Consider the following 55625-nt stretch of genomic DNA (forward strand, 5'->3'; position numbering starts at 1 on the left):
ATGTGAGAGTAGGTCATCGTCAAGATTAAATTCCGAAACCCCTATCTGCGTATGCAGGTAGGGGTTTTGTTTTTGTCTGGAACAAAAGCAACTATTTGCAGCACAAATAGGCACAGTTATTTTCAGTTCAGGACACTAGAATAGGTCCAACTATTTCGGAGCCAGCGCCTTCATGCCAGATTCGGTTGACGCCCCCGGGCTGTCAGAATTACCGCTGGAAGACTTGGTAGCCTGTCATGAGTGCGACCTGCTGATGCGCAAGCCGCAGCTCGCCCATGGCGAGAAAGCGCTGTGTCCTCGTTGTGGCTATGAACTCTACGCGCACCGGCATAACGTCGTGCAACGCAGTCTCGCCCTGGTGATCGCCGCTCTTCTGTTGTTTATCCCGGCGAACTTTTTACCCATCATGGAGCTCAATCTACTCGGACAATCGTCGCAAGACACTGTCTGGAGCGGTGTTGTGGGGTTGTTCGACACCGGCATGCAAGGTGTGTCGGTCGTCGTGTTCCTGTGCAGCATGGCCATCCCGCTGCTCAAGTTGCTGTGCCAGCTGGCGGTATTGCTGAGCATCCGCTTTGACGTCGGCCGCAGTTACGGTTTGTTGCTATATCGCATTTATCACCATTTGCGCGACTGGGGCATGCTTGAGGTCTATCTCATGGGCGTCCTGGTTGCGATCGTGAAGCTGGCAGATATGGCAGCGATTACCGTCGGACTCGGTTTGGCATGTTTCATCAGTTTGTTGTTGGTTCAGGTCTGGCTGGAAGTGGTGATGTCGCCCCACCAGATCTGGCAGGCTCTATCAGGAGAGGATGCCCATGCGGGCGATTGATGCAGGCATTCTGATTTGCACCGAATGCCATGAGTTGAACAGGCAGGACGCTGACACCGACGAGCAGGTCTGTACTCGATGTGGTGCGTTGGTCCATGAGCGCCGTCCGAACAGCCTGGTGCGAACCTGGGCGCTACTGATTACTGCTGCGATTTTGTACATCCCGGCCAATGTATTGCCCATCATGACGGTTACCTCCCTGGGGCAGGGCGATCCCAGCACCATCATGTCCGGGGTGATCCAGCTGGTTCAGCACGGCATGATCCCCATTGCAGCCGTGGTGTTCATTGCCAGCATCGTCGTGCCGACCTTCAAACTGGTAGGCATTGCATTGCTGTTGTTCTCGGTACAACGCCACCAGCCGCTGTCGGCCCGCCAGCGCATTCTGATGTACCGCTTTATTGAATTCATTGGCCGCTGGTCGATGCTCGATATCTTTGTGATCGCCATTCTCGTGGCGGTCGTGAATTTCGGACGGCTTGCCAGCGTCGAAGCCAATCTTGGTGCCATTGCGTTCGCCAGTGTGGTGATTCTGACGATGCTTGCTGCAGTTACTTTCGATCCCCGACTGATTTGGGATAACACGGAGTCGGACGACGACCATGACTGATTTGCCAACAGCTAAAACCCGACCGGCCTCGAACTGGTCGGCTATCTGGGTGTTACCCCTGATCGCCCTGATCATCGGCGGCTGGCTCGGCTGGCGAGCCTATAACGAGACCGGCATCGAGGTTCAGGTGCGGTTCGAAAGTGGTGAAGGCATTCAGGCCAACAAGACCGAAGTCGTCTACAAAGGCATGTCGGTGGGCAAGGTCAAGACCCTTAAACTCGACGACGAAGGCGCCTCCAAAGGCGTGATCGCCACCGTCGAGATGAACAAGGATGTCGAGCAATACCTGCGCACCAGCACCCGCTTCTGGCTGGTCAAGCCAAGCGTCACCCTGGCTGGTATTACCGGCCTGGAGACCCTGGTTTCGGGTAACTATGTCGCGATCAGCCCGGGCGAAGGCGAGCCCACTCGCAAGTTCAAGGCGCTTGCCGAAGAGCCACCGTTATCCGACGCCAAGCCCGGCCTGCACCTGACCATCAAGGCCGACCGACTGGGTTCGCTCAACCGCGGCAGCCCGGTGTTCTACAAGCAGATCAAGGTCGGCCAGGTGAAAAGCTACCTGTTGTCTGAAGATCAAAGCACTGTTGAGCTCAAGGTCTTCATTGAGCCTACTTACGCCAATCTGGTGCGTAAACATACCCGTTTCTGGAACGCCAGCGGCATCAGCATCGACGCCAATCTTTCCGGCGTGAAGGTGCGCAGCGAATCCCTGGCCAGCATCGTTGCAGGCGGTATTGCCTTTGCGACCCCGGAAAACCGCAAGGACAGCCCGGCAACCGATCCGAGCCTGCCGTTCCGGCTCTATGAAGATTTCGACGCTGCCGCAGCCGGTATCCGTATCAAGGTCAAGCTCAGTGATTTCGAAGGTTTGCAGGCCGGTCGTACGCCGGTCATGTACAAAGGGATACAGGTCGGCAACCTGAAGGCGCTCAAGGTCGATCCTGACCTGACGGCGGCCACTGCCGAGCTGACCCTTGACCCGCTGGCCGAGGATTATCTGGTCGATGGCACTCAGTTCTGGGTGGTCAAACCCTCGATTTCCCTCGCTGGCATCACGGGTCTGGAAGCGCTGGTGAAGGGTAACTACATCGCCATACGCCCCGGCGACAAGGGGGCGGCGCCGCAGCGTGAATTTGTCGCAAGACCCAAGGCTCCGCCTCTGGACCTGCGCTCACCCGGGCTGCACCTGGTCCTGTTTACCGAGAACCTCGGCTCGCTGGAAGTGGGCAGCCCGATTCTCTACAAGCAGGTGAAGGTCGGTTCGGTCCAGAGCTATCAATTCTCCAAGACCCGTAAACAGCTGGTGATTGGCGTTCACATCGAGAAGGAATATGAAGGCCTGGTCAATGCCTCCAGCCGATTCTGGAATGCGAGTGGCGTCACCCTCACGGGTGGGCTGACGGGTGGCATCCAGGTCAAGAGCGAGTCACTGCAAAGCCTGATGGCCGGTGGTATTGCTTTTGAGACCCCGCAAGCCAAGGCGCCGTTGCAGAAGCGTATCCCTCGGTTCCGCCTGTTCCCTAGCCACGACGAGGCCAACCAGAAAGGCACCCTGGTCACCATCAAGGTCGACCGCGCCGACGGTTTGCGCACCGGCACTCCTGTGCGGTTCAAGGGGCTGGATGTCGGCAAGATCGAGGACGTTGATCTCACCGATGACCTGCAGTCCGTGGTGCTCACCGCGCGAATTACCGAAGTGCCGGAGCGTATTGCCCGGGTCGGCAGTCAATTCTGGGTGGTCAAGCCGGAGTTGGGTCTGATCAAGACCGCGAACCTGGAAACCCTGGTAACCGGTCAATACATCGAAGTGCAACCCGCGCTGAAGAGCCAGGGGCCGCAGAAGAGTTTCGTGGCCTTGTCCAGCCCGCCAGAAATAGCCAAGGTGGAGCCTGGCTTGAGCCTGGTGTTGAGCGCGGCTCGTCGGGGCTCGTTGAAGATCGGCGTGCCGGTCACCTACCGGGAAGTGGCGGTAGGCAAGGTGACGGGGTATGAGCTGGGGCAGACAGGGGATCGCGTACTGATCCACATCCTGATTGAACCCAAGTACGCGCCGTTGGTGCGCAGCGGTACGCGGTTCTGGAACTCCAGCGGTTTCGGATTCGACTATGGACTGTTCAAGGGAGCGACGATGCGCACCGAGTCTCTGGAAACCCTGATTCAGGGTGGCATCGCGTTCGCCACCCCGGATGGCGAGCGCATGGGTAACCCTGCGCGAGCGGAACAGACATTCCCTTTATTTGATAAGTTCGAAGATGAATGGCTGACCTGGGCGCCGAAGATCGCGATCGGTAAATAATTATCGGCGGCGGTGCTGCCGTCATCGCGAGCAGGCCCTCGCATTCACCGAGCAGCTTGGACAAAAAAGGCCGCGGTCCATTGGATCGCGGCCTTTTGTTTGGATCAGGCAGGATCAGACCGCATCCAGCTCCGGTTCATCGGCTGCCACATTGACCACAGGCTTCACTTCATCGTGACGGCGAATGTACTTCCAGTCCGCCTCGTCGATGTAAATCCCGTTCGGTCCGCTGCCGCCTTCCAGGTCAATGGCGACGCTGGCGCAAACCTGCGGTTTGACACTCGCCAGAATCGGCACGAAGCCCAGTTGCAGGCTGGTTTCCAGCAAGGCTGCCTGGTTTTTCTCGTCGATGTCCGCCGCTTCGTCGAGGTAGTAGGGCAAGCGCACCCGGCCAGCCTGGTCGCGGTCCATCAAGTGCAACAACAGGTACATGTTGGTCAGCGCCTTGATGGTCATGGTGGTGCCGTTGGACGCAGCACCATCGATGTCGGTGTGGATGACGGGCTGGCCGTTGACCTTGGTGATCTCGAATGCCAGTTCAAACAGGTCCTTGAGGCCCAACTGGTTGTGGTTGGCAGCAACCAGGCGTGCCAGATACTCCTTGGCTTCCTCGTTCCTGTTGTCCTGATCGGCGCTCTGGCTGAGGTCGAATACCGAGAGGGTTTCACCTTCTTCGTACTGGCCGGCACTGTGGATGATCTGGTCAATGTGTTTCAAAGCTTCCTTGTTCGGCGCTAGCACGATGCGGAAGCTCTGCAGGTTGGACACCTGGCGTTTGTTGATCTCGCGGTTGAACAGGGCCAGTTGATGCTCAAGGCTGTCGTAGTCGCTGCGGATATTGCGCAGTGTCCGCGCGATGTCAGTGACCGCGGCGCGGCGGGCCTTGCCCAGGGTCAGCGCTTCGTCGGTGCGATGCGCGTAGGCATTGATCAGCAGTTGCAGGCGCCGCTCCATGTCGTCTTCGCTGTCGAACTTGGCAACACCCTTGAGACGCACCTGGGCGTAGAGTGCATCGATCTGTCCATCGCTGCGCAACAGTCCCTGCCAGCTGTCCTGGTAGTCATTGAGCAGCGGCAGCAGGTTGTCCATGGAATCGTCGATCGGGTCCATGAACGGCGTACCGAACGGCAGGTCTGCCGGCAGCAGTTGGCGGCGGCGCAAGGCGTCGTCGAGCGTGCGCTGCTTGGCTTCCATGTCGCCGATCTGCCGCCCTACCAGTTGCAGCTTGGCCGACAGTTGCTGGACTCGCTCGGTGAATGCATCGCTGGAGCGTTTTAGTTCGTCCTGCGCGGCTTCCATCTGGGCCAGCTGTTCCAGCTTGTCGCCTTCTTCGGCGCTCAGGGTTTGCGAGCGACGGAAATCCTCCAGCGCCTTTTGCGCGTCCAGCACTTGCTGGTACAACGCTTCGGTCTGGGTCTTGCTCGCCGCGCGGTCGGCGGCCACGGCAGCTTGAGTTTTGAGTTGCTTGAGTTCTTTTTCCAGGCGCTCTTTCTGGTCGCGCAATGCGGCGCGGTCAGCCAGGGCTTGCAGGGCCGGCGGCTCGATGTGCGACATATCGATGGACAAGCCAGGCACTTCGAATCGCTCGCCCTTGAAGCTGTCCAGAATCAGCTCCATGGACTTGACCCACTGTCCGTCCTCATCCAGCGCAATACCGTGTTCACCCAGTGGCAGGCTGAACAGGGCACTGTTGAACAGGCGCATCAAGCGCTCGACGTCCTGTTGCGAGAACTCTTCGCGCAGTCGGGCGTAGCTGTTGTTGTCGGCATGATCGAGCTGCTGCTTGACCGACTTCAGGCGTTTTTCCAGGTCGCGCAGACGCTCTTCGAGGTCTTCGGCGCTGAATTGGCGGGACTGGGCCAGCGCACCGGCCAGTTCGTCGTGCGCATCCTTGGCCGCCAGCAGTTGCTGTTCCAGGACCTTGACGTCATCGACCAGGGCAAAGCGATTCTTCAGTACCGACAATTCCCCCAGCCAGCGCTGGATGCCGGAAATTTCCCGTTCCAGGCGCATCAACTCCTGAGTGCCGCCGCGCTGATCGTTTTGCAATGCGTCCTGTTCGTTGCGGTAGTGCTCGGCCTGGATGGTCAGCTCTTCCTTGCGCGCACTGGCATAGTCCGACCAGGTGCCCAGTAACGAGTCGAGCAGCGGCGAGATGCGGTGCAGTTTGCCGCGCAGGATATTGCGCTGGGTCACGCCGGCCGCAAGGGCTTCGACCAGCGGGCCGGCCGTGACCAGCGAATTGTAATCCTGCTCCATGCGGCGCACATCGCGGAACGCTTCTTCGCACGCCGCGATGTAGTCCACGCTGCCGGAGCGCAGACTGTGTTCGAACGCATCGAGGAACAGCTGCTTGAGCTTGGCCGCGGTGATTTCGCGCATGTGCAACAGGTTGATGAACAGCGCGCGGAACGTCTTCAGGCTTTGTTCGCTGGTGGAGCGCAGTGGAATCAGGGTCAGGTCCAGCGGAATCGATGTGTGACCGCCCACCAGCAAACGACGCAATTCATCCGGCTTGAGTTCGTAGGCTTTCAGGCCCTCGCGCTCAAGGTTGGTGAACAGCTCTTTCTGACGCAGGCAGGTGTCGTTCTTCTGGTAGTGCGCCAGGTCCAGTTTGCCGGCGTAGGCAAAGAACTGGTGACCAAAACCACCGCCCGGGCCGCGACCCACCACGCCGATCACGTGCGGGCCATGTGGCAGGGACACTTCAACGAGGATGTAACTGGTGTCCGAGGCGAAGTAGAAGCGCCGGGATTGTTCCAGGCTGTACTTGCCGAAACTCATGTCCGACATGCGCGCCAGGATCGGGAACTGCAGGGCGTTAATCGAGGCGGATTTGCCGAGGTTGTTCGCGCCGTAAACCGACAGCGGCTCTTCCAGCGGGAACAGGCCGAGGCTGTAGCCGGCGGTGTTCAAAAGGGCGAAGCGGCGAATGCCGTAGCGTTCCTTGCTCATGCGTCGGTCTCCTGTTCTTCGGCAATGGCGCGCGCCATGGCGTCTTCTTCGCTTTCTTCTTCGAAGTCAGTCAGATCCAGTGGATCATCGGTTTGCAGCAGCTTTTCATCGCTGTCGTCATCGATCAGCAATGGAACCGGCAGCGGCAACACGCTGTGCAGACTGGCCGCCAGGTCGCGGTCCTGCTGCACCGACAGGCAGACATCGAGGAAGCGGTGCATCGGCGGCAGGAAGCGATAGACGCCGTTTTCTTCGCCGGCGAAACCGAGTTGGGTCATGCGACGCATGATTTTTTCTTCGAGCTCTTCGACAGTTTGCACTTCGGCCTGGATAAACAGGTCGCGGTACTTTTCCAGTAGCGACGGCAATTCATCGCGACCCAGGCTGCCTCCGTCAAGCACGGCGATCGGGTCCCGCCCCTGATCCGCCAGATGCTCGACCAGAATGAAAGTAAACAGCGCCAGGCGCTGGGCGGTCTTGTTCACCGCAGCGGCGGCGAGGTCCGGCACGAAGTAATAGAAGCCGCGGGTATCGCAGACCAGCTCGAACCCCAATGCCTTGAACAGCGTGCGGTACTGGTCCTGGAAGTTCGACAGTTGCGCGTACAGCTCTGGATCACGGCGGCTGACGTGGTAGCCCTTGAACAGCTCGCGGAATATCGGTGCCAGCTGGGACAGTTCGGATAGATCAAGATGCATGTGGGATGCTCGCGGAATCCTCGGCGGCGCTGTCGCGGGCCGAGAGCAGGGCGAAGGAGCGCAGGCTGACCTGGTGCTCATGAGTGTGGTAGTCGCGGCGTTCGAGACGCTCGCGCTGGAAACGTTTTTCCCGCGACAGGCGCGAGAACCAGTACAGCAACTCGTCGGTGGCGCCGTCTGGCTCCTGTTCCAGCAGCCAGGCCATCAGGTCCGGCATCGGCAGGGCGTCTTCGCAGCGTTCAAGCATTTCGCGAACGGTACGTGGCGCACGCGGGGCTTCGCCTTTCTGGGTTTTGTGAGCCTTGGGGAAACGCGCCGGTTTCGGCTCGAAACGGGCCAGTGTATACACGTACGCTTCGACCTGGCTGGCGCTGCCAAGGAAGGTGCTTTGCGGGCGGGTGAACATTGGCATGGCCGCTTGGGGGACCGCGTCCAGGCCTTTGCGCCGGATAGCCGACAAGGCCAGCGCCGCGCCACGGGTCACGGCATTGTGCCGACGGGCCTCTTCACGCAACGGCAGGAGCAGTTCGCGGGCGTGGCGCAGGGTCAACTGGGCGCTGGTCTGCATTTCGAGGATGCGCGCATGGGTGCGCAGCAGCATGTCGTCGTCGACCAGGTGGCCCAGCCGTTGCTGTTCGGTGAGCATCTTCAGCAGGACATTCTCGACCTTGCGTACGCCTTGCTCGAAAGCACCGTCGGCATTGACCAGCTGGATCATCGGCTCGACGTATTCGTCCCAGGTCGCCAGCACTTCGGCGTAACGCTGGCGCAGGGGAATCTGCCGGTCGCTGGTCTTGGCGCGCTCGGCGACGGCCACAAGAGCCTGTTCGTCGTTGGCAAGTTTCTTCAAAACGTCCCGTACGCGCATGTCCAACAGGCGCAATTGACGTGCGAGGTCGTGGCCGTCGCGGATGTCGAACGCATCCTGGATGTAACCGGCCAGGCGCTCGAGGTGGCGCAAGTAGGCTTCGATTTCCAGACACAGGCCCAGGCGGTGCTCACGGCGCAAGTAGGCGAGGAAGTCGTGAATCTGCGCATTGAGCTCGAAACGGTTCGGGCTTTTTGCCACAGGCACCAGGATGTCGAGGCGAATCCACACATCCAGCAGGCTGGTGATGTCCTGCGGCGTGCTGTCCAGTTGCTGGGCGCCCAATTGCGTGCGCAGTTCGTTGAGGCTCAACGTGCCCTGGTCGAAGTGCTCGCACAGTGGCTCCAGAAGTGCCCAGTGTTCAGCGAGGGCGCGCAAGACGCGCTTGGGTTCGATCATCGGAATGGCCGGCTGGTTGGCGATAAAAGCAGCGATTGTACTGCATCGCGCCCATTGCGATTAACTCTCGGGACGGACAGTCGGCTTTCTGTCGATCAAGCGCGGGCGATCTTGCGAGAAGGGCGGTAGAATCCACGCACTTTAGTTATCCACAAGTGGCCGACCTTTGCTTATCGAGTCCCGTCGCCGCGCTTATTTGACCGCCATGCAGGTGGTCAACTGGCTGCCGCGCACCGAATTGCCCTTCGCCGCGCCGTCGCGGCCCGAGCTGCTGGAGACACCGCAACCCGTGGTCGTCGCTCCGATAGCAACGGCCGCTGTGGCTGAGGCGCCCGTGCAGCCGCAGGCCAAGCCCGCCGAGCGGGTGAAGATCGAGGTGCCTCGGCCTTCGCTGGCCAGCACCCGCACGGATGCAAAAATCGAAGAAGTGGCCGCGCCAGTCGTGGTCAAGCCACCAGTAGTGCCGCCGCCGCGTTTCGCCCTGCAGTTGCTGCGCGCCGGTCGCTGCCTGCTGCTGGTCGAGTTACCCACAGGTGAAACCTTTCAAACCCGCGACCCTGCCTATCTGCTGCTCAAGGACATGCTGCGCGCCGCCGGCCTGCCGGACAGCCCACAGATAGTCGGTGACCCCGTGCGCTGGCCGCTGCTGGCCCGGGGCACCATGGATCAAGGCCCGGAAGCCGCTCGTGACTTCGTGCAGGGTTTCCTCTCGGCCCGACTGGAAGATGCACCGTGCGTCTGCGTATGGCTGATCGGTCTGCCGGCGGTACGTTTCGCTGGCGAGGAAAACGCCGAATCGTTCAACCGTGAACTCCAGGTCGAAGGCCTGGGCTCGGTCTGGGCCCTGCCGGGCCTGGAATTATTAATGGAAGAGCCACAGCGTAAGGCTGATGTCTGGCAAGCCATGCGTCGGCTGATGGCGCGCTGGAAAGAATCAAATGAGTGACGCTGTATCGTTTCGCCCCATGATCGAGGCGGACCTGGACGCTGTACTGAAGATCGAATACGCGGCTTACAGCCATCCGTGGACCCGCGGGATTTTTCTTGATGGGCTCGGCAAGTACCAGATCTGGCTGATGTTCGAAGGGCAGCAACAGGTCGGCCACGGCGTGGTACAGATCATTCTTGATGAAGCGCACCTGTTGAACATTACGGTCAAACCGGAGAACCAGGGCCGTGGCTTGGGCCTGACGTTACTGGAGCACCTGATGTCGATTGCCTACAAGGCCGAAGCACGGGAGTGCTTCCTGGAAGTACGGGACAGCAATCGTTCGGCGTTTCGCTTGTATGAGCGGTACGGGTTCAACGAGATCGGGCGGCGCCGGGACTATTATCCGGCGGTGGGGGGCAGGGAAGATGCGGTGGTCATGGCCTGCACACTGGTGGATTGAACACAGATACCCCGTAGGAGCTGCCGAAGGCTGCGATCTTTTGATTTTATCCACACCAGGATCAAAAGATCGCAGCCTGCGGCAGCTCCTACACGGGAGAATTCCGTCAATCGGGTAGGTCAGCGATTCCCGTCCAGCGGATCACGCTGCGCCAGTTCCGCTTCATCCAGGCCATTGCCTCCGCCGATGTCATCTTCATCGACAATGCTCAAGTCCCAGTCTGCCTGACCTTCTTCGCCTGCTTCCCGGGCATCCCTTGCGCCGTCTTCGAGGATGAGCGTTTCCGGGCTCATGTCATCATCCGTGGGTTCGTGGTCTTTGGTGGAGGCGCCCGTCATGCCGGCCTCCCGCACCCGCTCAGGCGGCATCCGTTGTTCGCGCTCGTTGTCCGGCAGTTCGTCGCCAATCCGGGCGCCGGGTTCGTCTTCGTCAAAGTCCAGTTCATGCAATGAACCCATGCGGTCTTCGTTGTCATCGATGGGCTCGGGTTGCGCCGAGTCGAAAGGACGTCGTGAATCAGTCATGGTATTTCCTCATACTGTGGGCCTTACTAGGGTGGACCCACAGGGCTGGCGAGAATTCCACCTGCCTTAGTTGCATCGATCGCGTGACCCCGACGGGTGGTTGTCTGTCATAGAAGCGCACCATTCTTGAGGCTCTACAGCATGAACGAATTACAAGATCTGATTGATAACAACGAACGCTGGGCTGAAGCGATCAAACAGGAAGATCCGGACTTCTTCTCCAAGCTGGCTCGCCAACAGACCCCCGAATACCTGTGGATCGGTTGCTCCGATGCGCGGGTGCCGGCGAACGAAATCGTTGGCATGCTGCCCGGCGACCTGTTCGTCCACCGCAACGTGGCGAACGTGGTGCTGCATACCGACTTGAACTGCCTTTCGGTGATTCAGTACGCGGTGGACGTGCTCAAGGTCAAGCACATCCTGGTGACCGGCCACTATGGTTGCGGCGGCGTCCGGGCATCGATGCAGGACCGCCAGCTGGGCCTGATTGATGGCTGGCTGCGCTCGATTCGCGACCTGTATTACGAAAAACGCGAAGAGCTGGCGCTGTTGCCAACTGAAGAGGAGCAGGTGGACCGCCTCTGCGAGCTGAACGTGATCCAGCAAGTGGCCAACGTCGGCCACACCAGCATTGTGCAAAATGCCTGGCATCGTGGACAGAAACTGTCGATTCACGGTTGCATCTACGGCATCAAGGACGGTCGCTGGAAAAGCCTGAACGCAACCATCAGCGGCTTCGAGCAGTTGCCGCCACAGTACCGTCTGCGTCCGCTGTAGCGCTTTTCGCGTCTACAGCCCCTGGCCCGGTGCAACCGTGGTCGCCGAAGTTTTCAGCTGGCTGAGCTGGGACCTGATCGGTGCCGATGCACAGTTGGCGACGGCCTGGGCCGGGGGCAGGTTGCGAATCGAGGTATAGAACAGTTCGCAGGTTTTTTCCGTGCGAGTGACTTGCCAGGTCTGGGTACAGCTCTTCAATTGCGTCGCCGGATCCCTGCCGGGGGCGCTGCCCATGCCGGCCTGCCAACACGCAGCGCTCAAATCCTGGCCCATCACCTTCAGGCCTGCCGCGTCAGCCTGGGCCTGGGCATCCTTGCCGGAATAGGCGGCTGGATTGGCCGCGTACCAGATGTAGCTCGGGTGATTGGCGCCCAACACGGGTACTTTGACCCCGGCATTTGGGCTGATCGTCGCCAGCCCCAACATGCTGACGGTGGGGCCGTATTGCGCCTTGACCCAGCTGCGCACCGGCGCGCCAAACGCGATCATGGGTAATGCCGCGCCGCTGGCAGTGCGGCTGAGCTCCCTGACCATGGTGGTCTGATAGTCGGTGAAATAATTGTAAACGCCCTCCAGGTCCTTGCCCGCAGTCGCGGGTGCGGCAATCGGGGCGATGTCGATGATGGTCTGGTAAGCGGGTGTTTGCGCGGCTGGGATGCCGTTGGCGGTTAGCAGCGTGGCCCAACGATCAGTGGTGGCCGAGCGCAGGTAATCCTGGGCCTGGGTCAGCGAATAGTCCGGCGGAAAGTGCAACAGCTCGATACTTTTACGATTGTTCAGCGCCATGCCCAAAGGCAGGAACAGTGACCAGTTGTACGCCCACTTGCCGTCAGCGTTCAGTCTGTTTGCGCCGGACCAGGCCAGGTCTCCGGCGTCGAGCAGGGCTTGCAGTGGTTTGTGATAACCGGCAGGCACCCCGGTGATTTGCGCGTAAAGCTGATCGTTATCGGTTTTGACCCGCACCTTTGCCGTGGCGTAGCCATCGCGCTGCACGCTTTGGCCCAGGTAGTGCTCGACGGTTTGCTCCAGCGTCCAGTTGCGAAAGCACACGACTCCGCAGTTGTTGGGGTAGGCGAACAGACGCGTGACGCGTTCAGTGCTGCCCAGTTTCAGATCGACATCGGCGTGGGCGGCGGCACCCAGGGTGAGGGCCGCGAGGGTAAGTGCTGTGCGTTTGAACATGCTCAGATCCTTTTAAGCCTGTGATTGCGCAATTGTCGAAGGTTACTGCAGCCATCGCGCGTGCGATGTCAGCTGCAGCCTGTAATGGTGTCAGGAGATGGCGAACCGTGGGGTAGGAACAATCCACCGAACAACTCTGGATGCACCTGCTTGAACAGGTGCATCCAGCGACATTTATGGCATCACGGGCGGCGTGTAGGTCAGCGTCGTGCCCAGCGCCCACAGCAGAAACAGCACCAGTGGCGTGTGCACCAGCAACTGCACGAACGAGAATCCGATCAGGTCCCGGGCCTTCAATCCCAGTACGCCCAGCAGCGGCAGCATGTAGAAGGGGTTGATGAGGTTAGGTAACGCTTCGGCGGCGTTGTAGATCTGCACCGCCCAGCCCAGGTGGTAGTTGAGGTCGGTGGCCACCTGCATCACATAGGGTGCTTCGATGATCCACTTGCCGCCGCCGGACGGAATGAAGAAGCCGAGGATCGCCGAATACACACCCATCAACAGCGCGTAGGTATCGTGGGAGGCGATGCTGACGAAGAAGGTCGAGATGTGGTGCGCCAGGGTTTGCGCATCGGTACCCTTGACGGTGGTCATCAGTGCGGCGATCGAACCATACAACGGAAACTGGATCAGCACTCCCGTGGTAGTCGGCACGGCTCGGGCGACTGCATCGAGGAAGCTGCGCGGACGCCAGTGCAGCAGGGCGCCGAGCATGATGAACAGGAAGTTGTAGGTGTTCAGCCCGGAGATCGCGCTGATCGCCGGCTTGGTCGAGAATTCATGGAACAACCAGCCGGCCGCCAGCAGGACCAGCAGGATGGTCAGCAGCGGGCTGTGTTCCAGCCACTCGCCAGGGCGGGTGCGCGGTTGCAGTGGCGGCAGATTGAAACTCGGGTCGATGCCGCAGGCTTTTGCGTCACGGGCCGTATTGGGGCCAGGGGCGGTGGCGTAGGCAATGATCAGAGAAATGATGATCAGCGCCAGCAGCAGTACGCCCGACTGCCAGAGAAAAATGGTTTCGGTGAAGGGAATGACCCCGGTAATCGACAGGATCGACGGCGGCAGGCTGGCCGGGTTGGCCTGCAATTGCGCCGCCGATGACGACAGACCCAAGGCCCAGACCGCACCCAACCCCAGGTAAGCAGCGGCGCCGGCAGCACGATAATCCATCTTCAGATCGGTACGGCGGGCGAGGGCACGCACCAGCAAGCCACCAAATACCAAGGACAGTCCCCAGTTCAGCAACGACGCGACCATGGAAATCAGCGCGACCCAGGCGACGGCGGAGCGGCCGTTTTTCGGGATGCGTGCCAATCGGTCGATCAGTTTCACAGCCGGTGGCGAGCTGGCGACGACATAACCGCCGATCACCACAAACGCCATCTGCATGGTGAACGGAATCAGGCTCCAGAAGCCATCGCCGAAGGCCATGGCGGCATCGGTGGGCTTGGCGCCCATTGCCATGGTGGCAAGGGCCACGATGATCACGGCCAGTGCCGCAAACACCCAGGAGTCGGGGAACCAGCGTTCGGCAAAGCTTGAGCAGCGCAGGGCAAAGCGGGCATAGCGGCTATCGTCGATATCAGCGGCCACGGGAGAACCTCGAATTTTATGTTTATTGTGGTCTTCAGGGCCTCGTGGGCCCGTCTGGACAGGTGCCAACAGTAAATCAAACGCTGTATTTTTTGTGACCAACTTTTACCGCTTTGGGACTTTGGTCTAACGGGTTGTCCGCAGACGGATTTGCGTAGACCATGGGCGCCTAGAATTTTTTGCCCGTGCCAGAGTGTTTTTTCATGACTGCCCAAACCGATGTGCGCCCGGCGCCGTTCACTCGTTCGGACTACAAGACCCTCGGCCTTGCCGCGTTGGGCGGGGCGCTGGAAATCTACGATTTCATTATTTTCGTATTTTTCGCCCTGACCCTCAGCCAACTGTTCTTCCCCCCGGAAATGCCGGAGTGGATGCGCCTGCTGCAAAGCTTCGGGATCTTCGTCACCGGTTACCTGGCGCGCCCATTGGGCGGCATCCTGATGGCGCATTTTGCTGACAGACTGGGACGCAAGAAGGTCTTCAGCCTGAGCATCTTGATGATGGCGTTGCCTTGCCTGCTCATCGGGATCATGCCGACCTACGCCCAGATCGGTTATTTTGCGCCGTTGCTGTTGCTGGCCCTGCGTATCCTGCAGGGCGCAGCGGTAGGCGGTGAGGTGCCCAGCGCCTGGGTCTTCGTCGCCGAACACGCGCCGGTCGGCCATCGCGGTTACGCGTTGGGATTCCTGCAGGCCGGGCTGACCTTCGGCTACCTGATCGGCGCGCTGGCGGCGACGTTCCTGGCGCAGGTCTTCACCCCGGAGGAAATCCTCGATTACGCCTGGCGTTATCCCTTCCTGCTAGGCGGGGTGTTTGGTGTGATTGGAGTCTGGTTGCGCCGCTGGCTCAGCGAAACCCCGGTATTCATGGCGATGCAGGCCAAGCGCGAAGCGGCGGTCGAGCTGCCATTGCGCACGGTCCTGCGCGAACATCGCCTGGCCATGCTGCCGGCGATGATCCTGACCTGTGTTCTGACCTCGGCGGTGGTGGTGTTCGTGGTGATCACCCCGACCATGATGCAGAAAACCTTCGGTATGAGCGCCAGCTACACCTTCGGGCTCAGCGCCCTGGGCATCGTGTTCCTGAATGTGGGTTGCGTGCTCGCCGGATTACTGGTGGATCGCATCGGCGCCTGGCGTACCGTTATGCTCTATAGCCTGCTGCTGCCAGTGGGCATTGCAGTGCTCTATAGCTGCCTGATCAATGGCGGGAGCTGGATTGGCCTGGCTTATGCCATTGCCGGTCTGTGTTGCGGCGTGGTGGGTGCGGTGCCGTCGGTGATGGTCGGGCTGTTCCCAGCGCATATTCGTGTATCGGGAATCTCCTTCACCTACAACATCGCCTACGCCGCATGGGCCAGTATCACGCCGTTGTTGCTGATCGGGCTAATGCCTTGGAGCCCCTGGATATGCGTAATATTCAGTGCAGTGATGGGCGTGGTCGGGGTCGCCAGCGCGGCGTATTTCGGTGCGCGCAGGACGGCGCGCAGAGGGTGGTCGACGCGGTCGGACAGTTCGCCAGTCAACTGGCGACCTGAGCAGGATTAACCCGTATCCCGCTACAATCAGCGTTTTCTCCTGGAGCAGACAGCATGCACGCTTCCCATCGCCGGCCCGTACCCTTGAACAAGGCTTATCGCCTGCTCAATCACGGGCCGACCGTACTGGTCAGCGCCGCCCACGATGGCCAGCGCAATATCATGGCGGCGGCCTGGGCTATGCCACTGGATTTCGAGCCGCCGAAAATTGCCGTGGTGCTGGATAAGTCCACCTGGACCCGACACCTGCTGGAAGCTTCGGGGACCTTCGTGCTGAACGTGCCCTGCGCCGCCCAGGCCGACATCGTCCAGACCGTCGGTTCTACATCCGGGCTGGAAATCTCCCGGGCGCCGGGCCAAGACAAGTTCCAGGCCTATGCACTGCAGACATTCAGCGGCGAGCAGGTGGCAGCGCCGATGCTCGAAGGCTGCGTCGCCTGGCTGGAATGTCGACTGTTGCCGGAGCCTGGTAATCACCAGCAATACGATCTGTTTCTCGCCGAAGTCATAGCTGCCCAGGCTGACGCGCGGGTGTTCAGCGATGGCCGCTGGCACTTCGAAGGGCACGACGAGCTGCGCACCTTGCATCACGTCGCGGGCGGGCATTTCCTGAAGATTGGTGATCCGGTGGACGGCAAGATTCTGCTGGTTTGAATCGGGTCCGCTGCCAGCCAACATTAGCCTGACCCGGATGCACTGCCTAAAAAAGGGCCTGCCACCCGGTAAGCCCTTTCCCACTCGCACAAAACGCTCAATCCCCCAACGCTTCCCCCTCGCGGCGCGGATCAGCACCGCCCGCCAATGTGACCTTGCCCTGCGCATCCTTGACCCGAACTATCGCCTGGGTGCCGCTGGTCATGTCGATCTCGTTCACGTTGTGCCCTTTGTCCTTCAACGTTTGAATCAGCTGTGTACTGAACTGCCCCCGTTCCAGTTCCGTCGGGCCGTTACGGCTGCCGAAGTTGGGCAGATTGATGGCGGCCTGCGGGTCGAGGTTCCAGTCGAGCAGGCCGATGGTCGACTTGGCGACGTACTCGATGATCTGCGAGCCGCCTGGGGAGCCGAGGGTGGCGAGGAACTCGCCGGTCTGTCGATCGAAGATCAGGGTGGGCGCCATGGAGGAGCGGGGGCGTTTGCCCGGCTCGACGCGGTTGGCGACTTTCCGGCCGTTTTCTTCCGGGATGAACGAGAAGTCGGTCATCTGGTTGTTGAGCAGGAAGCCTTGCACCATCAGGTGAGAGCCGAAGGCGGATTCCACGGTGGTGGTCATGGAGACCGCACCACCCTGGTCATCGACGGCCACCACTTGCGAGGTCGAGATGCGCAGAGGTGAACGGTCCGGTGCATAGGCCACCTGGATGCCCGGAGGTGTCCCAGGTGTGGCCGTGCCCATGCTGCGTTCGCCGATCAGGGCGGCGCGGCTGGCCAGATACGTCGGGTCCACCAGGCCTTTTACCGGGACGGGCACGAAGTCGCTGTCGGCGACGTACTGGGCGCGGTCGGCATACGCAAGTCGCTCGGCTTCGGAGATCAGGTGCACAGCTGCAGGCGCAGGTTCGATGCCGGCGGCTCGGGTGCTTTTGACCGGTTTCAGTGGCGCCAGGGCATAACGCGGGTCACGAGTTTCGAGGGCCTGCAAGGTGCCGAGGATCTGCGCCACGGCGATTCCGCCCGATGACGGCGGCGGCATGCCGCAGACCTGCCAGCGCTTGTAATCGGTGCACAGTGGTGCGCGTTCCTTGGCGGTATAGCCGATCAGATCGTTCAGCGACAGGCTGCCGGGATTGGCATGCCCCTGAACCTTGTCCACGATTTCCTGGGCGATGGGACCTCTGTACAGCGCATCGGCACCTTCCCTGGCGATCCGTTTGAACGTGGCGGCCAGCGCCGGGTTTTTCAGGGGAGTGCCTGCGGCTTTCGGGCTGCCATCGGCGTTGCGGAAATACGCCATCATGTCCGGCGAGCGCGGCATGGACGAATCCGACGCGATCAACTGATGCAGACGTGGTGAGATAGGAAAACCTTGCTCCGCGAGTCTGATCGCCGGCTCGAACAGCTGTGCCCAGGGCAGGCGCCCGTGTTTCCGGTGAGCCAGTTCCAGTGCCCGCAGCACGCCGGGTGTGCCCACCGAACGACCGCCAATCTGTGCCTGCGTGAACGGCATCGGTTGGCCGTCGGCTTGCAGGAATAGCTTCTCGGTGGCACCGGCGGGCGCGGTTTCACGACCGTCGTAGGTGCGCACTGTTTTGCCGTCCCAAAGTACGATCAAGGCGCCGCCGCCGATACCCGAGGATTGCGGCTCGACCAGCGTCAGCACCGCTTGCATCGCGATAGCGGCGTCAATTGCCGAACCGCCCTGGCGCAACATTGCTCGTCCGGCTTCGGCGGCGAGCGGATTGGCCGCTGCGGCCATATGCTTTGAGGCGTGCCGGGCCTGCAGGTCGGTGCGATAGCCCGAGGCCGCTTCCGGTGCGAGGGGTAATGTCGAAACGGGCGGAGCGTTGCACGCGGCAAGCGTTAGCGCACCGGCAATCAGCGAAAGGGCTGACAACCGATAGCGATTGCAGTTAAAGGCTGTGAACACGCGGGGCACTCCGTCCGTGGGAAAGGTCCGGGGACTTTATCGGCCTACAGCCAGTGACGCAAACCATAGGCGGTTTTAGTCCTTCATCCATTGACGGATTTTCTGTAGGGTCAAGGGCAGCAGACACGTCAGAAGATCAACAAGAGGCAGACATGCACACCGACTTCCCCACACAGCCAAGCTATGGCGCGCAGCGTCAACAGTTTCTGGCCGCAGCGAATGCCGCCGGCGCGACTGTGACCGAATATCCGCATCCCCTCAACGGCCCGTTCGGTGAACGGCTGAGTACCGATGTGGCGGTGCTCGGTGATCCGGGCGCCAAGCGCTTGCTGATCGCGCTAAGTGGCACTCACGGGGTTGAAGGCTTCTATGGCTCGGGCTGCCAGATCAAGTGGGTGCAGGAGTTGGGCAAGCGCGTGTTGCCCACCGATGTCGCGGTGGTGTTTGTCCATCTGATCAATCCCTGGGGCACAGCGTGGCTGCGCCGGGTCAACGAAGACAACATCGACCTTAACCGCAATCACCTGGATTTTGACGATTCGCTCCCGGACAACCAGGCCTATGCAGCGCTGCATGAAATCTATGCCTGTACCCAGCTGGCGGGCCCCGAGCGTGATCGCGCCGATGCGCTGCTTGACGAGCAGATCCACAAGCACGGCTGGCCGGCGGTGATGTCGATTGTCGAGGGCGGCCAACACAGTCATCCTGACGGCCTGTTTTTTGGCGGACGGGCACCGAGCTGGTCGAATCGTACGCTGCAGCAGATCCTCCAGGAGCACGTCGCCCACGCTGATGTCGCCATGTGCTTCGACTTGCACACCGGCGCGGGGGAGTACGGCCATCCAATGTTGCTGACCATCACCGAGTCCGCTTATCCAGCGTTGGCGGATGCGCAGGCAATCTACGGGCCGTGGCTCTACACGCTGCTGACCGGCGCCGACACCTTGAGCGAAACCGGCGTCGCCGCGACGGCCACCGGCTACACCTCACAGGCGCTGATCGACGCGCTGCCGCAAGTGCGATTGATGCCTTTTGTGATCGAGTGTGGGACTTATCCGGGGCCCGAAGTACATCGTCATTTGCGCGACGACCATTGGCTTCATCTGCACGGCAATCCAAGTGATGCGGTAGGGCGTGGAATCAAGCAGAACCTGCTGGAACAATTCTATCCCGCGGACGGCGACTGGCAGGCGATGGTCTGGCTGCGGACGTGGCAGATCTGGGAGCGGGGGGTGTCTGCGTTGGCGTCGATGCGGTGGTGATCCTGCTGGCGATAGCGGCCGCAAAATCGATCCAGGACTAGAGTATCTCCTTGCCGACAAGCCGCGCTCCTGCAGGATTTGTGTCAGCAGAGAAGCCTGCGTACTTTTCTCGAGGCATAAAAAAACGGCCTACCTTTCGGTAAGCCGTTTTTAGTACTTGGTGGCTACACAGGGACTTGAACCCCGGACCCCAGCATTATGAATGCTATGCTCTAACCAACTGAGCTATGTAGCCAAGTGGCGCGCATTATTCACCGGTAACGGGGATGCGTCAAGCGTAAATTTAAAATATTTCTCTACGCTTTCAACCGCTTATCCACATGGTGCTATAAAACGCGGCGGTGGAGGCTGTCAGCCGAGCTGAAACCTCCCGGTATTGGCGCTCAATGCCTTGCTGCCTTGGCTCAAGGTGTCCGCCGCAAGGTTTACGGCGCGGGCCCCTTCCAGCAGCCGCACTGCCGCCTGATCAACCTGCTGGATGTTGCCGCTGACCTCATCGGCGGTGCTGGCCTGTTCCTCTACCGCTGTCGCAATGTGCGCCAGGGTGTCGGTGACGCCTTGCACTGCGCTGGCAATTTCCCCGAGTCGTTCGCCTAGCCCGGTGACCGACTGCGCATCGTTCTGTGCCTGGCTGCAGGCCGCTTCCATCAGGCTCACCGCTTCATCCACCGTTTGCCGCAGGCTATCAACGGTCTGGGCTATCTGCGCGGTAGAGGACTGCGTGCGTTTCGACAAGCTGCGCACTTCGTCAGCCACCACGGCGAAGCCGCGGCCCTGATCGCCCGCGCGGGCGGCCTCGATGGCGGCGTTAAGGGCCAGGAGGTTGGTCTGCTCGGCCACTCCGCGAATGGTGTCCACTACCAGCTGAATCTGCTGCCCCTGTTCGCTCACCCGGCCGAGTGCCGCCGCGGTCTCGTTCAAACGCTGGTTAAGCTGCTGGATACTTGCCGTGGTGCGCTGGCTGTCGCGACTGCTGTCGGCAGCAATGCGCCGCGTGTGCTGGGCGCTGCCCGAGGCCTGTTCGCAGCTCTGGGCCACGCCTTGGGACGTGGCGGCCAGTTGGGTGGCCGCCGCGGCGATCTGGCTGATCTGCAGTTGTTGTGCCTCGACTTCGCCCAATGCGCCGCTGGAATGCTGGTTGAGCGCGCGCACGGCGTTGCTCAATTGCAGGGTCTCGTGATCCACCCCCAGCATGCTGTTGCGCAACTGCACCACCGCGACGTTTAGCGCGGTGCTGATAGCCGCCAGCTCGTCGCGACCCTGTACCGGCACCTGCAGGCTGAGGTTGCCATCGCGCAGCGCTTCGGCCAGCACTGTAATACCGCTGGCGCTGCGCCGGATGGACGTTTGCAGGCAGGTGAACAGATACAGCGCCGCCAGCAGCAGGCAGCCGAAAATCGTCGCCACACCGATGACCTGGCGCATCGCCGAGCCATGGTAGTTATCCAGGCGCTGATCCAGCGAGCCCAGGGACTGTTGGCGCAGGGAGGCGAGGTCGACCAGCAAGGCGTCCAGACCACGCTCAAAGTCTTCGTGCTTGAGCTTGATGCTACCGCCGAATACGCCGTCATCGAGAACTTTCAGCTCGGCATCCAGGTGCTTGAGGCTGTCCTGGTAGCGCCCTGACCAGGTTTGCAAGTCGCTGGGCAGGCGCGATTCCAGCAAGCCTGCGGTTTTCACAAGCTGCTCCCGGGCGTCGCCGATACGACTGCGCAGGTCTCGTAGCTGCAAGCGGCTTTGCAAGGTGAATTGCCCAGACACCACTGAGGCCTGACCGATGCTCGCCAGGCGTCCGACCCGTTCGATCAGGTCCGGCACGTGCTGAGTGGAGATCTGCGTCAGCAAATAGGTTTCCAGCCATGGCGCGAGGGTCAGCCGGTTGTCCATGGCAATTTGCTCGCGCAGGGCTTGCAGGGCGCTCAAGGCACCGGTGAAGCGATCGTAACCGTCGGGCCACCAACCGATGCTGCCGAGGCTTTTTGAATCCAGGCCTTCAAGGGCGGCCTGCAGGGCCTGGTAGCGCGCCAGTGTTTCATCCCGGGCACCTTCGGCAGCGAGGGTATTACCCAGCTCCACAGCCGCTTGGGCGATGGCTGGCTGGGCCTCGTCAAACGCAGCCATGGCGGCGAGCGTGGCGGGCGTGGGTTGACGATTGGTTTCCGTGGCTCGCCAGCGCGCGGCGCGATCCCGTTGGGCTGCGAGCAGATTGTCGAGCGCATCCAGTGACAGCAGTTGCCGAACCCCGGCACGCTCTTCGGAGATCAGATTCAGTTTGCTGCGGTAATCCTGCCCGATCATCCACAGGCTGCCCGCCAGCGGCAGAATGAACAGCAAAAACAACAGTTGAAACTTGCGTGCGAAGCCAAAGCGCCCCAGCAAGCCAATGCCCGGTGATAAAAAAGCCTGCATGCCCCGTGACTCCCCTGGGCACCACGCACCATTGGCGTGCGCCGAGGCCGTGTTGGCCGCGACTGGTGCCCGTTTAAAGGCCTCGAAAGTTCACCCTCGTCCGCTCTGTAGGCCGACTGCGTAGCGAAACTTCCCATTCTCGGTCCCCTTTGTAAGGGGCCGCGTTTAAAGGAAGTGGTAACGCAAGATTCAGACCATGGCGATGCGCTATTACCCGCATGGAAAGCATTCGTAAATGTCGTTAGCAGGCTAAGGGGATGGCGCTGATGCACTGAAAAATGGCACATTGACGCTCCTGCCCATTTGCACCCACCCGTTGTGCGGAAATTCTCATGGCTATCAGCAATGCCCAGACCGGCGCCGCGCCGGCATCAGCGACTTCACAAAGCAGCCCTTTGGTCATGCGCATCATCGGCGCCGTGGCGCTGGCCCATTTGATCAACGACCTGATCCAGTCGGTCTTGCCGTCGATCTATCCGATGCTCAAGGCCAATTACGGCCTGACGTTTACCCAGGTCGGCCTGATTACCCTGACTTTTCAACTGACCGCTTCGCTGTTGCAGCCATGGGTCGGCTATCACACAGATCGTCATCCCAAGCCGTGGCTGCTACCGGCCGGGAGCGTATGCACCTTGATCGGCATACTGATGATGTCGGTGGTCGGCAGCTTTCCAATGATCCTGCTGGCGGCGGCGCTGATCGGTATCGGCTCTTCGACCTTTCACCCGGAGGCTTCCCGGGTAGCGCGACTGGCCTCGGGCGGGCGGTTCGGGTTGGCGCAGTCTACTTTCCAGGTTGGCGGCAATGCGGGCTCGGCGTTCGGCCCATTGCTGGCGGCAGCCATTATCATTCCGTTCGGCCAGGGGCATGTGGCATGGTTCGGCCTGTTCGCGGTGTTTGCGCTGTTTGTGCTGCACCGCATCAGCCGCTGGTACGCCAATCACCTGAACCTGTTCAAGCTCAAACAAGGGCAGGCGGCAACCCACGGTCTGTCGAAGGGGAGGGTGACCGGCGCACTGGTTGTGCTGGGGCTGCTGGTGTTCTCCAAGTACTTCTACATGTCCAGCCTCACCAGTTACTACACCTTCTACCTGATCGAGAAATTCGACCTCTCGGTGGCCAGTTCGCAACTGCATCTGTTTCTGTTCCTGGGGGCGGTGGCAGCCGGTACGTTCTTCGGTGGCCCGATCGGCGACAAGATTGGGCGCAAGGCCGTCATCTGGTTTTCGATCCTTGGTGTTGCGCCTTTCACCCTGCTTTTGCCTCACGTTGACCTGTTCTGGACCAGCGTCTTGAGCGTGGTGATCGGTTTCATCCTGGCGTCGGCATTCTCGGCCATCGTGGTGTACGCCCAGGAGCTGGTCCCGGGCAATGTCGGGATGATCGCCGGGATATTCTTTGGCTTGATGTTTGGTTTTGGCGGGATTGGCGCGGCGCTGCTGGGCTATCTGGCGGATGCCCGCGGGATTGAGTTCGTGTATTTCCTGTGCTCGTTCCTGCCATTGCTGGGGGTGTTGGCGATCTTCCTGCCGAGAACCAGAAAGGCCTGAAGATCAAAAGATCGCAGCCTTCGGCAGCTCCTACTGATGTGAGGTGTACACCCTCTAGGAGCTGCCGGAGGCTGCGATCTTCGAATAATCTGACAGGTACAAAAAAGCCGCGTATTGAACGCGGCTTCTTCTTGAGCGGGGAGTCTTACACGTTGAAACGGAAGTGCATCACGTCGCCGTCTTTAACAATGTAGTCCTTGCCTTCCAGGCGCCATTTGCCGGCTTCCTTGGCACCGGCTTCGCCCTTGTACTGGATGAAGTCGTCATAGGCGATGACTTCGGCGCGGATGAAGCCTTTTTCGAAGTCGGTGTGGATCACGCCAGCGGCTTGTGGTGCGGTCGCACCGACGCGTACGGTCCAGGCGCGGACTTCTTCAACGCCGGCGGTGAAGTAGGTCTGCAGGTGCAGCATTTCGTAGCCGGCGCGAATCACGCGGTTCAGGCCAGGCTCTTCCAGGCCCAGGGCCTCAAGGAACATGTCCTTCTCTTCGCCGTCTTCAAGCTCGGCGATTTCGGCTTCGATCTTGTTGCAGACCGGAACCACCATGGCGCCTTCTTCTTCGGCGATGGCCTTGACGATGTCCAGCAGCGGGTTGTTCTCGAAACCGTCTTCAGCGACGTTGGCGATGTACATGACCGGCTTGGTGGTCAGCAGGTGGAAGCCACGAATCACCGCCTTGTCGTCGGCACCCATGCTCTTCATCAGGGTCCGTGCAGGCTTGCCCAGGGTGAAGTGAGCGATCAGTTGCTCAAGCAATGCCTTTTGAACCACGGCGTCCTTGTCGCCGCCCTTGGCGTTGCGCGCGACTTTCTGCAGTTGCTTCTCGCAGCTGTCGAGGTCGGCGAAGATCAGTTCCAGGTCGATGATCTCGATGTCGCGTTTCGGGTCGACGCTGTTGGAAACGTGAATCACGTTCTCGTCTTCGAAGCAGCGGACCACGTGGGCGATCGCATCGGTTTCACGGATGTTGGCCAGGAACTTGTTGCCCAGGCCTTCACCTTTCGACGCGCCGGCCACCAGGCCTGCGATGTCGACGAACTCCATGGTGGTCGGCAGGATACGCTTCGGATTAACGATGGCAGCCAAAGCTTCCAGGCGCGCATCCGGCATCGGCACGATCCCGGTGTTCGGTTCGATGGTGCAGAAGGGGAAGTTCTCGGCCGCGATCCCGGATTTGGTCAGGGCGTTGAACAGGGTGGACTTGCCGACGTTAGGCAGGCCGACGATGCCGCAATTGAATCCCATGGTGTTTCCCCTCGGGTAAAAGTCAGGCCTTCTGGCTGTGCAGGTTTTTCATCGCGCGGTTCCATTCACCGGCGAGGATATCCGGCAGCACGCCGAGGGCAAAGTCGATGCTGGCATCGAGTTTTTCCTGTTCGGCGCGTGGCGCACGACCCAGGACGAAGTTTGAAACCATACTGGCTACGCCCGGGTGGCCAATGCCAAGCCGCAAGCGGTAGAAGGTATTCTGATTGCCCAGTTGCGCAATGATGTCGCGCAACCCGTTGTGACCGCCATGGCCGCCGCCCTGCTTGAGCTTGGCAACGCCCGGAGGCAGGTCGAGTTCGTCATGCGCCACCAGGATTTCTTCGGGCTTGATGCGGAAGAATCCTGCGAGTGCCGCCACGGCCTGGCCGCTGCGGTTCATGTAGGTGGTGGGGATCAGCAGACGAACATCCTGACCCTGATGCGAATAGCGCCCGGTCAGGCCGAAATATTTGCGGTCCGCCACAAGGTTCACGCCTTGTGCGTTCGCGATGCGCTCAACAAAAAGGGCCCCTGCGTTATGCCGGGTCTGTTCGTATTCAGCGCCTGGATTTCCCAGGCCAACGATCAGTTTTATGGCAGTCACGATAGGGGCCCTTCCTTGGAGTGGTGGTTAACATCGCCGAGTGCGGCGAAAGTGGACGACAAGTGCTCATTTACCATTATGTAAACTCCGCGTTCTCGCCCGCTTTCTCGCTACGTACTAGTCCGCGATGTTACCGGTCACTCCGGCGAACAGAGTGAAATTACTCTGCAGCGCCTTCTTCAGCAGCGTCTTCTTCTGGAGCAACACGTGGAGCGTGAACGTTGGCAACAGCCTTGTCGTCACCGTGTGCCAGAGCAACAAACTCAACGCCTTTAGGGGCTTTGAGGTCGGACATGTGAATGATGTCGCCGATTTCAGCGTTCGACAGGTCGACTTCGATGAACTCAGGCAGGTCCTTCGGCAGGCAGGTCACTTCGATTTCGGAAGTAACGTGCGAAACTTCGCCGCCTTTCTTGATCGGAGCTTCTTCGCCAACGAAGTGTACAGGCACGACAGCGGTCAGTTTCTGGCCAGCTACAACGCGTACGAAGTCAGCGTGCATCACGTGGCCTTTGGCCGGGTGACGCTGCAGAGCCTTGATGATCACGTTTTGCTTGGTGCCGCCAACGTTCAGTTCGATGATGTGGCTGTAAGCCGCATCGTTTTCGAGCAGTTTGGCAACTTCTTTAGCCAGCATGCTGATGGATTCAGGGGCTTTTTCGCCACCGTAAACTACAGCAGGTACCAGGCTTGCGAGACGACGCAGGCGGCGGCTCGCACCTTTCCCCAGGTCGGAACGCACTTCAGCATTCAGGGTAAATTCGTTCATGTTGTATCTCCAAAATAACCACATTCGCCCTAGCGTTTGCGACCAGCGCTAAAGGCGATATGGGCAAAAAAGCCCCGCCCCGACAGGAATGCCGGGGCGGGGCGCTTTTCGTCAACGAGATGTTCCAGAAGGGCAGGGCCCTTAACGGAACATCGCGCTGATCGATTCTTCATTGCTGATGCGGCGGACCGCTTCAGCAACCACCGGCGCGATATCCAGTTGACGGATACGCGAGCAGGCTTGAGCAGCAGCGGACAACGGGATGGTGTTGGTCACCACCAGTTCGTCCAGCATGGAATTCTCAATGTTTTCGATCGCCCGACCGGACAGCACAGGGTGTGTGCAGTAGGCGAAAACCTTGGCAGCGCCATGCTCTTTCAGGGCCTTGGCCGCGTGGCACAGGGTGCCGGCGGTATCGACCATGTCATCGACCAGAATACAGGTACGCCCTTCGACATCACCGATGATATGCATCACTTCAGAGTGATTGGCTTTCTCACGGCGTTTGTCGATGATCCCGAGATCCACACCCAGAGATTTGGCAACGGCACGTGCACGCACGACGCCACCAATGTCCGGAGATACGATCATCAGGTTTTCGAAGCGCTGATCTTCAATGTCATCCACCAGAACCGGGGAGCCGTAGATGTTATCTACCGGAATATCGAAGAAACCCTGGATTTGGTCAGCATGCAAATCAACCGTGAGAACACGGTCGATGCCGACTACGGTAAGCATGTCAGCCACGACTTTCGCGCTGATAGCCACACGTGCGGAACGCGGACGGCGATCCTGACGGGCATAACCAAAGTAAGGAATTACAGCAGTGATACGAGTAGCCGAGGAGCGGCGGAAGGCGTCAGCCATCACTACCAGTTCCATCAGGTTATCGTTGGTCGGAGCGCAAGTCGGCTGAATAATGAAGACATCTTTACCGCGGACGTTTTCATTGATCTCGGCAGTAATTTCGCCGTCGGAGAACTTACCGACAGAGATGTCACCGAGAGGGATATGCAGCTGACGTACGACACGCCGAGCCAGATCGGGGTTGGCATTCCCCGTAAAGACCATCATCTTGGACACGCGCAGTACCTAGAGGCTGAGGGTAACCTGGATGAGTATAGAAAATGGCAGGGGCGGCTGGATTCGAACCAACGCATGGCAGGATCAAAACCTGCTGCCTTACCGCTTGGCGACGCCCCTGTATCTGTTGCAACGAGTACCCAGTACTCGGTTCCTTTAGAGCAGACTCTGCAGCTTGCGATGCAACATCGAAACGTTGCTTCCTTTTGCTACAAACCCTGTAAGGGTCTCTGTAAGAAGGGCCGAGACTTTATCAGCTTCAGCTTTGCTTGGGAAGCCCCCAAACACACAACTTCCAGTTCCGGTGAGTTTTGCTTCGGTAAATTTACCTAACAAATTCAATGCGTTACGTACATCTGGATAACGCCTTGCTACTACCGGCAAGCAGTCATTTCGACTGTTTCCCTTGGGAACGGGGCGCACTTTAATGGGAGGAGTGTTACGTGTCAACAGCGGATCAGAAAAAATTTCTGCTGTACTTACAGATACTTGCGGTACCAGTACGAGATACCACGGTTCTTCGGGGTCTACAGGGGTGAGTTTCTCCCCCACGCCCTCGGCAAAAGCGGCATGGCCACGCACGAAAACCGGGACGTCTGCGCCCAGTGTCAGGCCGAGTGCGGCCAGGCGATCTGCGTCCCAGCCCAGTTGCCAGAGATGGTTCAGGCCGAGCAGGGTGGTGGCGGCATTGGAGCTGCCGCCACCGATGCCGCCGCCCATGGGCAGGACTTTATCGATCCAGATGTCGATCCCGAGCGGGCAGCCGGATTGCTCCTGCAGTTGTCTTGCAGCGCGAACGATCAGATTGCTGTCGTGAGGGACGCCGTCGAATTCGGTGTGCAAACGGATCACGCCGTCATCGCGAACGGCGAAGGTGATCTCGTCACCGTAATCCAGGAACTGAAAAATCGTCTGCAGCTCGTGATAACCGTCTTTGCGGCGACCAAGGATGTGCAGCATCAGGTTGAGCTTGGCCGGTGAGGGCAGCGTCAGGCGCGCAGCAGTCATGTTCACTGCCCCAGTTTGCGTGGTTGCCATTCCTTGATCACCAGCGTGACGTCAAGGTCGGTACCGTGCAGCTTGATGCGCTCGGGCAGCCAGAAACCGTTCTGCTCGGCATAACTCAGATATTCAACCTGCCAGCCATCCTGGTCGAGATTGGCCAGGCGGCTATCGGCGTCCAGGGTCAGGCGGCTTTTGCTGTCGGGAGCCGGGAGTCCGCGCACCCACCAGGCCAGGTTGGACACCGGCAATTTCCAGCCCAGCTGTTCTTCGAGAAGGATTTCCGGGTTCGGCGCGTCATAACGACCCTGGTTGGCGACTTCCAGCGACACCTTGCCGGGGCGACCGGTCAGGCGTGCAGCGCCCCGACCCAGGGGGCCAGACAGACGGATGTCGTAGTAATCCTGGCGTTGCAGCCAGAACAGGGTGCCGCTGCCCGAATCCTTGGGTGCGCGAATGCCGATCTTGCCGTTGATCTGCCAGCCATCCAGTCCAGTGAGCTGCTGTTTGTGCTCACGCCATTGGGCGGAATTACCGTGACCTTCGACGGATTCGCGAGCGCCGAAGCCCGCGCAACCGGCGAGCAGGGCGATGAAGCTGAAAACGATGAAATGGCGCAAAAACATAATCTTAAAGAGTCTCTGATCCGGTCAGGCGCTTGATGGTGCCGCGCAGTAGTGGGCTGTCGGGCTGATCCTTGAGGAATTTGCCCCAGATTTGCTTCGCTTCACGCTGTTTGCCGTTCGCCCACAGGACTTCGCCCAGATGAGCGGCGACTTCCTGGTCGGGAAAGCGCTCCAGGGCCTTGCGCAAATAGCGCTCGGCCTCGTCCAGATTGCCCAGCCGGTAGTTGACCCAGCCGAGGCTGTCGAGAACCGCCGGGTCCTCCGGGTTGATCTGGTGCGCCTGTTCGATCAGGGCCTTGGCTTCGGCGTATCGCGTTGTACGGTCAGACAGGGTGTAGCCGAGGGCGTTCAACGCCATCGCATTGTCCGGGTCGCGCTTGATGATCAGGCGCAGGTCTTTTTCCATTTGCGCCAGGTCGTTGCGTTTTTCCGCCTGCATGGCGCGGGTGTACAGCAGGTTCAGGTCGTCGGGGTATTGCTGCAACGATTTTTCGAGAACAGCCCAGGCCTTGTCCTGTTGCTTGTTGGCGGATAGGGTTTCGGCTTCGATCAGGTACAGCTGGATGGCGTAATCGGGCTGTTCGTCTCGCTGAGCGGCCAGGCGGCTCTGGGCTTCGGCAGTCTTGCCGTTGTTCATCAGGATATCCGCCTGGCGCAATTGTGCCGGCAGGTAATCATTGCCCGGCCCCACCTGTGCGTATTCGGCCAGGGCGCCCTGTGGATCGTTGCGCTCTTCAGCGATACGTCCTAGGTTCAGGTGCGCCGAGTCGACATGGCTGTCCCGGGCAATGAGGTCCTCGAGGTAGCCCTTGGCCTCTTCCCAGGCCTTGGCTTCCAGGCAAACCAGTGCCAGCGAATAGCGCAGTTCGTCGTCTTCAGGGTATTGCTGGACCAGGCTGGAGAACTCGACCTTTGCGTCGTCCATGCGGTCCTGTTCCACCAGCATGCGTGCGTAGGTCAGGCGCAGGCGTTTGTCGTCGGGGTATTGCTTGATGCTTTTGCGCAGCAGCGGCAGGGCCTCGTCACCACGATCGAGGGACTGCAACAGGCGCGCCCGCAGCAGGATCGGGGCGATTTCGCCATCTTCCGGCGGATGGTCTTCGAGCAGGGACAAGGCGCCCTTGGCATCGCCGTCCTGTTGCAGCAACAGGGCCTTGCCGAAAATCAGCTGGCCGTTGTCGGGATGGCGTTGCAGCAAGCGGTCAAAACTTTGCATCAAACCGTTGCGCGTGTCCTGGTCGGTGTCGGCAGCGGACAGGGCGAGGAAGTCGAAGTGGGTGTCGCCTTTGCCTTGCAGGACCTTCTCCATGTACACCATGGAGTCGTCATAGCGCCCGGCACGAGCCAGTTGCACGGCAGCAGCCCGTTGCGCCTCGAGGTCGTCCGGGGCGTTTTTTGCCCAGATGAGCGCGGTGTCCAGGGCGGCCTGGTCGGCGCCCAGGTACTCGGCAATCCGGAACGCCCGCTCGGAGATCCCCGGATCCTGGGTGTTGATGGCCTGGGTCACGTAGTTGTCCAGGGCAATGTCGAAACGATTGCGCTGGCCAGCCAGTTCCGCGCTCAACAGGCTGAAGACGGTTTCTTCGCTGAAGGAGCTGTAGACCTTGGGCTTTTCAGGGGCCGGAGTGCTGTCTTCGACCGGCGACGGATCGTCCGGAGACACGGGCGCCATGGCCTGGCAGCCGCTGAGGAAGACAAAAGCAAGGAGCAACGCGGAGGATCTATTCATATAGGAAGAGGACGACTAACCTGCGGTCGGATCATCATGACACAAGCCTTCGGCCAAACATAACCGAGTCTCGAAGGATGACTTTACAGAGTCAGGTGGTCAGGACGATCGTAGAAGCTGCCGCAGGCTGCGATCTTTTGATCTTGCCCTTACCTCACCTTTAAAATCTCAAAAGATCGCAGCCTTCGGCAGCTCCTACAGGGGCGATAGATATCGAGTAGTTGTTCTGAATCTGTCGAAGTAGGACAATTGCCGGCTTCACGTCACTATCAGCGACCTTGAATGGCCTTCCTTGCACTCGGTATTAACCACAAGACTGCTTCAGTAGACGTCCGCGAGCGCGTGGCCTTTTCCCCTGAGCAGCTGGTAGAGGCTTTGCAGCAGCTCTGCCGACTGACCGACAGCCGCGAAGCCGCGATCCTTTCCACCTGCAATCGCAGCGAACTCTATATAGAGCAGGATCACCTTTCGGCTGACATCGTGTTGCGCTGGCTGGCCGATTATCACCATTTGAGCATCGAAGAGCTGCGCGCCAGCAGTTATGTGCACGAAGATGATGCGGCAGTTCGTCACATGATGCGAGTCGCCTCCGGGCTCGACTCGCTGGTGTTGGGCGAACCGCAGATTCTCGGCCAGATGAAATCGGCCTACGCGGTAGCCCGGGAAGCCGGGACAATCGGGCCGCTGCTCGGGCGACTGTTCCAGGCTACGTTCAATGCGGCCAAGCAGGTGCGCACCGACACTGCCATCGGCGAGAACCCGGTGTCGGTGGCCTTTGCCGCAGTCAGCCTGGCGAAACAGATTTTCAGCGACTTGCAGCGCAGCCAGGCTTTGCTGATTGGCGCCGGCGAGACCATTACCCTGGTCGCCCGTCATCTGCACGAACTCGGGGTCAAGCGTATCGTGGTCGCCAACCGCACGCTGGAGCGCGCCAGCATCCTGGCCGAGCAGTTTGGCGCGCATGCGGTGTTGCTGTCGGATATCCCGGCCGAACTGGTGCGCAGTGACATCGTCATCAGCTCCACCGCCAGCCAGTTACCGATCCTCGGCAAGGGCGCGGTGGAAAGCGCCCTGAAGCTGCGCAAGCACAAGCCGATCTTCATGGTGGACATCGCCGTTCCCCGGGATATCGAGCCGGAAGTTGGCGAACTCGAAGACGTCTACCTCTATAGCGTCGACGACCTGCACGAAGTGGTCGCGGAAAACCTCAAGAGTCGTCAAGGTGCGGCGCAGGCGGCGGAAGAGATGGTCTCCATCGGCGCCGAAGATTTCATGGTGCGCCTGCGTGAACTGGCCGCGGTGGACGTGCTCAAGGCCTATCGTCAGCAAAGCGAACGCCTGCGGGACGAAGAATTGCAGAAGGCCCAGCGCATGCTGGCCAATGGCGGCAGCGCCGAAGAGGTGTTGATCCAACTGGCACGCGGCCTGACCAACAAACTCCTGCACGCCCCGAGCGTGCAGTTGAAAAAGCTCTCTGCCGAAGGTCGCCTCGATGCGCTGGCCATGGCCCAGGAACTCTTTGCCCTCGGTGAGGGCTCATCGGATAGCTTTTCGGATAAGAAACCGCAATGAAAGCTTCACTGCTCAATAAGCTGGACATCCTCCAGGACCGTTTCGAGGAACTGACCGCCTTGCTTGGCGACGGCGAAGTCATTTCCGACCAGACCAAATTCCGTACTTATTCCAAGGAATACGCGGAAGTCGAACCTATCGTGCAAACCTATAAGCAGTTGCTCAAGGTTCAGGGTGATCTGGAAGGCGCCCAGGCGCTGCTCAAGGACAGCGACCCGGACATGCGCGAAATGGCCGTGGAAGAAGTCCGCGAAGCCAAGGAGCAACTGCTCGAAATCGAAGCCAGCCTGCAACGTATGCTGCTGCCCAAGGACCCGAACGACGGCCGCAACGTGTTTCTCGAAATCCGCGCCGGCACTGGCGGTGATGAGGCGGCCATTTTTTCCGGCGACCTGTTTCGCATGTATTCGCGCTACGCCGAGCGCCGTGGCTGGCGGGTGGAGATCCTCTCGGAGAACATCGGCGAACACGGCGGCTATAAAGAAGTGATCGCCCGCGTCGAGGGCGACAACGTCTACGGCAAGCTCAAGTTCGAATCCGGCGTGCACCGGGTGCAGCGGGTTCCTGCCACCGAATCCCAGGGTCGTATCCACACTTCGGCCTGCACGGTGGCGGTATTGCCCGAGCCGGACGAGCAGGAAGCGATCGAGATCAACCCGGCGGATTTGCGGGTCGATACCTATCGCTCCTCAGGCGCCGGTGGCCAGCACGTCAACAAGACCGACTCGGCGATCCGCATCACTCACTTGCCGTCGGGCATCGTGGTCGAGTGCCAGGAAGAGCGTTCCCAGCACAAGAACCGTGCGCGCGCCATGTCCTGGCTGTCGGCCAAGCTGAACGACCAGCAGACCAGTGCCGCCGCCAATGCCATCGCCAGCGAGCGCAAGCTGCTGGTGGGCTCGGGCGATCGCTCGGAACGGATTCGCACCTACAATTTTGCCCAGGGCCGGGTCACCGACCACCGGGTCAACCTGACGCTGTATTCCCTCGATGAAATTCTCACCGGTGGCGTCGATGCGGTAATCGAGCCGTTGCTGGCCGAGTACCAGGCTGATCAATTGGCAGCGATAGGTGAGTAAATGACGATCATTGCCAGCCTGCTACGCGCCGCCGATCTACCGGACTCGCCCACCGCGCGCCTGGACGCAGAGTTGCTGCTGGCTGCGGCCCTGGGCAAGTCCCGGAGCTTTTTGCACACCTGGCCGGAGCGCATCGTACCAAGTGAAGCGGCGCTCAAATTTGCCGGGTACCTGCAGCGCCGTCGTGGCGGCGAGCCGGTGGCCTATATTCTGGGCCAGCAGGGTTTCTGGAAGCTCGACCTGGAAGTCGCACCGCACACCCTGATCCCGCGCCCGGACACCGAGCTTCTGGTAGAGGCCGCGCTGGAGTTGTTGCCGGTCGCCCCTGCCAGGGTGCTCGACCTGGGCACCGGCAGCGGCGCAATTGCCCTGGCCCTGGCCAGCGAGCGTCCGGCGTGGCAAGTCACCGCCGTGGATCGCGTGCAGGAAGCCGTCGCGCTGGCCGAGCGCAATCGCCAGCGCCTGCACCTGGACAACGCCACCGTGCTGAGCAGTCATTGGTTCAGTGCGTTGCAAGGTCAGCGCTTCGAGCTGATCATTAGCAACCCGCCTTATATCGCCAGCGCCGATCCGCACCTGGCCGAGGGCGATGTGCGCTTCGAGCCTGCCAGTGCGTTGGTCGCCGGCATCGATGGTCTCGACGATCTGCGCCTGATCGTCGACCAGGCCCCGAACCACCTCGATGCCGGTGGCTGGCTGATGCTCGAACACGGTTACGATCAGGCTCTCGCCGTGCGCGATTTGCTGATGACCCGTGGCTTTGAAGAAGTCCACAGCCGCACCGACCTGGGCGGCCACGAACGTATCAGCCTTGGACGCCTGCCGTGCTGAATGATCAGGAATTGTTGCGCTACAGTCGGCAGATTCTGCTGCAGCACGTCGATATCGATGGCCAATTGCGGCTCAAAGCCAGCCGGGCGCTGATCATCGGCCTGGGCGGTCTCGGCTCGCCGGTAGCCCTTTACCTGGCGGCGGCGGGCGTGGGCGAATTGCACTTGGCGGACTTCGACAGCGTCGACCTGACCAACCTGCAGCGTCAGGTTATCCACGACACAGACAGCGTCGGCGTGAGCAAGGTCGACTCGGCGATCCGCCGACTGAGCGCGATCAATCCCGAAATCCAGCTCAAAGCCCTGCGCACCGCCCTCGACGAAGATTCCCTGGCCGCCGCAGTGGCTGCGGTGGACCTGGTGCTGGACTGCTCGGACAATTTTTCCACCCGCGAAGCCGTCAATGCCGCCTGCGTACTGGCTGGCAAACCCCTGGTGAGCGGCGCCGCCATTCGCCTCGAAGGACAATTGTCGGTGTTCGACCCAAGACGTCCGGACAGTCCCTGCTACCACTGCTTGTATGGCCACGGCAGCGAAGCCGAACTGACGTGCAGCGAAGCCGGGGTCATCGGCCCTCTGGTGGGCCTGGTCGGCAGCCTGCAAGCACTCGAAGCGCTCAAGCTGCTGGCCGGGTTCGGCGAACCGCTGGTGGGGCGACTGTTGCTGATCGATGCCCTGGGCGCGCGCTTTCGTGAACTTCGGGTCAAGCGCGATCCGGGCTGCGCGGTCTGTGGTCCTGCCCGTGCGTGAGGCGCCGATTGGCGTATTCGATTCCGGTGTCGGCGGGCTATCGGTACTGGCCGAGATCCAGCGCCTGTTGCCCGACGAGACTCTGCTGTACGTTGCCGATTGCGGCAACGTCCCCTATGGCGAGAAATCGCCGGAGTTCATCCGTGCGCGCTGCAGCGTCATGGCGCGCTTTTTTCAGCAACAGGGCGCCAAGGCGCTGGTGCTGGCCTGCAATACCGCCACGGTGGCAGGCGTGGCCGATTTGCGCCGTGACTACCCTCAGTGGCCCATCGTCGGCATGGAGCCCGCAGTAAAGCCCGCAGCGGCCGCGACCCGCAGTGGTGTGGTCGGTGTACTCGCCACTACCGGTACGTTGCAAAGCGCTAAATTCGCCGCGCTGCTCGACCGTTTTGCCACCGACGTACGAGTGATCACCCAGCCATGCCCGGGCCTGGTGGAGCTGATTGAGGACGGCGACCTGCACAGCCCGGTGCTGTGCAAGCTGTTACTCGGCTACGTGCAGCCCTTGCTCGACGCCGGCTGCGACACGATCATTCTTGGCTGCACCCACTATCCCTTCCTCAAGCCGCTGCTCAAGCAGATGATCCCGGCGCACATCAGCTTGATCGATACCGGGGCTGCAGTAGCACGCCAGCTTCAGCGTTTGTTGGCCGAACGCGAGCTGCTTGCCGCAGGCCCGGCGCGGGCTGCGCAGTTCTGGACCAGCGCCAATCCACAGCATTTCAGTAATATCTTGCCATTACTCTGGAATTCCCCCGGCGTAGTGCGTAGTTTCGACTTGTAAAAAAAATGTGAAATGTATCGGAATAGTCTGAACTTCTGAGTAGGCGCAGACTTCTATAGCTGTGATTAATGGCGACACCAAAAAAACCATACGAATTCGTTCGGAAAAGGATGTTTCTAGTGAAGCGACTATTCTGCTTGGCTGCGCTTGCGGCCACACTATTGGGGCACAGTTTTACCGCACAGGCGGCAGGCGTGGAGTTCGGGGTCGGAGCGACCAGCGATTCAACCATGACCTATCGGCTGGGCATGCAGTTTGATTGGGACAAGAGCTGGTGGCAGACCGACGTTGGTCGACTCACCGGTTTCTGGAGCGGCGCGTATACCTACTGGGAGGGTGACAAGACTTCCAGTAACAACAGCCTGTCGTTTGCACCCGTGTTCGTCTACGAGTTTGCCGGCCAGAACGTCAAGCCGTACATCGAAGCCGGGGTAGGTGTGGCGTTTTTCTCCGACACCCAGCTTGAAGACAACAACATTGGCCAGTCCTTCCAGTTCGAAGACCGCATCGGTTTCGGCCTGCGCTTCACGGGCGGTCATGAGGTCGGGATTCGTGCCACGCACTATTCCAATGCCGGCCTGAGCAGCCATAACGACGGTGTCGAAAGCTACGCCCTGCATTACACGATGCCCCTGTAACGGCGGGATTAATTCATGCGGGAACGGGCTTGCCGGTTCCCGCATGAATCTGCGTTCAACGATACGCCGTGGTAATGCCCCGGCGTTCCTCGATGCACTCCGGTGCCCCCATCTCGAATTCCCGGCAGATCAACGGACGCTTCTCGTAGATCGTGCACATCATGGTGTTGCGATCCAGCGCCGCACACCAGCCGTCATCCAGACGCAGCATGACTTCCCCACCCCAATCATCGGTGTCGATAAAACGCTCGGGCACGCCCGTGTCGGTAATCAGCATGACTTCGAGCTGGCAGCAGCAGGCTGCGCAAGTCGAGCAGGTGACCGCAGGCTCGGCAACGGGTGTGAGGGGAATGGTTTTCATGGTGCGCAGTGTAAGGCAGTGGGCTGCACGAGTGTGAAAGCCCTGACAGACGTTTAGTGTGGAGTGTTCGCCGCCAGCCGTCGGGCCATGAAATGCAGTGCCGGAAACAGCAGCGCCCAGAGCAGGCCGATGCCCACCAGTGTCGGCCAGGGTCCATAGGGAAACTGCACGCCGGCCAGTTGGCTGCCGGCGTAATACGACAGCGGCCCGCCAAGGCCGCCCAGAATGCTGGCAAGCCACCACGGTTTGGCACTCCAGGCCAGGCAGTGGCGCAAGGTCGTGGCCAGCAGTGCCCAGAGCAACATCAGCCACAGGGGTATCAATGGCGCGACGTCGGTGAAGTCGAACACCCCCAGCCAGCGCAGTGTGCTGTCCACTGTAGTCCCCAGCAGGACCACACTGAGAATCAAGTGACCTTCATCGCTCCAGCGACTTATCCACAGCAGATGGATCACCAATGCCGCCAGTGGCACCAGTAACCACAAACTGTCGCCACCCATTACGCAAGCGAACCAGCCCATCTGGAAAAGCACGCCATTGGCAAAGCGCTCACGCATGAAATCGACCCAGCAGCGGCTCAGTGATTGCCGCCGGTTTGGCCAGCAGCATTTGCGCGGTACCGATGGTGCGTTCCAGGAAACCACCTTCGCAGTAGCACAGGTAGAACTCCCACAGCCGCAGGAAGTGATCGTCGTAACCCATTTCGCTCAGGCGGTTGTGCGCCCGACGAAAATTCTCGTGCCACAGGCGCAGTGTCTTGGCGTAGTGCAGGCCGAAGTCTTCCATGTGCAGCAGGTTCATGTCGGTGTCGCGGCTGACGATTTCGAGCATTTTCTGCACGCAGGGCAGGGCGCCTCCGGGGAAAATGTAGCGCTGGATGAAGTCGACGTTGCTCTTGGCCTGCTCGTAGCGCTGGTCGCGAATGGTGATAGCTTGCAACAGCATCAGGCCGTTGCTCTTGAGCAACTGCGCACATTGCTTGAAGTAAGTCGGTAGAAAGCGGTGGCCGACGGCTTCGATCATTTCTATCGACACCAGCTTGTCGTACTGGCCAGTGAGGTCGCGGTAGTCCGACAGCAGCAGCGTGACCTGATCTTGCAGCCCGAGCGCCTCGATCCGTTGCGCGGTAAATGCAAACTGCTCTTTGGACAGTGTGGTGGTGGTGACCTTGCAGCCATATTGCTGCGCTGCGTACAGCGCCATGCTGCCCCAGCCCGTACCAATCTCCAGCAGGTGATCGGTCGGCTTGAGCGCAAGCTTCTGGCAGATTCGTTCCAGCTTGTTCAACTGCGCCTGCTCGAGAGTGTCCTCGGGCGTGAGGAACTGTGCCGCCGAATACATCATGGTCGGGTCGAGAAACTGTTCGAACAGCTCATTGCCCAGGTCGTAATGCGCGGCGATGTTCTTCTGCGAGCCCTTGCGCGTGTTGCGGTTGACCCAGTGCAAACCTCGCACCAGCGGCCGCCCCAGCTTTGCCAGGCCGCGTTCCAGGGCGTCCAGCACGTCAAGATTGCTGACGAAGACCCGCACGACGGCAGTCAGGTCCGGCGAACTCCAATAACCATGGATGAACGCTTCACCGGCGCCGATCGAGCCGTTGCTCGCCACCAGGCCCCAGGCCGCGGCGTCGAGAATGTGGATTTCACCGAGCAAATGGCTGCCTGGCGTGCCGAACATCTGACGCTCGCCGTCTTCAACGACCACCAGCTGTCCATGTTTGAGGTGCGCCAGTTGCCGCAGTACCCCGCGACGCAATAACAGGCCTGTGATGCCATTGGTATTGAACAACGGGGCCTTGGCCGAAACGCTAGAGGATTTCATGGCGGCAGTCCTTGGGGACAACAGTGGCGGTTTGAACGCTGCCATCGGCAGGTTGATGAGCAAAAACGGGGGTGCCCTTGAACAGCAGGCGTACGGCTTGCCAGTAGATTGCCAGGCAGGTTTTCCCGGTCATCCATGGAAAGCGACGCAAGTATCGGTGCAGGCTGGTGCGATCGAGGGCTTCGCGCTCCAGGTTGAGCGTGGCGTCGAACAGCTTCAGCTCGCCTTGCCAGTCCGCCATGTGCACGCCCAGTTTTGCTGCGGCAGGACTGAAGCTCATCCGGTACTCAAGGTCCCGGGGTAAAAAAGGCGATACATGAAAGGCCTTGGCCACCGCGAAATGCTGATGGAAATCCGCAAGGTTTTCCGGCGGTCTGGCCGGCAACACGTAGTGATAGCGTTCACGCCAGGGGGTATTGGTGATTTCGCAGAGAATCGCCGCCAGTTGGCCATCGGCTTCGTGGCAGTAGAAAAAACTGACCGGGTTGAACGCCAGGCCCCAACTGCGTACCTGGGTCAGCAGGCAGATCGACCCTTGCGGCTCATGGCCGATGGCCTGGCCGACCTGTTGGCGCACCGCGTCGATCAAGCGCATGCCGGTACCGGTAAAGGCCTTGAGATAATCACCTTCACGAAACGAGAACGGCGCCAGGCGGCTGCGACCCGCCAGCGGCGACAGCGCGAGTACCGCGTCCTGCTCGTCGAGGTCCAGGTAGAGCAAGCCGATCCGGTAGCGAAATTGGTGCTGCCGCGGACTGAACCGTCGGTGAGCAATCCAGCCACTGTAGAGGGCGCTGTTCACAGGGTTTCACCCAACGCGCCAGCCACGCGCAGTGCGCTGACCACGCCATCTTCATGAAATCCGTTGCCCCAATAAGCCCCGCAGTACCAGGTATGGTTCGCACCGTTGAGCTCTTCCCAGCGAGCCTGGGCGGCGACCGCAGACAGGCTGAACTGCGGATGAGCGTAAGTGTATTTGGCCAGTACCTTGAATGGGCTGATGCCTGCGCTCTGGTTCAGGCTGACGCAGAACCGGGTAGGGCTGTCGATGCCCTGCAGCAGGTTCATGTCGTAGGTGACGGCCGCTGACGTGTGCCCGGGCCCTCCAAGCCGATAATTCCAGGCCGCCTGGGCGAGTTCGCATTCGGGTAGCAGGCGAGTATCGGTGTGCAACACCACTTCGTTATCGGCGTAGGGCATTGCACCGAGGATCGATTGCTCGGCGGCACTCGGGGCGGACAGCAGTTTTAGCGCCTGATCGCTGTGACAGGCGAACACCACTTTATCAAAGCGCTCGACGCCGGCAGCACTGTGGATAACGACGCCGTCGGCGTCACGCTCGACTCGCGTGACCGCACAGTTGACGCGGATCCGGTCAGCCATCGGCGCGATCAAAGGTGCCACGTAGGCACTCGAGCCGCCCTCGATCACCTGCCACTGCGGGCGGTGAGTCACGGACAGCAGGCCGTGGTTCTTGAAAAACCGCACGAACGCCTGCAGTGGGAAAGCCAGCATGTCAGCCATGGACATCGACCAGATTGCCGAGCCCATGGGCACGATGTAATGCAGGATGAATCGTTCGCCGTATTTGCCGGCCTTGAGGTATTGATCCAGGGTGGTGTCAGCGCTGATCCGTTGTTCTTCCAGGTCGCGCAGCGCCTCTTTGTTGAAGCGCACAATGTCGCGCAACATGCCCCAGAACCCGGGGGACAGCAGGTTTCTGCGCTGGGCGAACAGGCTGTTGAAGTTGTTGCCGTTGTATTCCAGGCCGCTGTCCGGGTCCGTTACGGAAAAGCTCATGGTGGTGGGTTTGAAGCGCACACCGAGCAAACCGAGCAAGCGAATGAAATTGGGATAAGTCCAGTCGTTGAACACGATGAAACCCGTGTCCACGGCGTAATTGCGCCCATCCACGGTGACATCCACCGTGTGGGTATGTCCGCCGATCCAGTCGCTGGCTTCGAACAGGGTGATCTCGTGGCTGCGGTTGAGCAGGTGGGCGCTGGTCAGCCCCGAAATGCCGCTGCCAATGATGGCTATTTTCACGGGATGTCCTGTATCGGTGGATTGCTGCGCACCATGCGTTTGCCGATCGCCAGCTTGACGCAGTTGGGCATCTTCGACAGTGGCCACAGGGCCGCCATGAACAGCGCCGGGAAGGCGATTTCCAGTGGTCGGTTATTCAGCTTGGCGAAAATATGCCGGGCGGCTTTATCCACAGGCCAGCTGAGGGGCATCGGAAAATCGTTTTTGGCGGTCAGCGGTGTATCGACAAAGCCCGGGCTGACCACGGTGACTTCGATGCCTTCGCACGCCAGGTCGATGCGCAGGGATTCGAACATGTAGCGCAAACCCGCCTTCGATGCGCCGTAGGCCTCGGCCCGTGGCAGCGGCAGGTAGGTGACCGAACTGGCCACTCCCACCAGGTGCGGCGCGGTGCCCGCGCGCAACAGAGGCAGCGCGGCTTCAACGCAGTAGGCACTGGCGAGCAGGTTGGTGCGCACCACGTATTCGATGATCGAGGCATCGAACTGCTGGGCGTCGACATACTCGCAAGTGCCGGCATTGAGGATGACGGTGTCCAGCGACCCCCATTGCTCGGTGATCTGCTCGCCGATCTCGCGGACCGTCTGGCTGTTGGTCAGGTCGCCCGCCACGACCAGGACTTGACCGGGATACCGTTGCGCCAGCGCTTTCAACGGCGCCGTCGAGCGCGAGCTGACGGCCAGGTGCGCGCCAGTCTTGAGGATCTCTTCGGCCAATGCGGCGCCAATGCCGCTGCTGGCGCCGGTCAACCAATAACGGCGTGCAGGTGTAAGGCTCATCCCATTCTCCTTTGCAGCCCGGCGATCACCGGGCCCAGTGCAAACTGTGTGGCAAGGCTCACTGCTACATCATGCATGGCCGCCTCCTGCGTCCTGCCTCGACGGCAGGTTCTTGAATGCAGCCAGCGCCCGTTGGCGCGAGGTGCTCAAATTGACGATCGGCGATGGATAGTCGGCAACGCCGAACAGCCCACCAAGATCGGCCGGGTTGTGCACTTCCTTTTTATTCAACCCATTCAGTTCCGGTACCCACTGCTTGATGAACAGGCCTTCAGTGTCGAATTTTTCCGACTGACTCAGCGGATTGAAGATGCGGAAATAGGGGGCGGAGTCGGTGCCGGTGGAGGAACTCCACTGCCAGCCACCGTTATTCGCCGCCAGGTCACCGTCGATCAGATGGCGCATGAAGAAGCGCTCGCCTTCACGCCAGTCGATCAGCAAGTTCTTGGTCAGAAACATGGCCACTACCATGCGCAGCCGGTTGTGCATCCAGCCGGTTTCAAGCAACTGGCGCATGGCGGCATCTATGATCGGCAAACCGGTGCGTGCCTCCTGCCAGGCGAGTAGCTCTTCAGGCGCGTCGCGCCAGGCCAGGGCCTCGGTTTCCGGGCGGAACGCCCGGTGGCGAGAGACCCGCGGGTAGCCGACCAGAATATGTTTGTAGAACTCGCGCCACAGCAGTTCATTGATCCAGGTGACTGCCCCGACCTTGCCGCTCTCGAATTCGCCTTGATTGCTTTGCAGGGCCGCGTGCAGGCATTGGCGCGGGGAGATCACGCCGGCTGCCAGGTAGGCCGACAGCTGGCTGGTACCGGGTTTGGCAGGGAAGTCCCGCTCGCTTTTGTAGTAGTCGATCTGGGCATCGACGAAGGCGTCCAGGCGGCGCCGGGCTTCGGCTTCACCCGCCGGCCAAAACGAACGCAAGTGTTCGCCAGGCGCTTCGAAGCCTTCTACCTGGGCCGGGACTTTGTCGCTCTCGATGTCCAGCGCGGTTTGTGGCGCGGGTGCCGGTACTTGGCCCGGCAATGAGCGGTGCAGGCGTTCGTAGCAGACCTTGCGGAACTGGCTGAAGACCTGGAAGTAAGTACCGGTCTTGGTCAGCACGCTGCCTGGCTTGAAGAACAGTTGGTCGAGATAGCTATGCCAACCGATGTTTTTGGCCTCGAGCGCCTCGGCCACCGCAGCGTCTCGAGCGGTTTCGTTGACGCCGTACTCCTCGTTGACGTGTACCGCTTCGATCTGCAGTTGCTGGCACAGCTCGAGCAGCACTTGTGGCGCTTGATGCCAGTGGGTGGCGGTACGGATCAGCAGGGGTATGTTCAGTTCGCCCAGCGAGTGGCTGAGCACGGCCAGGTTGCGCAGCCAGAAATCCACCTTGCACGCGGCATCGTCGTGCTCCAGCCATTGCTGCGGGCTCAGCAGGTAGACGGCCACGCACGGGCCACGGGCAGCAGCGGTCGAGAGCGCGGTGTTGTCGTGCAGGCGCAGGTCGCTGCGCAGCCAGATCAATTGCATGCGGGTGTCCGTTGAGCTCATCAGATGACCCCCCGCAGGACCAGTTCCTGGTGCGCCGACAGGGGATCTTCGGCCAGGAACAGCTCGGGAATACCGGAGGTTTTTGCGGACAACTCGACGTGGTGAATGCAGACGGTCGGTCCGGCAATCAATTTTGGGCAACCGATGCCATTCAAAAGTTTCGGTAGCTGACCCAGGTTCATCGCTTTACTGGAATACAGCAGCACGCCACGGGCTTGCAGGTGTTCAACCGCCAGGGCCAGCTCCCCGTTCGGTAGCGGCCAGTCGAACACTTCGACGGGGCAGTCGGCGCTGCTGATGAGCCAGGCGGTCAGCCACAGGTGCGGTTCCAGTGGCAGGTCTGACTGATTGACCAGCAGCACAGGTGCGCTGCGTAATTGCCGGTTGTTGTGGTAAATGCGCGCGCCGAACTTGCTGCGTAACCAGGAGTAAAGGAAACCTCGCTCCATCTGCGCGCCAAATTGGCCCTGCCAGCGTTGTTCCAGCTCCTTGAGCAGCGGCAGCAACAGCTGCTCGCACAAGGTTCGCGGTGGGTACAGCGCCATCGCCTGATTGACGGCGTCGTCGAGGGCACGTTCATTCAGTCCGGTGACTGCCAGCAGCAAGGTCTGGCGCAGCACATGCCAATCGTTTTCGATCGGTTCGCTGGTGACTTGTGGAGTGTCGAGCAATTGCTTGACCTGGCTGACAGCCACGCCACGATTGAGCCAGGTGAGGATGGTCAGGATACGTTGCACATGTTCAGCCGAGAACAGCCGATGCCCCTTGGGCGTGCGCTGCGGCACGATCAAACCGTAACGCCGTTCCCAGGCTCGCAAGGTCACGGCATTCACGCCGGTTTGCCGAGCCACTTCACGGATCGGCAGCCAGCCTTCGTCCAGGGCTTTCTTGAAATCGTCGCCGAGGTCTTCGCTGGCGCTGGTGTCGAGTGGGTTAGTCATTAAATCGCATTTCGCAGGCTGAGGTTTTCCGGGTGCGGTTGCAGGTAAACCTGTTGCGCGATGTAAGGGTCCGGGTGTTGGCGGAAGTGGTGCTTGAGCAGGGTCATGGGCACCACCAATGGCACGATGCCGTGGCGGTATTGGCCAATAACGTGCTGCATTTCCTGTTTGTCTTCGGCACTTATCGCCTGTTTGAGATAACCGCTGATGTGCTGCAAGACATTGCTGTGGGTGCGCCGCGTGGCGCATTTTTTCAAGGCTGCCATCAGCTCGCTGAAATAGCGCGGGCCGATGGTGTCGGGCTCTGTCTGACCCATGGTGCCCAGCAGGTTGCCCAGGGTTTTGTACTGCACCGGGTTATGAGCCATCAGCTGGTATTTGTAGCGTGAGTGGAATTCGGTGAGGCCGCGACGGCTCAGCCCTTCGCGCAGTAATTGTTGCCAGGCGCTATAGGCGAACACCCGAGTCAGGAAGTTTTCCCGCAGTACCGGATCGTTGAGCCGGCCGTCTTCTTCCACCGGCAAGTCCGGATGACGCTCGCAAAAGGCCTGGGCATAGATGCCGCGTCCGCCGCCGTCTACCGGTGCACCGTTGGCATGGTAGACCTTGACCCGGTCAAGGCCGCAGGAAGGCGACTTCTGCATGAAGATGTAGCCACAGATATCGCCCAGTTCAGCGGCCATTTGTTCGCCATAGGCGGCCAGCGGCTCAGTGACATTGAGGTCCGGGTTGACCGTGCCGACCGCTTGAGGATGTTCAGGGTCGCCAATCAGGCGAATCGGTTGGCGCGGGATACCCAGGCCTATCGCCACTTCAGGGCAGACCGGTACAAACTCGAAGTAATCGGTGAGAGTGCGACTGCACAGCCGCGATTCCTTGTGTCCGCCGTTGAAGCGAACTTCGGCGCCCATCAGGCAGGCGCTGATGGCAATTTTCGGTTTCACGGCGGAGTTGGACATCAGGGCACCTCGAATCCAGACCTGTACAAACCCGAAGATATGTACAACATGACTTCATCATAGATTCGAAGCTGTACAAGTCAAATCATTTGTACAGGTTTTGTGAGGAGCTTGTGCATGCCCTGCCGGCGGGGGTTGCCACGGGCGGCGTTTAGACTGCCAGGACTCTGCAGGAGCGAGCTTGATGACGAGGGTGGTGAACGAGGACGTGGGGAATCTGGATGAACGCGACGTCTGGGATTTCTTCGCGAGCAAGCTCGCGCCTGCCGGTGGTTAATTCCAGCCCAACTTCCAGGCGTCGCTGTTTTTCAGGGCTTGCCAATCCATGCGTTGATTGCGTTTGGTTAATACCGCCTGCAACTCAATTTCCAGCACCACACCTTCCTCATCACGGAACAGCTCGGTCACCATAAAGTGTTTTTCGCGGTGTTGCGGTTGGGCTGCTGTCCATTTCGACAGCAGCAGTTTACTTGGGTTGATGCGATTCATTGCAAGTGCTCGTGCAGACGACGGGCAGCTTCCTGGCCGCTGAGCCAGGCGCCTTCGACGCGGCCCGACAGGCACCAGTCGCCACAGGCATAGAGTCCCAGATCGGCGTCAGCCAGGGTGCCCCATTCATGGCTGCTGGCTGGACGGGCGTAGAGCCAGCGGTGGGCCAGGCTGAAGGTGGGCGCCGGCATGGCGCTGTGCAGCAATTCGGCGAATGCGCCGTGCAATTGTTCGATCACGGCTTCCTTGGGCAGGTCGATGTGTTGCCGGCTCCAGGCACTGGTCGCGTGCAGCACCCAAGTGTCGAGCGCGGTGTCACGCCCGGGTTTGCTGCGGTTGCGCGCCAGCCAGTCGAGCGGGCTGTCCTGCACGAAACAACCTTCCATAGGTGTGTCCAGCGGCTGGTCGAACGCCAGTGCGATGGCCCAGGTCGGGTCCATTTTTACCCCGGCGGCGGCACCGGCGAGCTTAGGCGCCGAGGCGAGCAAGGCAGTCGCCTGCGGGGCGGGGGTGGCAATGACCACGTGGCTGAATGGGCCATGGGTAAAGCCTTCGGCGTCCTGCAGGTGCCAGTGCTGTTCACCGCGGTAGACCTCGGTAATCCGGCAACCGAACTGCACTTCCAGGTCGCCCAGCAGGCCGCGAGTGATGGCGCTCATGCGCGGTGTGCCAACCCAACGGGTCTGTTCATCCGGCGAAAGGTTCAGTTGGCCACCGTGGAAGGTGTACAGCTGTGGCGTCCACTCGGCGACCCAACCCTGGGCTTGCCAGCGCTGCACTTCCGTGGAGAAGCGGCGGTCACGGGCAGTGAAATACTGCGCGCCCATGTCCAGAGCCCCCGCATCACTGCGCTTGCTCGACATGCGACCGCCACTGCCGCGGCTTTTATCGAAAAGTTGAACAACATGCCCGAGCTCTGTCAGGGCTTGGGCGGCGGAGAGCCCGGCGATGCCGGTGCCGATGATTGCGATAGGTACAGTCATAGGGGCCTCGTTTACCTTTCTGTACAGACTACGCCGTGGTTTAAACCTGTACAATATTGTTTTTTGGTATAACTTTTAGCGTTCTAGTTCTGACAGGTTGGCCTATTGTTTAAACAGACACTGCCCGATACCAAAGATCCCTGCTTATAAAAATAGACTAGTGAGCAGGATAAAAGGCCACGCGAGGAAGAAGTCATGCACATATTGCTGACCGGCGGTACTGGTTTGATAGGGCGCCAACTCTGCCAACACTGGTTGAGCCAGGGACACACGCTGACCGTCTGGAGCCGCCAACCGGAAAAGGTCGCGAAAATATGCGGCGCCCAGGTCCGTGGAATTGCCCGGCTGGAAGACCTCGGGCAGGCACCTTTGGATGCCATCATCAATCTGGCAGGCGCGCCCATTGCTGATCGACCCTGGACATCCAGACGCAAGGCACTGTTGTGGAGCAGCCGCATCACCCTGACCGAATCCTTGCTGGCCTGGCTGGAAACCCGTGAACAGAAACCGGCGCTGCTGATCTCCGGTTCTGCGGTCGGCTGGTATGGCGACGGAGGCGAGCGCGAGTTGACCGAGGAGTCGGCACCGGTGATTGACGATTTTGCCAGTCAGCTGTGCATCGCCTGGGAAGAAACTGCCCAGCGTGCCGAGGCCTTGGGCCTGCGCGTCATCCTGATCCGCACCGGGTTGGTGTTGTCGGCCGATGGCGGCTTTTTGTCGCGCCTGTTACTGCCTTTCAAACTCGCGATGGGCGGGCCTCTGGGTAATGGTCGGCAGTGGATGCCTTGGATCCATATCAAGGATCAGGTCGGCCTGATTGATTTTCTTCTGCACCAGAACACCACCAGCGGTCCTTATAATGCCTGCGCGCCGAAACCGGTGCGCAACAGCGAATTTGCCAAGACCCTGGGTGCGGTGCTGCATCGTCCAGCGTTCATGCCAATGCCGAGCCTGGCGTTGAAAGTGTGCCTGGGGGAAATGTCCCTGTTGTTGCTGGGTGGCCAGAAGGCCATGCCGGTCCGCTTGCTGGAAGCGGGTTTCACCTTCCAGTTCACCGATTTGCGTGCGGCTTTGGACGACTTGTCCAGCCGCCTTTGAAATAGGACGTTGCATGACCGATCACGCATTGCTTCTGGTCAACCTTGGCTCCCCGGCCTCCACTTCGGTGGCGGATGTGCGCAGTTACCTCAATCAATTTCTGATGGACCCGTATGTAATCGACTTGCCTTGGCCGGTGCGACGCCTGCTGGTCTCGCTGATCCTGATCAAGCGCCCGGAACAGTCGGCGCACGCCTACGCTTCGATCTGGTGGGAGGACGGCTCGCCGCTGGTGGTGCTCAGCCGTCGTCTGCAGCAGGCCATGACTGCGCACTGGACCCAGGGGCCGGTTGAGCTGGCCATGCGTTACGGCGAGCCGTCGATCGAGTCCAAACTGTTGCAGCTGGTTGCCCAGGGCCACAAGCGAATTACCCTCGCACCGCTGTATCCGCAGTTTGCCGATAGCACCGTGACCACGGTGATTGAAGAGGCGCGGCGGGTCGTGCGCGAGCACCAGCTGGATGTGCAGTTCTCGGTGCTGCAGCCTTTTTACGATCAGCCGGAGTACCTCGACGCGCTGGTTGCCAGTGCCAAGCCATACCTGGAGCAGGATTACGATCACCTGTTGTTGAGTTTTCACGGCTTGCCCGAGCGCCACCTGACCAAGCTGGATCCCACGGGGCAGCACTGTTTCAAGAATGAAGACTGCTGCAGAAACGCTTCGCCAGAAGTGTTGGCCACCTGTTATCGGGCCCAATGCCTGCGCAGCGCGTCGGAGTTCGCCAAACGGATGGGGCTGCCGGACGGCAAGTGGTCGGTGTCATTCCAGTCGCGCCTGGGTCGGGCGAAGTGGATCGAACCGTACACCGAAGCCCGCCTTGATGAGTTGGCCGGAATGGGGGTTAAGAAGGTGCTGGTGATGTGTCCGGCGTTTGTCGCCGATTGCATCGAGACCCTGGAAGAGATCGGCGACCGCGGGCTGGAGCAGTTCCGTGAAGCGGGGGGAGAGGAGTTGGTGCTGGTGCCGTGCCTGAACGATGACCCGCAGTGGGCTAAGGCGTTGAGCACGTTGTGCGAGCGAGCGCCTTTGGCGCTGTAAAAGCATCGCGGGCAAGCCTAGCTCCCACAGATTTCATGTCAGTGCGCATCCATGTGGTTCGACTGAGGATCTGTAGGGGCAAGGCTTGCCCGCGATGGCGATTTCAAACCTGGCTTACAGCAGAGGCTCATCCGCCTTTTTGTGCTTCCAGCTGTCATTCCCTGGCAGCAGCAAGTTAAGGGCAATGGCCACCACCGCGCACAGCGCAATGCCTTTGAGGCCGAAATCGTCCGGCCCTGTGCCAGTGCCGACCAGCACCCCGCCAATCCCGAATACCAGTGTCACCGACACAATCACCAGGTTGCGCGCTTCGCCCAGATCGATCTTGTGGCGAATCAACGTGTTCATCCCTACTGCCGCGATCGAGCCGAACAACAGGCAGAGAATCCCGCCCATCACCGGTACCGGAATGCTTTGCAGCAGCGCGCCGAATTTGCCGACGAACGCCAGGCTGATGGCGAAGACCGCCGCCCAGGTCATGATCTTCGGGTTGTAGTTCTTGGTCAGCATCACCGCGCCGGTCACTTCGGCATAAGTGGTGTTGGGCGGGCCGCCGAACAGGCCGGCTGCCGTGGTTGCAATGCCGTCACCCAGCAGGGTGCGATGCAGGCCCGGCTTCTTCAGGTAGTCACGACCAGTCACGCTGCCGACTGCAATGACACCGCCGATGTGTTCGATCGCTGGCGCCAGGGCCACCGGGACGATGAACAGGATCGCCTGCCAGTTGAACTCCGGTGCGGTGAAGTGCGGGATCGCGAACCAGGGCGCGGCAGCAATCTTCGCGGTGTCGACCACGCCGAAATAGAACGCCATGGCGAACCCCACCAGCACACCCGAGATGATCGGCACCAGGCGGAAAATGCCTTTGCCGAATACCGCCACGATCAGGGTGGTGAGCAGGGCGGGCATCGAGATCAGCATTGCCGTCTGGTAAGGAATCAGCTCGGCACCGTCGCCCGCCTTGCCCATCGCCATGTTGGCGGCAATCGGCGCCATGGCCAGGCCGATGGAGATGATCACCGGGCCAATCACCACCGGTGGGAGCAGGCGGTCAATGAAGCCGGTGCCCTTGATCTTCACGGCGAGGCCGAGGAAGGTGTAGACAAAACCTGCTGCCATCACGCCGCCCATGGTTGCCGCCAGGCCGAACTGGCCTTTGGCGAGAATGATCGGAGTGATGAAGGCAAAGCTCGACGCCAGGAATACCGGGACCTGACGACCGGTGACGATCTGGAACAGGATCGTCCCCAACCCTGCGGTGAACAGCGCCACGTTAGGGTCCAGACCCGTAATCAAAGGCATCAGAACCAGGGCGCCAAAGGCCACGAACAGCATCTGCGCGCCGGACAGCACCGTGCGCCAGAGCGGATCGTTGAACTCATCCTGCATGCTCAAGCGTCCTTCTGCTTGGTGCCAAAGATCTTGTCACCGGCATCGCCCAGGCCCGGGATGATGTAGCCGTGTTCGTTCAGTCTTTCGTCGATCGAAGCGGTGTAGATGGTCACGTCCGGGTGAGCCTTTTCCACAGCGGCAATGCCTTCGGGCGCCGCAACCAGCACCATGGCGCGAATGTCGCGGCAACCGGCTTTCTTCAGCAGGTCGATGGTCGCAACCATGGAACTGCCGGTGGCCAGCATCGGGTCGATGATCATCGCCAGACGCTCGTTGATCTCCGGAACCAGTTTTTCCAGGTAGGTGTGAGCCTGCAACGTCTGTTCGTTGCGGGCCACGCCCACGGCGCTGACCTTGGCGCCCGGGATCAGGCTGAGTACGCCTTCGAGCATACCGATGCCGGCGCGCAGGATCGGTACCACGGTGATTTTCTTGCCGGCGATTTTCTCGACCGACACGGTGCCGCACCAGCCTTCAATGTCGTAGGCTTCCAGGGGCAGGTCTTTGGTGGCTTCATAGGTCAACAGGGCACCGACTTCCTGAGCGAGCTCGCGAAAGTTCTTGGTGCTGATGTCTGCACGGCGCATCAGGCCGAGTTTATGACGGATCAGCGGATGGCGGATCTCGAGGATGGGCATGGGAAAAGCTCCGGCGGCGGGCAAAAAAACCGGCTTAGATTAATCTATCCGAGGGTGTTGTCCTATAGACATAGAGTACGTTAGTCCACAAACGCTTGATCTGGCCTGGCTTGATGCGTACCTTTGCCCGCTTTTCCCGAATCCGCCACCCTTGGAGAGCGCCATGTCCGCTGATCTCGAGCATATCCGTCAAATCATGCGAGAGGCTGACTGCCTGTACACCGAAGCTGAAGTCGAGGCGGCCATCGCCCGCGTCGGTGCGCACATCAACGAGCAACTGGCTGAAAGCAATCCTGTGGTGTTTTGCGTGATGAACGGCGGCCTGATTTTCGCCGGCAAGCTGCTCACTCACTTGCAGTTCCCGCTGGAAGCGTCCTACCTGCACGCCACCCGTTATCGCAACGAAACCAGCGGCGGCGATCTGTTCTGGAAAGCCAAGCCGGAAGTGTCGTTCATCGACCGTGACGTGCTGATCATCGACGACATCCTCGATGAAGGTCATACCCTGGGAGCGATCATCGACTTCTGCAAGCACGCCGGTGCGCGCAAGGTGCACACCGCCGTGCTGATCGACAAGGACCACGACCGCAAGGCCCGCCCGGACCTCAAGGCCGATTTCGTCGGCCTGCCGTGCATCGACCGCTACATCTTCGGTTACGGCATGGACTACAAGGGTTACTGGCGCAACGCCAATGGGATTTTTGCCGTCAAGGGGATGTAAGCAATGACCACGCCGAGCTTTCTTGATAACACGCTGTTCGCTGAACTGGCCGAGAAAGCGGCGGCGAACCCGCGCGGGCGCCAGCATCATAACTTTCATCAGATGGAAGATGCCTGCCACCGCATGGCGGTAGGTCTGCAGCCGAGCACATACATTCCGCCTCACCGGCATTTGGGTGACAACAAGGCGGAAACCCTGCTGGTACTCAAGGGGCGTCTCGGGCTGTTGATCTTTGATGAGTCCGGAGCGGTGGTGAGCAAGCGTATCCTCCAGGCGGGTGGCGACAGCATTGGCGTTGACCTGCCCACGGGCGTGTTTCATGGCCTGGTGGTGCTGGAAGCCGACAGCCTGATGTTCGAGTGCAAGGCCGGCCCGTATCGCCCGGTAGGTGAAGGCGAACTCCCGGATTGGGCTCCCCGCGAAGGCGAGCCCGGTGTGGCCGAATACCACGCCTGGATGCGCGCGCAGTTCGATTGATCTTCGATCCCTGTGGGAGCGAGCCTGCTCGCGATAGCGGTGTGTCAGCCGCGAAGATGTCGCCTGGCCTGGCCTGACGCTATCGCGAGCAGGCTCGCTCCCACAATCAATGATGTTGGCGCATGCTAAAGTGCTGGCCTCTTCTTCGGAGCCCGTCATGAGCCTTTTGATTCGCAGCTGCGCCGTCCTGTTACTGACCGCAAGCCTGCCCCTGGCCGCAGCGCCTGCGCCGATGCACTCGCAGTTCCTGCCCCCCGATGACCTGAACGTGCGTGACGCCGAACCTGAGCAACAGCAATTGCTCCAGGTCACCGAGTACTCGGTGGTGGTGGGCAGCCAGCGCCAGTCGAACCAGCAGCCCATTCCCGTCACCTCGCCGCTGATGATCCGCCTCAAGGGCAAGTCCCTGAACAAAGGTGCGACCATCAATCAGGTGCTGGTCAATTTCGACGGCGAAAGCAAAAGCCTGAAGAAGCCGACCTACGACAGCTCAAGCAAGACCCTGACGCTTTTCTACCCGATGGCGCAATACCGGGTGGTGATCGACTTGTTGCGCAACGACACCGTGTATTGCCAGTTCCTCAGCTACGCCAACGGCCACGTTTGGGCCGACCTGCACACGGGCAGCGTTCGTCCGCGTTGAGTACGGCGCCAAGTGAGGGGTAAACTGCCCGCCCCGTGAAATGTCTGCGAGCTGGAGTCGGCAATGCGTAAAGATAAGAAGCAAGTGATTGGTGACGAGATCGGCGATGAGCAGATCAAGTTGTTCCTCGATTTCGAGCCGGTCGACGCCACTTCGCCGTCGCTGCACAAACTGATCAAGGCCTACCGCGGCTTGCGCATCGATGATTTCGAGCGATTCCTGACGTTTTTCGTCGAGGCCGGGCATGACCTCGATGGCAAGGATGAGCAGGGCAATGACTTCGTTGCGGTGATCAAGGATCAGCGCAACGCGGCCGAATACATCGAGCTGATCAAAAAAGCTCGCGGTTAAGATCTTTTACCAACAAAAAACGCCCCAATGGGGCGTTTTTTTGTGAGGCCGAATCAAGCGTAGCTTTCGGTCTCGTTACTGGCTTCAACCAGTTCCAGCGCAACGTTGTTGTGCGCATTGATCTTGCGATACAGCGCCGCGTCGGTTTCCAGAACCTTTTCCCGAGCCGGGAAAATTTCCGCCAGCTTGGCCGCCCATTCACCCGACGCCTTGTTCGGGAAGCACTTCTCGATCAGCTCGAGCATGATCGAAACAGTCACCGATGCGCCCGGCGAAGCACCCAGCAGTGCTGCCAGGGAACCGTCCCTGGCCGCAACCAGCTCGGTACCGAACTGCAGGACGCCGCCTTTTTTCGGGTCCTTCTTGATGATCTGCACCCGTTGGCCGGCCACTTCCAGGCGCCAGTCTTCGGCTTTCGCTTCAGGGTAGAAGCGGCGCAGGGATTCCAGGCGCTGTTCCATCGATTGCATCACTTCGCTGACCAGGTATTTGGTCAGGTCCATGTTGTTCTTCGCCACGGCCAGCATCGGGCCGATGTTGCCGGCGCGAACCGACAGCGGCAGGTCCATGAAGGAGCCGTGCTTGAGGAACTTGGTGGTGAAACCGGCGTAAGGTCCGAACAGCAGCGACTTCTTGCCGTCGACCACGCGAGTGTCCAGGTGCGGCACGGACATTGGCGGCGAACCCACGGCAGCCTGGCTGTAGACCTTGGCCTGGTGGTGCTTGACCACTTCCGGGTTGTCGCAACGCAGCCACTGGCCGCTGATCGGGAAGCCGCCGAAGCCTTTGCTTTCCTCGATACCGGACGCCTGCAGCAACGGCAGGGCCGCGCCGCCCGCGCCGAGGAAGACGAATTTGGCGTCGACTTCACGGGTGCTGCCGCTGTTGACGTCCTTGATGCTGACGGTCCAGCCGCCGTTATTACGCTTGAGACCGGTAACGCGCTTGCAGTACTTGACCTGGGCATCGGGGGCGCTGGTCAGGTGCTTGAGCAATTGATTGGTCAGGGCGCCGAAGTTGACGTCGGTACCATTCATCACGCGAGTGGCGGCAAGCACTTCGCCGGCTGGACGGCCGGGCATCATCAGCGGCATCCACTCGGCCATGGTGGCCTTGTCTTCGGTGTATTCCATGTCCGAGAACGCGTGGTGCTTACTCAGGATATTGAAACGTTCCTTGAGGAAAGACACGCCGCTGTCACCCTGCACGAAGCTCAGGTGAGGGACCGGGCTGATGAACGATTTGCACGAGCCGAACGTGCCTTTGCGGGTCAGGTAGGACCAGAACTGCTTCGACACCTCGAACTGGGTATTGATGTGCACGGCTTTCTTGATGTCGACGGTGCCGTCGGCGGCCTGCGGCGTGTAATTAAGCTCACACAGCCCGGCATGACCGGTACCGGCGTTGTTCCACGGGTTGGAACTCTCCGCGGCACCGGAATCCATCAGCTCGACGACTTCCAGCTTGATCGCAGGGTCGAGCTCTTTGAGCAGTACGGCCAGGGTGGCACTCATGATGCCGGCCCCTACCAGTACTACGTCGACTGCTTCGTTATGCGCCATTTAACGCGTCTCCAAAATCTGCAGCACCAAATTGTCGGCATGGCTGCCAGGTGTTCCGGGGCGTGTCAGTGATGCCCCAGGTACTCATGGCCAGGATCTCCATGTCCGAATCTTCGCAATTTATCGCAACTTCGACGGACGCTACCGGCCGGGCCTATGAGCTACATGAACTCATTTCAGCGCGCGGGAGGCAATTCGACTTATGGTCGATACATCCGTTTGTGCAACCAAATCCGTAGCGGACAGGCTTCAGGCTCCGGTGTTCGAGGAGTACTCGGTCCTGTGTCGTTGGGCTGTTTCAGACGCTAATGGTGCATGTTCAGACGCAAAACTATTCATTTGCTCGCCACACTCTTGTGAAGTTGTGAAAACCCGTTTTTTTCACGCTCTTTTGAAGACGTGAACCTCAAAAAGGGCTGTCCCAGCCTGGCACCGTGCCCGGATGGATCGCCTTCATGGAGTGCATGACAGGCAAAACGGGCAAACAGCTCAGTGACCGAGCGTAACGACAGCTCTGCAGATTCGCGAAAAGTAGGGGTTTTGCTCAGGAAACAGCAAGCACGCCAGCTTCACTCGATCTGTGTGGGCGGCTCTCTGTGGGCGATGTCGAGGGTCAATACAGGCGCATTGACAATGTTGCGGGGCCCGATCAGGAGACGTCCTTATAATCGGGGGGAGATTGTAGCGAAGAAACGCAGGGAAATGGTCGTGTTTTATGACTTTTGTTCGGCGTCCGGTCAGGTGGTCAACATACGCGGCGCCCGCGCACGTGGCTGGCGCTGGATCACCCGGGCACTTTGAGGCAGTGGCTGGTGCAACCAGTTGAGGCGGATCTCGTCGATTTCGACCCAGCCGTCCCCCATTGGCTGGAGGCTGCACTGCTTGAACGCCTGGCAGCGACCCTGGCGGTCGAGCAGAGCAAAACAGCGGTGCAGGGGGCGGGGGGCGAACAGCGAAATGAGAAAGCGCATGGCAAGATTCCTCCTGGGGTTGCCTGAAGGTTGGCATTGAGCGGTGACGGGACGGTGTATGAGCGATGACAGGTGTGTGACAGACAATGATTCCTAAATGCACTTCAGGCTTTTCCTTATTTGTGGCGCTGGTTCCCTGTCGTGGCGCACAGCTATACTGCGACCTTGTTTGTGCCTGATTCTGGAGAGAAGAGCATGTTGCAACGCTTGTTGTTCGGTTTGATCGCTGTGACCAGTTTGACCCTCGTCGGCTGCGCCCACAGCCCGCAACAACTGAGCCCGGAGCCGAAGCTGACCACGCAGCTCGCGCCCGTTGGCCATGGCCAGCAGGTGGTGGTGCGGGTGGTGGATGGCCGTCCTTCGCCAACCCTGGGTACCCGCGGTGGCATGTACCCGGAGACCAGCGCGATCACCGTGCAAAGTGCGCAGATCCTGCCGAAGCTGCAGGCCCAGGCTGAAGCAGCCGTGCGTTTGCTGGGCTTCACCCCGGTTTCCAGCGCCAATAACGCGCCGCAATTGACTGTGACCCTGGCCGAGCTCAAGTATCAGTCGCCCAAGGAAGGCATGTACGTGACCGAGGCTACCATCGGCGCCACGTTCCGCTCCGATGTGCAGAATGCCAATCGTCGTTACAGC

At 60.3% G+C, this 55625-nt stretch carries 53 protein-coding genes and 2 tRNA genes (1 of these 55 running past the window's edge); 23 read left to right on the forward strand and 32 right to left on the reverse strand.

The genetic code is table 11. The annotated features are described in order from the left end of the window. Positions 1-172: 172 nt before the first annotated feature. From AAEZ05_RS18795 to AAEZ05_RS18805, 3 genes are read left to right on the forward strand one after another with little or no spacing between them, the layout of a single operon-like run. Positions 173-832, forward strand: coding sequence for a paraquat-inducible protein A (locus AAEZ05_RS18795; protein WP_045059200.1), 660 nt, complete (start codon positions 173-175; stop codon positions 830-832). Next, on the forward strand, positions 819-1442 hold the full coding sequence (locus AAEZ05_RS18800) for a paraquat-inducible protein A (RefSeq protein ID WP_122838723.1): 624 nt from the start codon (positions 819-821) through the stop codon (positions 1440-1442). Before AAEZ05_RS18795 ends, AAEZ05_RS18800 begins: the two co-directional genes overlap by 14 nt. After that, a complete protein-coding gene (locus AAEZ05_RS18805; RefSeq protein ID WP_350648442.1) occupies positions 1435-3738 on the forward strand; it encodes a PqiB family protein in 2304 nt (767 codons plus the stop codon). The genes AAEZ05_RS18800 and AAEZ05_RS18805 overlap by 8 nt, the downstream gene beginning before the upstream one ends. Before the next feature lie 114 nt (positions 3739-3852). Here AAEZ05_RS18805 and mksF read toward each other — a convergent pair whose 3' ends face one another. Genes mksF through mksB form a run of 3 tightly spaced genes read right to left on the reverse strand, consistent with a single transcriptional unit; the run spans position 3853 to position 8658 of the window. Further along, positions 3853-6693, reverse strand: coding sequence for an Mks condensin complex protein MksF (mksF, locus tag AAEZ05_RS18810; RefSeq protein WP_045059203.1), 2841 nt, complete (start codon positions 6691-6693; stop codon positions 3853-3855). Then, positions 6690-7391, reverse strand: coding sequence for an Mks condensin complex protein MksE (gene mksE / locus AAEZ05_RS18815; RefSeq protein ID WP_045059204.1), 702 nt, complete (start codon positions 7389-7391; stop codon positions 6690-6692). Before mksE ends, mksF begins: the two co-directional genes overlap by 4 nt. Beyond that, positions 7381-8658, reverse strand: coding sequence for an Mks condensin complex protein MksB (mksB, locus tag AAEZ05_RS18820; RefSeq protein ID WP_350648445.1), 1278 nt, complete (start codon positions 8656-8658; stop codon positions 7381-7383). Before mksB ends, mksE begins: the two co-directional genes overlap by 11 nt. A 205-nt stretch (positions 8659-8863) precedes the next feature. Between mksB and AAEZ05_RS18825 the strand changes: the two genes are divergently transcribed. After that, positions 8864-9604, forward strand: a complete 741-nt coding sequence (locus AAEZ05_RS18825; RefSeq protein WP_045059206.1) for a hypothetical protein — start codon at positions 8864-8866, stop codon at positions 9602-9604. Further along, a complete protein-coding gene (gene rimI / locus AAEZ05_RS18830; protein WP_007942632.1) occupies positions 9597-10049 on the forward strand; it encodes a ribosomal protein S18-alanine N-acetyltransferase in 453 nt (150 codons plus the stop codon). Before AAEZ05_RS18825 ends, rimI begins: the two co-directional genes overlap by 8 nt. A gap of 119 nt (positions 10050-10168) precedes the next feature. On the opposite strand, the gene AAEZ05_RS18835 is transcribed toward rimI, so the two are convergent. Further along, the gene (locus AAEZ05_RS18835; protein WP_205891583.1) at positions 10169-10573 is read right to left on the reverse strand and encodes a serine kinase/phosphatase; all 405 of its coding nucleotides are present in this window, start codon (positions 10571-10573) and stop codon (positions 10169-10171) included. Between the two features lie 141 nt (positions 10574-10714). Here AAEZ05_RS18835 and can point away from each other — a divergent pair, with 141 nt between their 5' ends. Continuing rightward, positions 10715-11350: a carbonate dehydratase gene (can, locus tag AAEZ05_RS18840; protein ID WP_045059208.1), complete on the forward strand. Its 636-nt coding sequence runs from the start codon at positions 10715-10717 to the stop codon at positions 11348-11350. A gap of 12 nt (positions 11351-11362) precedes the next feature. On the opposite strand, the gene AAEZ05_RS18845 is transcribed toward can, so the two are convergent. Both AAEZ05_RS18845 and AAEZ05_RS18850 read right to left on the reverse strand, forming a co-directional pair. Then, on the reverse strand, positions 11363-12532 hold the full coding sequence (locus tag AAEZ05_RS18845; RefSeq protein WP_350648447.1) for a hypothetical protein: 1170 nt from the start codon (positions 12530-12532) through the stop codon (positions 11363-11365). A 174-nt stretch (positions 12533-12706) separates the two neighbouring features. After that, positions 12707-14125, reverse strand: a complete 1419-nt coding sequence (locus AAEZ05_RS18850) for a short-chain fatty acid transporter (protein WP_045059210.1) — start codon at positions 14123-14125, stop codon at positions 12707-12709. Positions 14126-14328: 203 nt separating this feature from the next. Between AAEZ05_RS18850 and AAEZ05_RS18855 the strand changes: the two genes are divergently transcribed. Continuing rightward, complete coding sequence (locus AAEZ05_RS18855; RefSeq protein WP_045059211.1) at positions 14329-15672, forward strand: MFS transporter; 1344 nt, start codon at positions 14329-14331, stop codon at positions 15670-15672. A 44-nt stretch (positions 15673-15716) separates the two neighbouring features. Then, on the forward strand, positions 15717-16316 hold the full coding sequence (locus tag AAEZ05_RS18860) for a flavin reductase family protein (protein ID WP_045059212.1): 600 nt from the start codon (positions 15717-15719) through the stop codon (positions 16314-16316). 97 nt (positions 16317-16413) lie between these two features. On the opposite strand, the gene ggt is transcribed toward AAEZ05_RS18860, so the two are convergent. Continuing rightward, the gene (gene ggt / locus AAEZ05_RS18865) at positions 16414-18246 is read right to left on the reverse strand and encodes a gamma-glutamyltransferase (RefSeq protein ID WP_045059213.1); all 1833 of its coding nucleotides are present in this window, start codon (positions 18244-18246) and stop codon (positions 16414-16416) included. Positions 18247-18398: 152 nt separating this feature from the next. Between ggt and AAEZ05_RS18870 the strand changes: the two genes are divergently transcribed. Continuing rightward, on the forward strand, positions 18399-19508 hold the full coding sequence (locus AAEZ05_RS18870; RefSeq protein WP_045059214.1) for a DUF2817 domain-containing protein: 1110 nt from the start codon (positions 18399-18401) through the stop codon (positions 19506-19508). Positions 19509-19666: 158 nt separating this feature from the next. Here the strand turns inward: AAEZ05_RS18870 and AAEZ05_RS18875 are convergent. Together AAEZ05_RS18875 and AAEZ05_RS18880 are read right to left on the reverse strand one after the other, a co-directional pair. Then, positions 19667-19743 (reverse strand) — tRNA-Met (locus tag AAEZ05_RS18875). A gap of 116 nt (positions 19744-19859) precedes the next feature. Continuing rightward, entirely contained in the window at positions 19860-21917 is a 2058-nt protein-coding gene (locus tag AAEZ05_RS18880; RefSeq protein ID WP_350648450.1) for a methyl-accepting chemotaxis protein, read from the reverse strand. Positions 21918-22249: 332 nt separating this feature from the next. On the opposite strand from AAEZ05_RS18880, the gene AAEZ05_RS18885 reads away from it, so the two are divergent. Next, the gene (locus tag AAEZ05_RS18885; protein ID WP_045059216.1) at positions 22250-23467 is read left to right on the forward strand and encodes an MFS transporter; all 1218 of its coding nucleotides are present in this window, start codon (positions 22250-22252) and stop codon (positions 23465-23467) included. A gap of 145 nt (positions 23468-23612) precedes the next feature. On the opposite strand, the gene ychF is transcribed toward AAEZ05_RS18885, so the two are convergent. From ychF to AAEZ05_RS18925, 8 genes are all read right to left on the reverse strand, one after another. Beyond that, positions 23613-24713 carry a redox-regulated ATPase YchF gene (gene ychF / locus AAEZ05_RS18890; protein WP_045059217.1) on the reverse strand — a complete coding sequence of 367 codons (1101 nt, stop codon included), beginning with the start codon at positions 24711-24713 and terminating at the stop codon, positions 23613-23615. Positions 24714-24735: 22 nt separating this feature from the next. After that, on the reverse strand, positions 24736-25320 hold the full coding sequence (pth, locus tag AAEZ05_RS18895; protein ID WP_008037207.1) for an aminoacyl-tRNA hydrolase: 585 nt from the start codon (positions 25318-25320) through the stop codon (positions 24736-24738). 160 nt (positions 25321-25480) lie between these two features. Beyond that, a complete protein-coding gene (locus tag AAEZ05_RS18900; RefSeq protein ID WP_045059218.1) occupies positions 25481-26089 on the reverse strand; it encodes a 50S ribosomal protein L25/general stress protein Ctc in 609 nt (202 codons plus the stop codon). Positions 26090-26230: 141 nt separating this feature from the next. Then, complete coding sequence (locus AAEZ05_RS18905) at positions 26231-27172, reverse strand: ribose-phosphate pyrophosphokinase (protein WP_003208392.1); 942 nt, start codon at positions 27170-27172, stop codon at positions 26231-26233. 45 nt (positions 27173-27217) lie between these two features. Continuing rightward, a tRNA-Gln gene (locus tag AAEZ05_RS18910) sits at positions 27218-27292 on the reverse strand. Between the two features lie 36 nt (positions 27293-27328). Next, positions 27329-28180, reverse strand: a complete 852-nt coding sequence (gene ispE, locus AAEZ05_RS18915) for a 4-(cytidine 5'-diphospho)-2-C-methyl-D-erythritol kinase (protein ID WP_045059219.1) — start codon at positions 28178-28180, stop codon at positions 27329-27331. 2 nt (positions 28181-28182) lie between these two features. Next, positions 28183-28800 carry a lipoprotein insertase outer membrane protein LolB gene (gene lolB / locus AAEZ05_RS18920; protein ID WP_045059220.1) on the reverse strand — a complete coding sequence of 206 codons (618 nt, stop codon included), beginning with the start codon at positions 28798-28800 and terminating at the stop codon, positions 28183-28185. A 4-nt stretch (positions 28801-28804) separates the two neighbouring features. Next, complete coding sequence (locus AAEZ05_RS18925) at positions 28805-30529, reverse strand: tetratricopeptide repeat protein (protein WP_350648453.1); 1725 nt, start codon at positions 30527-30529, stop codon at positions 28805-28807. A 282-nt stretch (positions 30530-30811) separates the two neighbouring features. Between AAEZ05_RS18925 and hemA the strand changes: the two genes are divergently transcribed. The 6 genes from hemA to AAEZ05_RS18955 all read left to right on the forward strand — a co-directional run bounded on the left by hemA (position 30812) and on the right by AAEZ05_RS18955 (position 36182). Continuing rightward, positions 30812-32101, forward strand: coding sequence for a glutamyl-tRNA reductase (gene hemA, locus AAEZ05_RS18930; RefSeq protein ID WP_045059222.1), 1290 nt, complete (start codon positions 30812-30814; stop codon positions 32099-32101). Then, positions 32098-33180, forward strand: coding sequence for a peptide chain release factor 1 (prfA, locus tag AAEZ05_RS18935; RefSeq protein WP_045059223.1), 1083 nt, complete (start codon positions 32098-32100; stop codon positions 33178-33180). The genes hemA and prfA overlap by 4 nt, the downstream gene beginning before the upstream one ends. Beyond that, on the forward strand, positions 33181-34011 hold the full coding sequence (gene prmC / locus AAEZ05_RS18940) for a peptide chain release factor N(5)-glutamine methyltransferase (protein ID WP_045059224.1): 831 nt from the start codon (positions 33181-33183) through the stop codon (positions 34009-34011). Beyond that, a complete protein-coding gene (locus tag AAEZ05_RS18945) occupies positions 34005-34760 on the forward strand; it encodes a molybdopterin-synthase adenylyltransferase MoeB (protein WP_045059225.1) in 756 nt (251 codons plus the stop codon). The genes prmC and AAEZ05_RS18945 overlap by 7 nt, the downstream gene beginning before the upstream one ends. Next, the gene (gene murI, locus AAEZ05_RS18950) at positions 34753-35544 is read left to right on the forward strand and encodes a glutamate racemase (RefSeq protein WP_045059308.1); all 792 of its coding nucleotides are present in this window, start codon (positions 34753-34755) and stop codon (positions 35542-35544) included. The genes AAEZ05_RS18945 and murI overlap by 8 nt, the downstream gene beginning before the upstream one ends. Positions 35545-35663: 119 nt before the next feature. Next, on the forward strand, positions 35664-36182 hold the full coding sequence (locus tag AAEZ05_RS18955) for an acyloxyacyl hydrolase (protein ID WP_045059226.1): 519 nt from the start codon (positions 35664-35666) through the stop codon (positions 36180-36182). A 55-nt stretch (positions 36183-36237) separates the two neighbouring features. On the opposite strand, the gene AAEZ05_RS18960 is transcribed toward AAEZ05_RS18955, so the two are convergent. The 11 genes from AAEZ05_RS18960 to AAEZ05_RS19010 all read right to left on the reverse strand — a co-directional run bounded on the left by AAEZ05_RS18960 (position 36238) and on the right by AAEZ05_RS19010 (position 46097). Next, the gene (locus tag AAEZ05_RS18960) at positions 36238-36543 is read right to left on the reverse strand and encodes a YkgJ family cysteine cluster protein (protein ID WP_045059227.1); all 306 of its coding nucleotides are present in this window, start codon (positions 36541-36543) and stop codon (positions 36238-36240) included. Between the two features lie 53 nt (positions 36544-36596). Continuing rightward, positions 36597-37100 carry a DUF2878 domain-containing protein gene (locus AAEZ05_RS18965; RefSeq protein ID WP_045059228.1) on the reverse strand — a complete coding sequence of 168 codons (504 nt, stop codon included), beginning with the start codon at positions 37098-37100 and terminating at the stop codon, positions 36597-36599. Then, positions 37093-38364, reverse strand: coding sequence for an SAM-dependent methyltransferase (locus tag AAEZ05_RS18970; RefSeq protein WP_045059229.1), 1272 nt, complete (start codon positions 38362-38364; stop codon positions 37093-37095). Before AAEZ05_RS18970 ends, AAEZ05_RS18965 begins: the two co-directional genes overlap by 8 nt. Further along, the gene (locus tag AAEZ05_RS18975) at positions 38351-39166 is read right to left on the reverse strand and encodes a DUF1365 domain-containing protein (RefSeq protein ID WP_045059230.1); all 816 of its coding nucleotides are present in this window, start codon (positions 39164-39166) and stop codon (positions 38351-38353) included. The genes AAEZ05_RS18970 and AAEZ05_RS18975 overlap by 14 nt, the downstream gene beginning before the upstream one ends. Then, entirely contained in the window at positions 39163-40410 is a 1248-nt protein-coding gene (locus tag AAEZ05_RS18980; RefSeq protein ID WP_045059231.1) for an NAD(P)/FAD-dependent oxidoreductase, read from the reverse strand. The genes AAEZ05_RS18975 and AAEZ05_RS18980 overlap by 4 nt, the downstream gene beginning before the upstream one ends. Continuing rightward, positions 40407-41189 carry an SDR family NAD(P)-dependent oxidoreductase gene (locus tag AAEZ05_RS18985; RefSeq protein WP_045059232.1) on the reverse strand — a complete coding sequence of 261 codons (783 nt, stop codon included), beginning with the start codon at positions 41187-41189 and terminating at the stop codon, positions 40407-40409. The genes AAEZ05_RS18980 and AAEZ05_RS18985 overlap by 4 nt, the downstream gene beginning before the upstream one ends. A 69-nt stretch (positions 41190-41258) precedes the next feature. Continuing rightward, a complete protein-coding gene (gene phrB / locus AAEZ05_RS18990) occupies positions 41259-42704 on the reverse strand; it encodes a deoxyribodipyrimidine photo-lyase (protein WP_152644261.1) in 1446 nt (481 codons plus the stop codon). A 20-nt stretch (positions 42705-42724) separates the two neighbouring features. Further along, positions 42725-43666 carry a MerR family transcriptional regulator gene (locus AAEZ05_RS18995; RefSeq protein ID WP_045059234.1) on the reverse strand — a complete coding sequence of 314 codons (942 nt, stop codon included), beginning with the start codon at positions 43664-43666 and terminating at the stop codon, positions 42725-42727. Beyond that, positions 43666-44625 carry a YbgA family protein gene (locus tag AAEZ05_RS19000; RefSeq protein WP_045059235.1) on the reverse strand — a complete coding sequence of 320 codons (960 nt, stop codon included), beginning with the start codon at positions 44623-44625 and terminating at the stop codon, positions 43666-43668. The genes AAEZ05_RS18995 and AAEZ05_RS19000 overlap by 1 nt, the downstream gene beginning before the upstream one ends. A gap of 273 nt (positions 44626-44898) precedes the next feature. Continuing rightward, positions 44899-45114, reverse strand: coding sequence for a TIGR02450 family Trp-rich protein (locus tag AAEZ05_RS19005; protein WP_045059236.1), 216 nt, complete (start codon positions 45112-45114; stop codon positions 44899-44901). Further along, entirely contained in the window at positions 45111-46097 is a 987-nt protein-coding gene (locus AAEZ05_RS19010) for an NAD(P)/FAD-dependent oxidoreductase (protein WP_045059237.1), read from the reverse strand. Before AAEZ05_RS19010 ends, AAEZ05_RS19005 begins: the two co-directional genes overlap by 4 nt. A gap of 195 nt (positions 46098-46292) precedes the next feature. Between AAEZ05_RS19010 and AAEZ05_RS19015 the strand changes: the two genes are divergently transcribed. Further along, entirely contained in the window at positions 46293-47195 is a 903-nt protein-coding gene (locus AAEZ05_RS19015; RefSeq protein WP_045059238.1) for a TIGR01777 family oxidoreductase, read from the forward strand. Positions 47196-47208: 13 nt separating this feature from the next. Beyond that, positions 47209-48234, forward strand: coding sequence for a ferrochelatase (hemH, locus tag AAEZ05_RS19020; protein ID WP_205891596.1), 1026 nt, complete (start codon positions 47209-47211; stop codon positions 48232-48234). 114 nt (positions 48235-48348) lie between these two features. Here hemH and AAEZ05_RS19025 read toward each other — a convergent pair whose 3' ends face one another. After that, positions 48349-49623 carry a uracil-xanthine permease family protein gene (locus AAEZ05_RS19025; protein ID WP_045059240.1) on the reverse strand — a complete coding sequence of 425 codons (1275 nt, stop codon included), beginning with the start codon at positions 49621-49623 and terminating at the stop codon, positions 48349-48351. A 2-nt stretch (positions 49624-49625) separates the two neighbouring features. Beyond that, the gene (upp, locus tag AAEZ05_RS19030; protein WP_045059241.1) at positions 49626-50264 is read right to left on the reverse strand and encodes a uracil phosphoribosyltransferase; all 639 of its coding nucleotides are present in this window, start codon (positions 50262-50264) and stop codon (positions 49626-49628) included. A 163-nt stretch (positions 50265-50427) separates the two neighbouring features. Here upp and AAEZ05_RS19035 point away from each other — a divergent pair, with 163 nt between their 5' ends. The 4 genes from AAEZ05_RS19035 (at position 50428) to AAEZ05_RS19050 (ending at position 52456) form a co-directional block, all read left to right on the forward strand. Continuing rightward, positions 50428-50985 carry a hypoxanthine-guanine phosphoribosyltransferase gene (locus AAEZ05_RS19035; protein ID WP_007905841.1) on the forward strand — a complete coding sequence of 186 codons (558 nt, stop codon included), beginning with the start codon at positions 50428-50430 and terminating at the stop codon, positions 50983-50985. Between the two features lie 3 nt (positions 50986-50988). Further along, the gene (locus AAEZ05_RS19040) at positions 50989-51462 is read left to right on the forward strand and encodes a WbuC family cupin fold metalloprotein (RefSeq protein ID WP_045059242.1); all 474 of its coding nucleotides are present in this window, start codon (positions 50989-50991) and stop codon (positions 51460-51462) included. Between the two features lie 157 nt (positions 51463-51619). Next, the gene (locus tag AAEZ05_RS19045; protein ID WP_045059243.1) at positions 51620-52105 is read left to right on the forward strand and encodes a hypothetical protein; all 486 of its coding nucleotides are present in this window, start codon (positions 51620-51622) and stop codon (positions 52103-52105) included. A gap of 63 nt (positions 52106-52168) precedes the next feature. Continuing rightward, the gene (locus AAEZ05_RS19050; RefSeq protein WP_045059244.1) at positions 52169-52456 is read left to right on the forward strand and encodes a PA4642 family protein; all 288 of its coding nucleotides are present in this window, start codon (positions 52169-52171) and stop codon (positions 52454-52456) included. Between the two features lie 53 nt (positions 52457-52509). On the opposite strand, the gene mqo is transcribed toward AAEZ05_RS19050, so the two are convergent. Both mqo and AAEZ05_RS19060 read right to left on the reverse strand, forming a co-directional pair. Beyond that, positions 52510-54018 (reverse strand): malate dehydrogenase (quinone), encoded by a 1509-nt coding sequence (gene mqo / locus AAEZ05_RS19055; protein ID WP_045059245.1) that lies wholly within the window; start codon positions 54016-54018, stop codon positions 52510-52512. Between the two features lie 737 nt (positions 54019-54755). Then, positions 54756-54989, reverse strand: a complete 234-nt coding sequence (locus AAEZ05_RS19060) for a hypothetical protein (protein WP_045059246.1) — start codon at positions 54987-54989, stop codon at positions 54756-54758. A 195-nt stretch (positions 54990-55184) separates the two neighbouring features. On the opposite strand from AAEZ05_RS19060, the gene AAEZ05_RS19065 reads away from it, so the two are divergent. After that, positions 55185-55625, forward strand: the 5' portion of a protein-coding gene (locus tag AAEZ05_RS19065; RefSeq protein WP_045059247.1) for a YajG family lipoprotein. 144 nt of this gene lie beyond the right edge of the window; the window shows 441 of its 585 coding nt (coding positions 1-441); the start codon lies at positions 55185-55187; its stop codon lies beyond the right edge, outside the window.

It is taken from the genome of Pseudomonas sp. HY13-MNA-CIBAN-0226 (assembly GCF_040310305.1).
GTDB classification, from domain to species: domain Bacteria; phylum Pseudomonadota; class Gammaproteobacteria; order Pseudomonadales; family Pseudomonadaceae; genus Aquipseudomonas; species Aquipseudomonas gregormendelii.

Excerpts from the sequence above, each read along its gene's own strand:
- AAEZ05_RS18795 (WP_045059200.1), top strand. The coding sequence starts at position 173 with ATGCCAGATTCGGTTGACGCCCCCGGGCTGTCAGAATTACCGCTGGAA.
- AAEZ05_RS18800 (WP_122838723.1), top strand. The coding sequence starts at position 819 with ATGCGGGCGATTGATGCAGGCATTCTGATTTGCACCGAATGCCATGAG.
- AAEZ05_RS18805 (WP_350648442.1), top strand. The coding sequence starts at position 1,435 with ATGACTGATTTGCCAACAGCTAAAACCCGACCGGCCTCGAACTGGTCG.
- mksF (WP_045059203.1), bottom strand. The coding sequence starts at position 6,693 with ATGAGCAAGGAACGCTACGGCATTCGCCGCTTCGCCCTTTTGAACACC.
- mksE (WP_045059204.1), bottom strand. The coding sequence starts at position 7,391 with ATGCATCTTGATCTATCCGAACTGTCCCAGCTGGCACCGATATTCCGC.
- mksB (WP_350648445.1), bottom strand. The coding sequence starts at position 8,658 with ATGATCGAACCCAAGCGCGTCTTGCGCGCCCTCGCTGAACACTGGGCA.
- AAEZ05_RS18825 (WP_045059206.1), top strand. The coding sequence starts at position 8,864 with ATGCAGGTGGTCAACTGGCTGCCGCGCACCGAATTGCCCTTCGCCGCG.
- rimI (WP_007942632.1), top strand. The coding sequence starts at position 9,597 with ATGAGTGACGCTGTATCGTTTCGCCCCATGATCGAGGCGGACCTGGAC.
- AAEZ05_RS18835 (WP_205891583.1), bottom strand. The coding sequence starts at position 10,573 with ATGACTGATTCACGACGTCCTTTCGACTCGGCGCAACCCGAGCCCATC.
- can (WP_045059208.1), top strand. The coding sequence starts at position 10,715 with ATGAACGAATTACAAGATCTGATTGATAACAACGAACGCTGGGCTGAA.
- AAEZ05_RS18845 (WP_350648447.1), bottom strand. The coding sequence starts at position 12,532 with ATGTTCAAACGCACAGCACTTACCCTCGCGGCCCTCACCCTGGGTGCC.
- AAEZ05_RS18855 (WP_045059211.1), top strand. The coding sequence starts at position 14,329 with ATGACTGCCCAAACCGATGTGCGCCCGGCGCCGTTCACTCGTTCGGAC.
- AAEZ05_RS18860 (WP_045059212.1), top strand. The coding sequence starts at position 15,717 with ATGCACGCTTCCCATCGCCGGCCCGTACCCTTGAACAAGGCTTATCGC.
- AAEZ05_RS18870 (WP_045059214.1), top strand. The coding sequence starts at position 18,399 with ATGCACACCGACTTCCCCACACAGCCAAGCTATGGCGCGCAGCGTCAA.
- AAEZ05_RS18880 (WP_350648450.1), bottom strand. The coding sequence starts at position 21,917 with ATGCAGGCTTTTTTATCACCGGGCATTGGCTTGCTGGGGCGCTTTGGC.
- AAEZ05_RS18885 (WP_045059216.1), top strand. The coding sequence starts at position 22,250 with ATGGCTATCAGCAATGCCCAGACCGGCGCCGCGCCGGCATCAGCGACT.
- ychF (WP_045059217.1), bottom strand. The coding sequence starts at position 24,713 with ATGGGATTCAATTGCGGCATCGTCGGCCTGCCTAACGTCGGCAAGTCC.
- AAEZ05_RS18900 (WP_045059218.1), bottom strand. The coding sequence starts at position 26,089 with ATGAACGAATTTACCCTGAATGCTGAAGTGCGTTCCGACCTGGGGAAA.
- ispE (WP_045059219.1), bottom strand. The coding sequence starts at position 28,180 with ATGACTGCTGCGCGCCTGACGCTGCCCTCACCGGCCAAGCTCAACCTG.
- lolB (WP_045059220.1), bottom strand. The coding sequence starts at position 28,800 with ATGTTTTTGCGCCATTTCATCGTTTTCAGCTTCATCGCCCTGCTCGCC.
- AAEZ05_RS18925 (WP_350648453.1), bottom strand. The coding sequence starts at position 30,529 with ATGAATAGATCCTCCGCGTTGCTCCTTGCTTTTGTCTTCCTCAGCGGC.
- hemA (WP_045059222.1), top strand. The coding sequence starts at position 30,812 with ATGGCCTTCCTTGCACTCGGTATTAACCACAAGACTGCTTCAGTAGAC.
- prfA (WP_045059223.1), top strand. The coding sequence starts at position 32,098 with ATGAAAGCTTCACTGCTCAATAAGCTGGACATCCTCCAGGACCGTTTC.
- prmC (WP_045059224.1), top strand. The coding sequence starts at position 33,181 with ATGACGATCATTGCCAGCCTGCTACGCGCCGCCGATCTACCGGACTCG.
- AAEZ05_RS18960 (WP_045059227.1), bottom strand. The coding sequence starts at position 36,543 with ATGAAAACCATTCCCCTCACACCCGTTGCCGAGCCTGCGGTCACCTGC.
- AAEZ05_RS18965 (WP_045059228.1), bottom strand. The coding sequence starts at position 37,100 with ATGCGTGAGCGCTTTGCCAATGGCGTGCTTTTCCAGATGGGCTGGTTC.
- AAEZ05_RS18970 (WP_045059229.1), bottom strand. The coding sequence starts at position 38,364 with ATGAAATCCTCTAGCGTTTCGGCCAAGGCCCCGTTGTTCAATACCAAT.
- AAEZ05_RS18985 (WP_045059232.1), bottom strand. The coding sequence starts at position 41,189 with ATGAGCCTTACACCTGCACGCCGTTATTGGTTGACCGGCGCCAGCAGC.
- phrB (WP_152644261.1), bottom strand. The coding sequence starts at position 42,704 with ATGCAATTGATCTGGCTGCGCAGCGACCTGCGCCTGCACGACAACACC.
- AAEZ05_RS18995 (WP_045059234.1), bottom strand. The coding sequence starts at position 43,666 with ATGACTAACCCACTCGACACCAGCGCCAGCGAAGACCTCGGCGACGAT.
- AAEZ05_RS19000 (WP_045059235.1), bottom strand. The coding sequence starts at position 44,625 with ATGTCCAACTCCGCCGTGAAACCGAAAATTGCCATCAGCGCCTGCCTG.
- AAEZ05_RS19005 (WP_045059236.1), bottom strand. The coding sequence starts at position 45,114 with ATGAATCGCATCAACCCAAGTAAACTGCTGCTGTCGAAATGGACAGCA.
- AAEZ05_RS19010 (WP_045059237.1), bottom strand. The coding sequence starts at position 46,097 with ATGACTGTACCTATCGCAATCATCGGCACCGGCATCGCCGGGCTCTCC.
- AAEZ05_RS19015 (WP_045059238.1), top strand. The coding sequence starts at position 46,293 with ATGCACATATTGCTGACCGGCGGTACTGGTTTGATAGGGCGCCAACTC.
- hemH (WP_205891596.1), top strand. The coding sequence starts at position 47,209 with ATGACCGATCACGCATTGCTTCTGGTCAACCTTGGCTCCCCGGCCTCC.
- AAEZ05_RS19025 (WP_045059240.1), bottom strand. The coding sequence starts at position 49,623 with ATGCAGGATGAGTTCAACGATCCGCTCTGGCGCACGGTGCTGTCCGGC.
- upp (WP_045059241.1), bottom strand. The coding sequence starts at position 50,264 with ATGCCCATCCTCGAGATCCGCCATCCGCTGATCCGTCATAAACTCGGC.
- AAEZ05_RS19035 (WP_007905841.1), top strand. The coding sequence starts at position 50,428 with ATGTCCGCTGATCTCGAGCATATCCGTCAAATCATGCGAGAGGCTGAC.
- AAEZ05_RS19040 (WP_045059242.1), top strand. The coding sequence starts at position 50,989 with ATGACCACGCCGAGCTTTCTTGATAACACGCTGTTCGCTGAACTGGCC.
- AAEZ05_RS19045 (WP_045059243.1), top strand. The coding sequence starts at position 51,620 with ATGAGCCTTTTGATTCGCAGCTGCGCCGTCCTGTTACTGACCGCAAGC.
- AAEZ05_RS19050 (WP_045059244.1), top strand. The coding sequence starts at position 52,169 with ATGCGTAAAGATAAGAAGCAAGTGATTGGTGACGAGATCGGCGATGAG.
- mqo (WP_045059245.1), bottom strand. The coding sequence starts at position 54,018 with ATGGCGCATAACGAAGCAGTCGACGTAGTACTGGTAGGGGCCGGCATC.
- AAEZ05_RS19060 (WP_045059246.1), bottom strand. The coding sequence starts at position 54,989 with ATGCGCTTTCTCATTTCGCTGTTCGCCCCCCGCCCCCTGCACCGCTGT.